This is a genomic window from Macrococcus sp. CoH-51_TC_04 (genome assembly GCF_058188655.1).
Genome location: NZ_JBVGOY010000004.1, coordinates 1 through 57,671 on the forward strand (window position 1 = coordinate 1; position 57,671 = coordinate 57,671).

At 36.6% G+C, this 57,671-nt stretch carries 59 protein-coding genes and 1 riboswitch (1 of these 60 running past the window's edge); of the genes, 43 read left to right on the forward strand and 16 right to left on the reverse strand.

Annotation, left to right across the window (positions count from 1 at the left end; translation table 11 throughout):
• The first annotated feature begins 148 nt into the window (after positions 1 to 148).
• The 8 genes from ACZ2V4_RS05005 to ACZ2V4_RS05040 all read left to right on the forward strand — a co-directional run bounded on the left by ACZ2V4_RS05005 (position 149) and on the right by ACZ2V4_RS05040 (position 8,563).
• A complete protein-coding gene (locus ACZ2V4_RS05005) occupies positions 149 to 928 on the forward strand; it encodes an SDR family NAD(P)-dependent oxidoreductase (protein ID WP_219493929.1) in 780 nt (259 codons plus the stop codon).
• A gap of 117 nt (positions 929 to 1,045) precedes the next feature.
• Entirely contained in the window at positions 1,046 to 1,432 is a 387-nt protein-coding gene (locus tag ACZ2V4_RS05010) for a GntR family transcriptional regulator (protein ID WP_086038145.1), read from the forward strand.
• A complete protein-coding gene (locus tag ACZ2V4_RS05015; protein WP_490514576.1) occupies positions 1,413 to 2,318 on the forward strand; it encodes an ABC transporter ATP-binding protein in 906 nt (301 codons plus the stop codon). The genes ACZ2V4_RS05010 and ACZ2V4_RS05015 overlap by 20 nt, the downstream gene beginning before the upstream one ends.
• The gene (locus ACZ2V4_RS05020; RefSeq protein WP_490514577.1) at positions 2,290 to 4,197 is read left to right on the forward strand and encodes a hypothetical protein; all 1,908 of its coding nucleotides are present in this window, start codon (positions 2,290 to 2,292) and stop codon (positions 4,195 to 4,197) included. Before ACZ2V4_RS05015 ends, ACZ2V4_RS05020 begins: the two co-directional genes overlap by 29 nt.
• A 48-nt stretch (positions 4,198 to 4,245) precedes the next feature.
• The gene (locus ACZ2V4_RS05025; protein WP_219493932.1) at positions 4,246 to 5,775 is read left to right on the forward strand and encodes a phospholipase D family protein; all 1,530 of its coding nucleotides are present in this window, start codon (positions 4,246 to 4,248) and stop codon (positions 5,773 to 5,775) included.
• An 80-nt stretch (positions 5,776 to 5,855) separates the two neighbouring features.
• Positions 5,856 to 5,961, forward strand: a riboswitch (SAM riboswitch).
• A gap of 73 nt (positions 5,962 to 6,034) precedes the next feature.
• Positions 6,035 to 7,051 carry a methionine ABC transporter ATP-binding protein gene (locus tag ACZ2V4_RS05030; RefSeq protein WP_219494806.1) on the forward strand — a complete coding sequence of 339 codons (1,017 nt, stop codon included), beginning with the start codon at positions 6,035 to 6,037 and terminating at the stop codon, positions 7,049 to 7,051.
• Entirely contained in the window at positions 7,041 to 7,706 is a 666-nt protein-coding gene (locus ACZ2V4_RS05035; RefSeq protein ID WP_219493934.1) for a methionine ABC transporter permease, read from the forward strand. The genes ACZ2V4_RS05030 and ACZ2V4_RS05035 overlap by 11 nt, the downstream gene beginning before the upstream one ends.
• A gap of 14 nt (positions 7,707 to 7,720) precedes the next feature.
• A complete protein-coding gene (locus ACZ2V4_RS05040; protein WP_219493935.1) occupies positions 7,721 to 8,563 on the forward strand; it encodes a MetQ/NlpA family ABC transporter substrate-binding protein in 843 nt (280 codons plus the stop codon).
• An 81-nt stretch (positions 8,564 to 8,644) separates the two neighbouring features.
• On the opposite strand, the gene ACZ2V4_RS05045 is transcribed toward ACZ2V4_RS05040, so the two are convergent.
• The gene (locus tag ACZ2V4_RS05045) at positions 8,645 to 9,187 is read right to left on the reverse strand and encodes a TetR/AcrR family transcriptional regulator (protein WP_413474105.1); all 543 of its coding nucleotides are present in this window, start codon (positions 9,185 to 9,187) and stop codon (positions 8,645 to 8,647) included.
• Positions 9,188 to 9,327: 140 nt separating this feature from the next.
• Here ACZ2V4_RS05045 and ACZ2V4_RS05050 point away from each other — a divergent pair, with 140 nt between their 5' ends.
• The 3 genes from ACZ2V4_RS05050 to ACZ2V4_RS05060 all read left to right on the forward strand — a co-directional run bounded on the left by ACZ2V4_RS05050 (position 9,328) and on the right by ACZ2V4_RS05060 (position 12,388).
• On the forward strand, positions 9,328 to 9,978 hold the full coding sequence (locus tag ACZ2V4_RS05050) for an HlyD family efflux transporter periplasmic adaptor subunit (protein ID WP_219493937.1): 651 nt from the start codon (positions 9,328 to 9,330) through the stop codon (positions 9,976 to 9,978).
• Positions 9,979 to 9,990: 12 nt separating this feature from the next.
• The gene (locus ACZ2V4_RS05055; RefSeq protein ID WP_490514578.1) at positions 9,991 to 11,769 is read left to right on the forward strand and encodes a DHA2 family efflux MFS transporter permease subunit; all 1,779 of its coding nucleotides are present in this window, start codon (positions 9,991 to 9,993) and stop codon (positions 11,767 to 11,769) included.
• A 79-nt stretch (positions 11,770 to 11,848) separates the two neighbouring features.
• Positions 11,849 to 12,388, forward strand: coding sequence for a ribonuclease FAU-1 family protein (locus ACZ2V4_RS05060; RefSeq protein WP_283721850.1), 540 nt, complete (start codon positions 11,849 to 11,851; stop codon positions 12,386 to 12,388).
• A 34-nt stretch (positions 12,389 to 12,422) separates the two neighbouring features.
• Here ACZ2V4_RS05060 and ACZ2V4_RS05065 read toward each other — a convergent pair whose 3' ends face one another.
• Positions 12,423 to 13,292, reverse strand: coding sequence for an SDR family oxidoreductase (locus tag ACZ2V4_RS05065; RefSeq protein ID WP_283727175.1), 870 nt, complete (start codon positions 13,290 to 13,292; stop codon positions 12,423 to 12,425).
• Positions 13,293 to 13,396: 104 nt separating this feature from the next.
• On the opposite strand from ACZ2V4_RS05065, the gene ACZ2V4_RS05070 reads away from it, so the two are divergent.
• The 7 genes from ACZ2V4_RS05070 (at position 13,397) to ACZ2V4_RS05100 (ending at position 20,311) form a co-directional block, all read left to right on the forward strand.
• Positions 13,397 to 14,128 carry a TatD family hydrolase gene (locus ACZ2V4_RS05070; RefSeq protein WP_490514579.1) on the forward strand — a complete coding sequence of 244 codons (732 nt, stop codon included), beginning with the start codon at positions 13,397 to 13,399 and terminating at the stop codon, positions 14,126 to 14,128.
• Positions 14,129 to 14,143: 15 nt separating this feature from the next.
• Positions 14,144 to 15,004: a LysR family transcriptional regulator gene (locus ACZ2V4_RS05075; RefSeq protein ID WP_490514580.1), complete on the forward strand. Its 861-nt coding sequence runs from the start codon at positions 14,144 to 14,146 to the stop codon at positions 15,002 to 15,004.
• An 18-nt stretch (positions 15,005 to 15,022) separates the two neighbouring features.
• Positions 15,023 to 15,679, forward strand: coding sequence for a GTP pyrophosphokinase (locus ACZ2V4_RS05080; RefSeq protein WP_099482651.1), 657 nt, complete (start codon positions 15,023 to 15,025; stop codon positions 15,677 to 15,679).
• Between the two features lie 148 nt (positions 15,680 to 15,827).
• Positions 15,828 to 17,048 carry a sugar efflux transporter gene (locus tag ACZ2V4_RS05085; protein WP_490514581.1) on the forward strand — a complete coding sequence of 407 codons (1,221 nt, stop codon included), beginning with the start codon at positions 15,828 to 15,830 and terminating at the stop codon, positions 17,046 to 17,048.
• Positions 17,045 to 17,527, forward strand: coding sequence for a DUF456 domain-containing protein (locus tag ACZ2V4_RS05090; protein WP_219493951.1), 483 nt, complete (start codon positions 17,045 to 17,047; stop codon positions 17,525 to 17,527). Before ACZ2V4_RS05085 ends, ACZ2V4_RS05090 begins: the two co-directional genes overlap by 4 nt.
• A gap of 156 nt (positions 17,528 to 17,683) precedes the next feature.
• The gene (locus ACZ2V4_RS05095) at positions 17,684 to 18,157 is read left to right on the forward strand and encodes a DinB family protein (protein ID WP_219493953.1); all 474 of its coding nucleotides are present in this window, start codon (positions 17,684 to 17,686) and stop codon (positions 18,155 to 18,157) included.
• A gap of 117 nt (positions 18,158 to 18,274) precedes the next feature.
• On the forward strand, positions 18,275 to 20,311 hold the full coding sequence (locus tag ACZ2V4_RS05100; RefSeq protein WP_219493954.1) for a cation:proton antiporter: 2,037 nt from the start codon (positions 18,275 to 18,277) through the stop codon (positions 20,309 to 20,311).
• Between the two features lie 86 nt (positions 20,312 to 20,397).
• Here the strand turns inward: ACZ2V4_RS05100 and pflA are convergent, their stop codons facing one another.
• On the reverse strand, positions 20,398 to 21,153 hold the full coding sequence (pflA, locus tag ACZ2V4_RS05105; protein ID WP_419895380.1) for a pyruvate formate-lyase-activating protein: 756 nt from the start codon (positions 21,151 to 21,153) through the stop codon (positions 20,398 to 20,400).
• Positions 21,154 to 21,188: 35 nt separating this feature from the next.
• Positions 21,189 to 23,438: a formate C-acetyltransferase gene (gene pflB / locus ACZ2V4_RS05110; RefSeq protein WP_219493956.1), complete on the reverse strand. Its 2,250-nt coding sequence runs from the start codon at positions 23,436 to 23,438 to the stop codon at positions 21,189 to 21,191.
• A 248-nt stretch (positions 23,439 to 23,686) separates the two neighbouring features.
• Here pflB and ACZ2V4_RS05115 point away from each other — a divergent pair, with 248 nt between their 5' ends.
• Positions 23,687 to 24,127 carry a GNAT family N-acetyltransferase gene (locus tag ACZ2V4_RS05115; protein ID WP_219493957.1) on the forward strand — a complete coding sequence of 147 codons (441 nt, stop codon included), beginning with the start codon at positions 23,687 to 23,689 and terminating at the stop codon, positions 24,125 to 24,127.
• Positions 24,128 to 24,227: 100 nt separating this feature from the next.
• On the opposite strand, the gene ACZ2V4_RS05120 is transcribed toward ACZ2V4_RS05115, so the two are convergent.
• Positions 24,228 to 24,737, reverse strand: a complete 510-nt coding sequence (locus ACZ2V4_RS05120) for a cupin domain-containing protein (protein ID WP_219493958.1) — start codon at positions 24,735 to 24,737, stop codon at positions 24,228 to 24,230.
• 109 nt (positions 24,738 to 24,846) lie between these two features.
• Here ACZ2V4_RS05120 and ACZ2V4_RS05125 point away from each other — a divergent pair, with 109 nt between their 5' ends.
• From ACZ2V4_RS05125 to ACZ2V4_RS05155, 7 genes are read left to right on the forward strand one after another with little or no spacing between them, the layout of a single operon-like run.
• Complete coding sequence (locus tag ACZ2V4_RS05125; RefSeq protein ID WP_419895383.1) at positions 24,847 to 25,722, forward strand: DUF5068 domain-containing protein; 876 nt, start codon at positions 24,847 to 24,849, stop codon at positions 25,720 to 25,722.
• 55 nt (positions 25,723 to 25,777) lie between these two features.
• Positions 25,778 to 26,074: a hypothetical protein gene (locus tag ACZ2V4_RS05130; protein WP_219493961.1), complete on the forward strand. Its 297-nt coding sequence runs from the start codon at positions 25,778 to 25,780 to the stop codon at positions 26,072 to 26,074.
• A 41-nt stretch (positions 26,075 to 26,115) separates the two neighbouring features.
• On the forward strand, positions 26,116 to 27,576 hold the full coding sequence (locus ACZ2V4_RS05135) for a DNA-binding protein (RefSeq protein ID WP_490514582.1): 1,461 nt from the start codon (positions 26,116 to 26,118) through the stop codon (positions 27,574 to 27,576).
• Positions 27,577 to 27,590: 14 nt separating this feature from the next.
• Positions 27,591 to 29,276: an immune inhibitor A domain-containing protein gene (locus ACZ2V4_RS05140; RefSeq protein ID WP_419895385.1), complete on the forward strand. Its 1,686-nt coding sequence runs from the start codon at positions 27,591 to 27,593 to the stop codon at positions 29,274 to 29,276.
• A 10-nt stretch (positions 29,277 to 29,286) separates the two neighbouring features.
• On the forward strand, positions 29,287 to 29,814 hold the full coding sequence (locus tag ACZ2V4_RS05145; protein WP_219493968.1) for a GNAT family N-acetyltransferase: 528 nt from the start codon (positions 29,287 to 29,289) through the stop codon (positions 29,812 to 29,814).
• Positions 29,798 to 30,265, forward strand: a complete 468-nt coding sequence (locus ACZ2V4_RS05150) for a 2-thiouracil desulfurase family protein (RefSeq protein WP_219493984.1) — start codon at positions 29,798 to 29,800, stop codon at positions 30,263 to 30,265. The genes ACZ2V4_RS05145 and ACZ2V4_RS05150 overlap by 17 nt, the downstream gene beginning before the upstream one ends.
• Before the next feature lie 47 nt (positions 30,266 to 30,312).
• Complete coding sequence (locus ACZ2V4_RS05155; protein WP_120786668.1) at positions 30,313 to 30,789, forward strand: GNAT family N-acetyltransferase; 477 nt, start codon at positions 30,313 to 30,315, stop codon at positions 30,787 to 30,789.
• Here the strand turns inward: ACZ2V4_RS05155 and ACZ2V4_RS05160 are convergent.
• The 4 genes from ACZ2V4_RS05160 to ACZ2V4_RS05175 form a co-directional block, all read right to left on the reverse strand.
• Positions 30,786 to 31,247, reverse strand: coding sequence for a DUF188 domain-containing protein (locus tag ACZ2V4_RS05160; protein WP_241427480.1), 462 nt, complete (start codon positions 31,245 to 31,247; stop codon positions 30,786 to 30,788). The two genes, ACZ2V4_RS05155 and ACZ2V4_RS05160, sit on opposite strands and share 4 nt — an antisense overlap.
• Positions 31,234 to 32,049: a hypothetical protein gene (locus ACZ2V4_RS05165; RefSeq protein WP_120786666.1), complete on the reverse strand. Its 816-nt coding sequence runs from the start codon at positions 32,047 to 32,049 to the stop codon at positions 31,234 to 31,236. The genes ACZ2V4_RS05160 and ACZ2V4_RS05165 overlap by 14 nt, the downstream gene beginning before the upstream one ends.
• A 126-nt stretch (positions 32,050 to 32,175) precedes the next feature.
• A complete protein-coding gene (locus ACZ2V4_RS05170) occupies positions 32,176 to 32,592 on the reverse strand; it encodes a MarR family winged helix-turn-helix transcriptional regulator (protein ID WP_120786665.1) in 417 nt (138 codons plus the stop codon).
• Positions 32,593 to 32,715: 123 nt separating this feature from the next.
• Positions 32,716 to 33,561 (reverse strand): undecaprenyl-diphosphate phosphatase, encoded by an 846-nt coding sequence (locus ACZ2V4_RS05175; protein WP_012656354.1) that lies wholly within the window; start codon positions 33,559 to 33,561, stop codon positions 32,716 to 32,718.
• Positions 33,562 to 33,720: 159 nt separating this feature from the next.
• On the opposite strand from ACZ2V4_RS05175, the gene ACZ2V4_RS05180 reads away from it, so the two are divergent.
• From ACZ2V4_RS05180 to ACZ2V4_RS05190, 3 genes are all read left to right on the forward strand, one after another.
• Positions 33,721 to 35,319 (forward strand): ABC transporter ATP-binding protein/permease, encoded by a 1,599-nt coding sequence (locus ACZ2V4_RS05180; protein WP_490514583.1) that lies wholly within the window; start codon positions 33,721 to 33,723, stop codon positions 35,317 to 35,319.
• The gene (locus tag ACZ2V4_RS05185) at positions 35,300 to 36,916 is read left to right on the forward strand and encodes an amino acid ABC transporter ATP-binding/permease protein (RefSeq protein WP_490514584.1); all 1,617 of its coding nucleotides are present in this window, start codon (positions 35,300 to 35,302) and stop codon (positions 36,914 to 36,916) included. Before ACZ2V4_RS05180 ends, ACZ2V4_RS05185 begins: the two co-directional genes overlap by 20 nt.
• A 115-nt stretch (positions 36,917 to 37,031) precedes the next feature.
• The gene (locus ACZ2V4_RS05190) at positions 37,032 to 37,868 is read left to right on the forward strand and encodes a DegV family protein (protein ID WP_420494216.1); all 837 of its coding nucleotides are present in this window, start codon (positions 37,032 to 37,034) and stop codon (positions 37,866 to 37,868) included.
• A gap of 51 nt (positions 37,869 to 37,919) precedes the next feature.
• Here ACZ2V4_RS05190 and ACZ2V4_RS05195 read toward each other — a convergent pair whose 3' ends face one another.
• On the reverse strand, positions 37,920 to 38,354 hold the full coding sequence (locus ACZ2V4_RS05195; protein WP_120786660.1) for a MarR family winged helix-turn-helix transcriptional regulator: 435 nt from the start codon (positions 38,352 to 38,354) through the stop codon (positions 37,920 to 37,922).
• Positions 38,355 to 38,589: 235 nt separating this feature from the next.
• Between ACZ2V4_RS05195 and ACZ2V4_RS05200 the strand changes: the two genes are divergently transcribed.
• From ACZ2V4_RS05200 to ACZ2V4_RS05235, 8 genes are all read left to right on the forward strand, one after another.
• Positions 38,590 to 39,501, forward strand: coding sequence for a CobW family GTP-binding protein (locus ACZ2V4_RS05200; RefSeq protein WP_219493993.1), 912 nt, complete (start codon positions 38,590 to 38,592; stop codon positions 39,499 to 39,501).
• 125 nt (positions 39,502 to 39,626) lie between these two features.
• Positions 39,627 to 40,364, forward strand: coding sequence for a DeoR/GlpR family DNA-binding transcription regulator (locus ACZ2V4_RS05205; protein ID WP_219493995.1), 738 nt, complete (start codon positions 39,627 to 39,629; stop codon positions 40,362 to 40,364).
• Between the two features lie 10 nt (positions 40,365 to 40,374).
• Positions 40,375 to 41,286, forward strand: a complete 912-nt coding sequence (gene pfkB, locus ACZ2V4_RS05210; protein ID WP_419895391.1) for a 1-phosphofructokinase — start codon at positions 40,375 to 40,377, stop codon at positions 41,284 to 41,286.
• A gap of 18 nt (positions 41,287 to 41,304) precedes the next feature.
• The gene (locus ACZ2V4_RS05215) at positions 41,305 to 43,194 is read left to right on the forward strand and encodes a PTS fructose transporter subunit IIABC (RefSeq protein ID WP_219493999.1); all 1,890 of its coding nucleotides are present in this window, start codon (positions 41,305 to 41,307) and stop codon (positions 43,192 to 43,194) included.
• A gap of 173 nt (positions 43,195 to 43,367) precedes the next feature.
• The gene (locus ACZ2V4_RS05220; RefSeq protein ID WP_219494000.1) at positions 43,368 to 44,150 is read left to right on the forward strand and encodes an alpha/beta fold hydrolase; all 783 of its coding nucleotides are present in this window, start codon (positions 43,368 to 43,370) and stop codon (positions 44,148 to 44,150) included.
• Positions 44,151 to 44,377: 227 nt separating this feature from the next.
• Positions 44,378 to 45,715: a hemolysin family protein gene (locus ACZ2V4_RS05225; protein ID WP_283721836.1), complete on the forward strand. Its 1,338-nt coding sequence runs from the start codon at positions 44,378 to 44,380 to the stop codon at positions 45,713 to 45,715.
• 1 nt (position 45,716) lies between these two features.
• Positions 45,717 to 46,016 carry a DUF3817 domain-containing protein gene (locus ACZ2V4_RS05230; RefSeq protein ID WP_219494003.1) on the forward strand — a complete coding sequence of 100 codons (300 nt, stop codon included), beginning with the start codon at positions 45,717 to 45,719 and terminating at the stop codon, positions 46,014 to 46,016.
• Positions 46,017 to 46,068: 52 nt separating this feature from the next.
• Positions 46,069 to 46,779 (forward strand): pseudouridine synthase, encoded by a 711-nt coding sequence (locus ACZ2V4_RS05235; RefSeq protein ID WP_490514585.1) that lies wholly within the window; start codon positions 46,069 to 46,071, stop codon positions 46,777 to 46,779.
• A gap of 65 nt (positions 46,780 to 46,844) precedes the next feature.
• Here ACZ2V4_RS05235 and ACZ2V4_RS05240 read toward each other — a convergent pair whose 3' ends face one another.
• Positions 46,845 to 47,630 (reverse strand): TIGR00266 family protein, encoded by a 786-nt coding sequence (locus tag ACZ2V4_RS05240; protein WP_219494006.1) that lies wholly within the window; start codon positions 47,628 to 47,630, stop codon positions 46,845 to 46,847.
• A gap of 122 nt (positions 47,631 to 47,752) precedes the next feature.
• Between ACZ2V4_RS05240 and ACZ2V4_RS05245 the strand changes: the two genes are divergently transcribed.
• Together ACZ2V4_RS05245 and ACZ2V4_RS05250 are read left to right on the forward strand one after the other, a co-directional pair.
• A complete protein-coding gene (locus ACZ2V4_RS05245) occupies positions 47,753 to 48,589 on the forward strand; it encodes an aldo/keto reductase (RefSeq protein WP_490514629.1) in 837 nt (278 codons plus the stop codon).
• Between the two features lie 129 nt (positions 48,590 to 48,718).
• The gene (locus tag ACZ2V4_RS05250; protein WP_283721834.1) at positions 48,719 to 49,444 is read left to right on the forward strand and encodes a YwiC-like family protein; all 726 of its coding nucleotides are present in this window, start codon (positions 48,719 to 48,721) and stop codon (positions 49,442 to 49,444) included.
• 43 nt (positions 49,445 to 49,487) lie between these two features.
• Here the strand turns inward: ACZ2V4_RS05250 and ACZ2V4_RS05255 are convergent, their stop codons facing one another.
• The 5 genes from ACZ2V4_RS05255 to queC form a co-directional block, all read right to left on the reverse strand.
• A complete protein-coding gene (locus tag ACZ2V4_RS05255; RefSeq protein ID WP_283721833.1) occupies positions 49,488 to 49,742 on the reverse strand; it encodes a GlsB/YeaQ/YmgE family stress response membrane protein in 255 nt (84 codons plus the stop codon).
• Positions 49,743 to 49,894: 152 nt separating this feature from the next.
• A complete protein-coding gene (locus ACZ2V4_RS05260; RefSeq protein WP_283721832.1) occupies positions 49,895 to 50,497 on the reverse strand; it encodes a hypothetical protein in 603 nt (200 codons plus the stop codon).
• A gap of 68 nt (positions 50,498 to 50,565) precedes the next feature.
• Positions 50,566 to 51,279, reverse strand: a complete 714-nt coding sequence (gene queE, locus ACZ2V4_RS05265) for a 7-carboxy-7-deazaguanine synthase QueE (protein WP_165980801.1) — start codon at positions 51,277 to 51,279, stop codon at positions 50,566 to 50,568.
• Positions 51,276 to 51,689 carry a 6-pyruvoyl trahydropterin synthase family protein gene (locus tag ACZ2V4_RS05270; protein WP_283721831.1) on the reverse strand — a complete coding sequence of 138 codons (414 nt, stop codon included), beginning with the start codon at positions 51,687 to 51,689 and terminating at the stop codon, positions 51,276 to 51,278. The genes queE and ACZ2V4_RS05270 overlap by 4 nt, the downstream gene beginning before the upstream one ends.
• Positions 51,689 to 52,354, reverse strand: coding sequence for a 7-cyano-7-deazaguanine synthase QueC (queC, locus tag ACZ2V4_RS05275; protein WP_086038221.1), 666 nt, complete (start codon positions 52,352 to 52,354; stop codon positions 51,689 to 51,691). The genes ACZ2V4_RS05270 and queC overlap by 1 nt, the downstream gene beginning before the upstream one ends.
• Before the next feature lie 171 nt (positions 52,355 to 52,525).
• Between queC and ACZ2V4_RS05280 the strand changes: the two genes are divergently transcribed.
• The 4 genes from ACZ2V4_RS05280 to ltaS form a co-directional block, all read left to right on the forward strand.
• Complete coding sequence (locus tag ACZ2V4_RS05280) at positions 52,526 to 53,107, forward strand: anthranilate synthase component II (protein WP_490514586.1); 582 nt, start codon at positions 52,526 to 52,528, stop codon at positions 53,105 to 53,107.
• Positions 53,091 to 54,770, forward strand: a complete 1,680-nt coding sequence (gene pabB / locus ACZ2V4_RS05285; protein WP_490514587.1) for an aminodeoxychorismate synthase component I — start codon at positions 53,091 to 53,093, stop codon at positions 54,768 to 54,770. The genes ACZ2V4_RS05280 and pabB overlap by 17 nt, the downstream gene beginning before the upstream one ends.
• Before the next feature lie 370 nt (positions 54,771 to 55,140).
• A complete protein-coding gene (locus ACZ2V4_RS05290) occupies positions 55,141 to 56,085 on the forward strand; it encodes a 5-oxoprolinase subunit C family protein (RefSeq protein WP_219494019.1) in 945 nt (314 codons plus the stop codon).
• 201 nt (positions 56,086 to 56,286) lie between these two features.
• Positions 56,287 to 57,671, forward strand: the 5' portion of a protein-coding gene (gene ltaS / locus ACZ2V4_RS05295; RefSeq protein ID WP_419895396.1) for a polyglycerol-phosphate lipoteichoic acid synthase LtaS. It continues 553 nt past the right edge of the window; only the first 1,385 of its 1,938 coding nucleotides appear in the window; it begins with the start codon at positions 56,287 to 56,289; the stop codon falls past the right edge of the window.

The following is a 57,671-nucleotide window of genomic DNA, read 5'->3' on the forward strand; positions in this document are numbered from 1 at the left end:
CTTTAAAATAACAATATTTTTCGAAGAAAAAAGACAAACTCACTTTTAGAATTGTGAGTTTGTCTTCAGTCTGAGCACCTTATTGATAAGGTGCATTTTTTTATACTTACTTTAATATTTGTTATGATGAGAGAAAGGAGCTGAGGGTATGGATTTAGGTTTAAAGGGTAAAGTAGCTATAATTACAGGTTCAAGTAAAGGTATCGGTAAGGAAACTGCGACGGTATTAGCTGCAGAAGGTGCTCGTGTAGTGATTGCTTCCCGTCATGAAGACGAACTGATTAATATTGCAAAGGAAATTAAGGAGCAAACAGGTCAAGAAGTATCTTATCAAGTATGTGATGTTACGAAGGAAACGGACTGTAAACAATTTGTTCAAAAAGCAATCGATACGTATGGAAAGCTTGATATACTCATCAATAATGCAGGAAGTGCGTTTGCTAAAAATTTCGAAGATGTTTCGCTGGATGACTGGCAGGATGATCTTGACCTCAAACTATTCGGTGCGCTTCATATGTTACATGCAGCATTACCAGAACTTAAGAAGAATGGGGGCGCCATAGTCAATCTTACAGCCATTGCTGGCAAAAACCCTCCAGCCGATACAACACCAACCTCTGTCACGCGTGCAGCAGGACTTGCATTGACGAAGACATTAAGTAAGGATCTTGCACAGTATAATATTCGTGTGAACGCTGTATGTATCGGTCTGATTCGCAGTGGTCAGATTGAAAAACGCTGGCAGGAGGAAGCACCTGAAAAGCCTTGGGAAGAATATGCAAGAGATCCTAAGTTTGAAATTCCGATTGGTCGTATTGGTGATACTAGAGAAGCGGCGAATGTCATTTCATTCTTAGTAAGTGATGCAGCAAGTTATGTTACGGGTACTGCTGTAAATATCGATGGTGGTAAATCACCAAGTCTTTAATGAAGATAGCATCGGGATATTTCCTGATGCTATTTTTTTTGTCAAAAGGTTGACGAATGCTGTATTAAGTGTATTATATTATATAGTACAGTTAATACAGTAGAACGGAGAGGTTTTATGATATCAATCGACAATAGGAGTCGTATTCCGATATATGAGCAGCTTATCAATGGATTTAAGCTTCAAATTATGAATGGCGTTCTGCTACCGGATGAAAAGCTGCCGTCCGTGAGACAGCTTGCGCAAGAGTTAACCATTAATCCGAACACTATTCAAAAGGCATACCGTGAACTAGAACATCTAGGTTACACCTATTCAGTCCCAGGTAAAGGAAGCTTTGTAAACACCATTCAAAATGAGATGAATAAGGAGCGCATCAACATGTTAACAGAGACATTGCATAAAACAGTGCAGGAATTACTATTTCTAGGTCTGACGAAAGAAGAGATTATAGCAGCAATTGAAAACATGAGGGGTGAGCACGATGACAATCAAACTGAATAAGGTCAGCAAGTCATTTGGAAAGTTCAAAGCGGTGGATGAAGTTGACTTAATAATAAAGCAAGGTTCAATTCAAGGGTTACTTGGAAGTAATGGGGCAGGTAAGACAACATTGCTCAAGCTAATTGCAGGTATCTATAAAAGTGATACTGGACAGATTACAGTAAATGATGTGGATATATTCGAAGACATCCATTATAAGGCGCATATGATCTTTATCTCTGATATTCCTTATTTCTTTGGACATGCGAGTCTGGATGAGATGTCTGAGTTCTATAAAATGATGTTTCCCGATTTCAGTGAAGAACGATACAAACAGCTTGTAAAAGTGCTTAATATGAATCCATCTAAGAAGATTGCAAAGTTATCAAAAGGTATGCAGCGTCAATGTGCATTTATACTAGCGATTGCAGCACGTCCTAAAGTTATGCTGCTGGATGAACCGTTTGATGGATTAGACCCGATTGTCAGACATACAATCAAGAACATCTTGATTCAGGATGTTACTAATCATGACATGGCTTTGTTCGTGTCTAGCCATAATTTAAGAGAAATGGAAGATTTCTGTGATGCGGTAACTTTGATGCATGAAGGACGCGTATTGATGACACGTGACCTTGATGACTTAAAAGGAAATGTAGCTAAAATACAGATGGCTTTCAGCACATTACCTGATGAATCATTCTATAAAGGGATGAATGTTATCGAGAAAGTGACTAAAGGACGTGTAGTTACTTGTATCGTAAAAGACAACCTAGACAGAGTAGAAGAATATATTACAACAGCAGATCCACTGCTCTATGATATATTACCGCTCACATTAGAAGAAATCTTTACATATGAATTGGGAGGTTACGGTTATGCAATTGAAAACATCATTGTGGAATAAAGCGCTGTTCAGAAACTTATCACGCAATATCATGTTTTTGACGGTAATTAATATCATCTGTACATTTATTTTAGTGCCGTTCTCCTATTTTATGATGGATGTTGAAGGTACGAATAATATTAGTAAGTATATTATCGGCTCATTAAATACAGCAGGGCTATATTTCTTTGGCGCAATGATTTATGCAGGATTAAGCGGTATTTTTATTACCTATTTCTTTAAAGGGCAAGGTGCATCTGACTTTATTCATAGTCTGCCGATAAAACGTTATCGTATTTTAAATACAGTTTACCTAACATATTTTACGCATGTGCTCCTCAATTTATTGATAAACGGTGTTATCACATTAATATTCGGGATTAAATTTAATGGCATAAATATTGAGAAAGTGCTGATATGGGTGCTGTTAAGTTTACTCATTCATCTGTTTATCTTTAGTTTAACTGTATTGTTAGGCTTATTGATAAATAATTACTTAAGTCATACTGTTGGGACGATAGCACTGCTTATTTCCCCGGTAATTATGGGAACACTAATCTATACAACGCATATGGTATTATTCAAAGGTCTTTCGGAATATCCTACTGTGCTGCTTAATGATATTACGATACCTGTAAAATTTATGGAATTCGTGATTGCAGATCGCTATCACTTTGTCTATTTGGTCGTGGTGTTTGTAATATCAATCGTCATGATTGCACTTTCTTATTATGCATATATGCGACGTAAGAATGAGCGCATCAATGAACCTTATGCGAATCAGTTTATCTATTTGATTATTTATTTTATTATGCTGTTTATAGCGACCATGCTAGGAGGATTGATATTCAGCTCATTATTTAGTGAGATGAAGATTATATCACTCATCATCTATGCAATCGCATTTACAGTTGCGTTCATACTAATGGAAATGATTTCACAAAAGTCTGCTCGAATCACTTTCGATAAGCGACTTTATATCACTTCGTTCGCGATTGTAGCTGCTGCGTTGATATTAGTTTTTATTTCAGGATATATGCGTGAACAATTTATACCTGATAAAAAAGAAATCTCATCTGTCGCAACAACTTTTGAAGATGCTAATCAAATATACATGAATCAAAGTTTGCTGAACGATACGAAAGTAAGCAATCAAGCATTTATTGATAGTGTTGTCGATGCGCATAAACAATTAAAGAACGCAAAAAAAGATGTATATAACAATGATGTAGCAGTCCGTACGATACATATTCAGTATATTATGAATAATGGTCGAGTAGTTGATAGAAATTATGAAGTCTTTGAAAAAGATTATGATAACTACATTAAGCGTGTCAATACAGAAGGCAATATGAAAGCGCTAGTCACTGCACTTGATCTTAGTAAGCATAAAAAAGATCAAATTTCTATTACCCATGAAGTGAATAACGATTCATTTACGGGTGACAGCATGAATAACAAACAAAAAGAAAAGCTTATAAAAGTTCTGGAAACAAGTATTAAAGAAAGAAGTTTTAATTCAAATCTTGAAGCAGGAAAAACAAAGTATAGTATTACTTTCGATTATGAACATGTTAAATCGAATGGAATGGTTACCGAGTCTGGAAGTTATGACGTTCCGATTTCGATATACGATACGAAGTTAATACAATTTCTAATTGATGAGGAAATCATCTCTGAGCCGAGTGATGTACTAAAAGATGGCAACGTATATGAACTTCCACGAAAAACATCTTTTGAACATGTCAGAAATATTGAAACGATAAATGAAGTAAAAGGTGCGAAAAAAATAGACAGAAAAGAATTTAAACGCATGGTAAACGCACAGCAGATTGATTCAAAAGGGCAACGAATCTTCGTTATTGATAGCCCGGAAAAATCATTTATATTTATAAAATAAGCAGGGAACTCCCTGCTTTTTGTTATAATTTATATGAGGAGGTGTGCTATGGCGACAAAAAGGAAAGCAGTTCAGACAAGAAAGCAATCTACAGCTAAAAAGCGTCCTGTGAATAAAATGCGTAAGACAAAAAGATCAAGGTCAAAGTCAAAGTTTAAATTCAAGCATTTCGTTATTCTAGGATGTATCATTTATATATGCAGTGTCATCTATGGTGCGTTCAAACCATTGCCAGGTGGCGTCAGCAAATGGTTTGAATCAAGTAAGACAAATGATGTGAAACTACTTGTAGACAAAACGTATGAGAAAGAAAATCATATGTATTATAACCATGAAATATTCAATGAACAGTTGAAAACGATTCAAGAAGCAGATGATTTTATCATTTTAGATATGTTTTTATTCAACAATACATATGACGGACAAAAAAAATTCACAAAGCTGACAGAAACACTGACGCAAGCATTGATTGATAAGAAAAAGGAAAGTCCCAATATTCGCATCTACATGTTGACAGATCCCATCAATTCTTTTTATGGAAGCTATACACCAGAGCACTACAGAAAATTGCGCGATAACGGTATCGTACTCTATGAAACGAACCTTGTGAAACTAAGAGATTCCAATCCACTTTATTCCGGGTTATGGCGTCCGACATTAAGATGGTTCGGTAATAATGAGAACGGAATAATCACGAATATATTTTCTAAGGACGCACCAAATGTTACTGTAAGAGGATTCGGCAGATTGTTGAATATGAAAGCGAACCATAGAAAAACACTGGTCACTGAAGATGCAGCAATAATCTCAAGTAGTAACCCCCATGATCCGAGTGCCCATCATCAGAATATTGCAGTAAAAGTGACAGGTAAGCTACAGGAAGATTTGATAAAAAGTGAAGTGAGTGCACTTAATATGAGTGGCAGTAAGCTGTCCGCAAGTGACTTTAATATTACGCACCGTGCATATAGTAGTGACATGGACTATACTACAACATTAGTCACAGAAGGTAAGATTAAAGCTGCACTGCTCGAACAGATCAATATGACGAAAACGGGAGATCGTGTGAAAATGGGGATGTTCTATCTTTCTGACAGAGATATCATTAAAGCATTGATAAAAGCATCGAAACGAGGTGTCGGGATTCAGATGATACTGGATGTGAATAAAGAAGCATTTGGTAAGGAAAAACCTGGTATTCCAAATAAACCGGTCGCACATGAGCTAGTATCCAAATCAAATGATAGGATCCAAGTAAAATGGGCGGTAAGTCATGGTGAACAATTTCATGCGAAGTATACGTTATTCCAATATAAAGATAGCAAGACGAGTACACTGGTACTCGGTAGTGCTAATCTGACACGTCGTAATGTTGGGGACTACAATATGGAGACAGATGTTATTATTAGTGGACGCAGTGATCTTCCGGTCTTCCATCGACTGAATCGGGAATTTAGTGCGATGTGGAATAATGAACAGGCTTATGTTACAGACGATTATGAAGTGAAGAAAGATCCGTCATTTATTAAAGATGTCATATACAGAGTCCAAGAATTTACAGGAATATCAAGTTTCTAATATAAAAAAAGTTGAGTAAATTCTGAAAATACATTGACTTATAAATCTAACCCATGTAATATAAAAAACAACTTAATCATATTTTATCAAGAGAGACAGAGGGATATGGCCCGACGAAGTCTCAGCAGCAGACTCTTTAGAGAGCACTGTGCTAATTCCATCAAGCTTTAGCTTGGCAGATAAATGTTGACCGTCAAACGCTCATTTAGCTCAGGCTAAGTGAGCGTTTTTTATTTTAAGGAGGAAAGAATGAATGGGAATTATTGAAGTACGAGACGTGACGAAGGTTTATCGCACGAAAAAAGGTGACATCAATGCTTTAGACCATGTCAGCTTAACTATTGAAAAAGGTCAGGTCTTCGGTATTGTAGGATATTCAGGTGCGGGTAAATCTACTTTACTTAGACTGATCAATCGACTTGAAAAACCGTCGACAGGTCAAGTGTTTGTTGAAGGTAATGAGATTACAGCATTGAAAGAAAGTGCGCTTAGAAAACAGCGACAGAATATTGGAATGATCTTTCAGCAGTTCAACTTATTTAAATCGAAAACAGTCAGTGATAATATCCGATATCCATTAAAGCTGACAAAGAAATATAGCAAGCAGGAAATTGAGGCGCGAGTGGATGAACTCTTAAACTTTGTTGGCCTGAGTGACAAGAAAGATGACTATCCAAATCAACTTTCAGGAGGACAGAAGCAGCGTATTGGTATTGCAAGAGCCCTTGCAACTGAACCGGATATCTTATTATGCGATGAAGCAACGAGTGCCCTGGATCCAGAGACAACAGACGATATCCTGGAATTACTCAAGAAAATTAATCAGCGGCTCAATATTACGATCGTTATTATTACCCATGAGATGGAGGTCGTCAAAAAGATTTGTGATGAAGTGGCTGTAATGGAAAAAGGGAAGGTTGTTGAGCAGAATAAAGTGTTCGAGTTATTCACTTCACCGCAGCATGCAACAACAAAACGATTTGTCCACAGTGTGCTGAATGATGATATCCCTAAAGATATTGACATTAGTAATCGACGTTTATATCGTTTTATATTCAATCATGAACAAATATTAAAACCGGCACTAAGTGAAGTTGGACGTCAGTATCATGTAGATTTCAATATTTTATACGGCGGTATAACGGAGTTAACCGATAAGTTATTTGGTAATTTACTGATTGAAGCGGTCGGACAACCAGAACATATAAACAGTGCGCTAGACGATCTCATACAAAAAGGCATTAAAGTAAAGGAGGTTGAAGGATTTGAAAACTGATATTACGACGTTCTATCCCGTTATTATCGAACAGACAATTAATACACTGATCATGGTTGCGATCACGTTAATCTTTGCAACGCTCATTGGACTACCAATTGGCATACTGCTTTATGCAACAGCAAAAGGTAATATACTCGAGAATAAAGTAGTGAACAGTATATTGAACGCCATTATTAATACGATACGCCCAATACCTTTCATCATATTTCTAGTAGCATTGATTCCGATAACCCGAATTCTAGTCGGGACATCTATCGGCATCTGGGCAGCAATATTTCCGATGACACTTGCAGCCTCGCTTTCTATCGCTCGAATTGTAGAAAATAACATCGTGTCTGTAGATAGAGGAGTCATTGAAGCAGCTGAAGCAATGGGATCAAGCAAGTTCGACATACTGTTCAAAGTACTCATCCCAGAAGCGGCAGGCGCTTTAATATTAGGTCTTACATTTACAACTGTATCTTTAATAGAATTCTCAGCTGTGGCAGGACTTGTTGGTGCAGGTGGAATTGGATATTTAGCATTTACTTATGGATATCAAAGATTTGACGTGCTGATCATGTTTATAACAGTCGTCATTCTGATTATATTAGTACAAATTACACAATTTATCGGTAACAAAGTAGCAAGCATATATACAAGTAGATTATAAAAGGAGAAAAAAATATGAAAAAATTATTGGTATTATTATTATCGTTAGTGGTTGTACTTGCAGCATGTGGAGGAAAAGAGGATAAAGATAAGACAGTAAAAATCGGTGTTACAGGTATAGATTCAAAGGTATGGGAAGTTGTTAAAGAAGAAGCGAAAAAAGAAGGCATTAATATTGAGTTTGTAGAATTTCAGGATTACACAGCACCAAATAATGCTTTGAATGAAGGTGAAATCGATTTAAACGCATTCCAGCATTTCGCATTCTTAGACCAATTTAAAAAGGATCATAAATTAGACCTTTCAGTTGTAGGGACTACAGTATTTGCACCACTAGGTGTATATTCAGAAAAAGTAAAAGATATTAAAGATATCAAAAAAGGTGAAACAATCGCAATTCCAGATGATGTAACAAATCAAGCACGTGCACTTCGCTTATTAGAAGCAGGTGGACTGATTAAGTTATCAGATGACTTCGGATTATTTGGTGGTCCAGATAAGATTAAAGAAAACAAGTTAAACCTTAAGATTAAACCGATTGAAGCACAGCAGACACCACGTGTATTACCAGATGTTGCAGCAAGTATTATCAATAACGGTGTTGCAGCGCGTGCAGGATTTAGTCCGCAAGATGATCCAATTTACTTAGAAGATTCAAATAGTGAAAATGTTGCACCGTATATCAATGTAATTGCTGCACAGACGAAAGATAAAGATAACAAGACATATAAAAAGATTGTAGAACTCTATCATTCAGATAAAGCGAAAGATGCATTGAAAGAAGACACAAAAGATGGCGAAATTGCGAAGAACTTAAGCGCAGACGAAATTAAGAAAATTGAAGAAGGATTAAAATAAAAGGACGTGACACGAGCGTTCAGATACGAATGAAATCATGAAAAGATGGCTGGAGATAATTTTCCAGCCATCTTTTTAATATTAGCGATTAATTTTCATGATGTTATTATGAATAATCTTGCTGATAACTTCAGGAGGTTCCGGACAATCATTTTGTAACCAGAAATACAACACACCGAACTGGCCCCCTAATGTGTAACTGATAAAATAATCAGGATACTGAAGACTAGCAGTTGTTTCAAGGACGTGCATATAATTATTGCGCCAATTTGATAATAATTTCTGTGTAAAGTTTTGTGCAGGATGCAAGGTGAGTAACACTCTGAAGAATTGTCTGTGCTCATAAATATACTGGAATATGTGTTCAAGGTATTTTTCTATTGATGATTTTTTGTCTCTCTGTAAGTGAAGGTCCTGCAGATCAGTATATAATATTGATTCTAGATGTGAAATATGTGAATCTATCATGCTATCCAGTAATGCGTATTTGTCTTCAAAATAAGCATAGAAAGTAGAACGATTAATACCAGCTTTATTACATAGCATCTTTATCGTTATTTCTCTAAATCGGTGTTCTTCCAGCAATTGTATTAAACTGTTTTCGATTAACTGTTTTTTGTCCATACATGACTCATTTCTTCTTATTTAATAGTATTATCTATTTATTTTACTTAATTTCCAACAGATTCACAAATATTGTTGGTTGATTGTTTAGTAAATCATTATATAATATTGTTTATGCGAAAAATTGGGAGGAAGTATACATGAAAAAATTAGTAATGATCAATATTTTAACTTTAATCATCTTAGCAGTGCTTGGCGTAGTCGCTTTTCACTTCTATGATGAAGCAACAAACTATGTAAAGACGGACAATGCGAAGATTGACGGAGAGCAAGTCTCTATTGCAAGTCCAGTTGCAGGTAAATTAGTTTCATTCAATAAAACGGTAGGCGACAAATTATCTAAGGATGACAAACTTGGTACTGTAGCAGGTGCTGGTCAAGACGGTAACCCAACTAAGGTTGATATTACGATGCCACAGGATGGCACGATTGTGAAGAAGCAAGCAACAGAAAATGGATTTGTAGGTGCTGGTACTCCGATTGCCTATGCTTACGATATGAATCAATTATTCGTTACTGCAAACATTAAAGAAACTGAACTTGACGGTGTTAAAAAGGGTCAGGATGTCGATGTATATGTCGATGGATATAAAGATACGACTTTATCTGGGAAAGTTGAACAAATTGGTTTAGCAACAGCATCTAGCTTTAGTCTATTACCTTCATCAAATGGTAATGCAAACTATACGAAGGTAACTCAAGTTGTTCCAGTTAAGATTGAACTTTCAAAAGGAAAATCGTTAGACATTTTACCAGGAATGAATGTAACTGTACGCATTCATAAAAACTAAGGAGGTTATCGTATGACCTCGATGATTATTTTATACAGCTTATTTTCTTTGCTGACATTCTTCGTCGTTAATAGAGTAATGCTTAAAAGAAAGCGCAAAGCTCAGCATCGTTCTATTCAAAAACAAGATAAAAAAGTATATGAACCAGTGTCAAACGCACAAGTTAAACCTACAACTGCACCGAAAATAAGTGAATCACATATACAAGATGAGAAAATGAAACAGGAAATAGATGTCAATCGTCCTGTACATGAACAGGTGAAAAAGCCTGAAGCACTTGTAACGTTCGGTAAAGGTATCACTTTGGCGAAGATTATTACTGCGCTCATGGCGGGGATGTTCGTTGCAATATTAAATCAAACGTTAATAAACGTGGCACTCCCTGTTATGATTAATGACTTCAGTATTTCTACTTCAACTGCACAATGGTTAACAACAGGGTTTATGCTTGTAAACGGGATTCTCGTTCCTGTCAGTGCTTATTTGATTCAGAAGTTTACGTATCGTCAGCTCTTTATGTTTGCGATGATTGCATTTACAATAGGTTCTGTTATCTGTGCCATAAGTACGAACTTCCCTGTAATGATGACAGGTCGTGTAATTCAGGCGGTTGGAGCAGGAATCTTGATGCCACTTGGAACAAACGTATTTATGACAGTCTTCCCGCCTGAGAAACGTGGAGCTGCAATGGGAATGATGGGGATCGCCTTCATTCTTGCACCTGCAATTGGACCGACATTAACGGGTTGGGTTATTCAGAACTATCATTGGAATGTGATGTTCTATGGGATGTCTGTTGTAGGAATACTCGCAATTATTATCGGTTTCTTCTGGTTCAAAATCTATCAACCGATAAGTAATCCTAAGCTAGATGTCCCTGGTGTCGTATTTAGTTCACTAGGATTTGGTAGTTTGCTTTATGGCTTTTCTGAAGCGGGGAATAAAGGCTGGGATTCAGCAACTGTAATTACAATGATGATCATTGGACTCTTATTCGTTGCATTATTTGTTTATCGAGAAATTTCTATGAAAGCCCCGATGATGGATTTACGTGCGTTAAAGTATACAGGGTTTTCATTTACATTGCTGATCAATGTAATTGTAACGATGAGTTTATTCGGAGGTATGTTACTTCTGCCTGTATATCTTCAGTCTATTCGAGGTTTTTCTCCTTTAGATTCAGGATTACTACTATTACCTGGCTCGCTACTCATGGGACTCATGGGACCTATATCGGGTCGTCTGCTTGATAAATTTGGAATTAAGCCGATTGCGATATTTGGATTATTTATTATGACGTATGCAACATGGGAACTCACAAAATTGAGCATGGATACTTCTTATTCAACGATATTAGGGATCTATGTACTGCGTTCTTTCGGTATGAGCTTTATTATGATGCCCATTATGACTGCAGGTATGAACGCATTACCACAAAGAATGATTCCGCATGGCAACGCCATCAGTAACACGGTACGTCAGCTTGCAGGGTCTATCGGTACTGCTGTACTGGTTACGATTATGACACAACAGACCACAGCACATGTCGGTGATATTTCGAATACAATGGATAAGACGCATCCAGAAATTGCAGGACAGTTCGCTGAGATTGGTCGCAGTGTCGGATCACAAGAAGCGGGTGGTCAACTTGTAATGGGATATCTTCAGAAGGTCGCAACAATCAATGGTATTAACGATGCCTTCTGGGTAGCGACAGCGCTAAGTGCACTGGCATTTATACTGTCCTTCTTCTTAAAAGGAAAAGAACATTATCGTGCTGAAGAGCTTTAATTAAAAATAAACAAGTAAGGCATAATTATTTGTCATACTTGTTTATTTTTATATAATAAAGAATAAGGAGTGAGGCGATATGAAGACAAAGTACATTGATAAAAGAAGTTGGCGTCGTCTCTTAAAGAAACATTATAAGGAAATTCGTGTCAGTGATGAGTGGTTTGATGGGATAATCGGTGAGATTGAGATGATAAAGGTAAAGTCACCGCTAGAAATTAAGGTTATCGATCAAAGCATTGTAGTAGCTGACAACGGGTTTCGCTGGTTGCAAATCTTACCGAAAGATAAGCACTATAGCATTACTGTAATGTATGATGCACAAGATAAGCCGCTACAGTATTACTTCGATATTAATGATGAGAATATTGTGGAAATGGGTGAGGCAAGAACCCATGATCTCTATCTTGATGTACTTGTATTACCTGACGGACGCTATGAACTAGTAGATGAGGCAGATGTGAAACGTGCACTTAAAAAGCAGGTTATTACGCAGGCGCAATATGATCTTGCCTATAAGACTGCTCAAGAAGTGATGGATGAAGTGAAAGACAACTTCATATGTTTTGAACAGCTCGCAAGCAAGTGCAAAGCCGAAATTAAAACGGAAAGGACATAGTCGTCCTTTCCGTTTTAATTTTATTCAATGCATTTTAACCTGAAATGTAGTCTCCACCATTGATATGAATTGTTTCACCAGTGATATAAGATGCATCGTCACTAGCAAGGAATACATATGCCGGTGCAATCTCGCTTGGTTGCCCGCGACGTTCGAGGGCGGTTTCCTGTCCATGCTTCTCTACCTTTTCAGCAGGGAACGTTGCAGGAATGAGCGGTGTATAGATTGGTCCTGGTGCAACAGCATTTACTCTAATGCCTTCTTCTGCTATGTTTTGTGAGAGTGAACGTGTAAATGATGTAATCGCACCTTTAGTAGCAGAGTAATCAATTAATGTTTTAGAACCTCTATAAGCAGTCACACTGCTCGTATTAACAATGGCATCACCTTTAGAAAGATGCGGTAGTGCAGCTTTAGTAACATACATCATACCGAATATATTCGTTTCGAATGTTTCTTTAATCTGATCACTAGAAATATCAAGTAAACTTTCTTGTGGATACTGTACGCCTCCATTATTCACAAGAATATTTAAACTTCCGAATTCCGATGTAACATCTGCGATTAATTGATTACATTGTTCTTCTGATTTAAGATCGAAAGCATAGGCCTTTGCTTTAACGCCAAGTGATTCTAGACGTGCGACTGTATCTTTGGCGTCTTCATGTTCGTTATAGTACCCAATCGCAATGTCTGCACCTTCTTTTGCATAACATATGGCTACAGCACGACCTATACCTGAGTCACCACCGGTAATAAGCGCGACTTTCCCTCTTAATTTATCTGATCCTTTATAATTATCATCTTCTGCAATCGGTTTTGGATCCATTTCTTTTTCGATACCAGGTTGTTCGGGTTGTGTATAACCTTTAATTTCTTTATCGATCTTTTCATATTTGTTCATTATGACTCCTCCTCAAATTGATAGTAATAATTAACTATTCCTTTTATGTGACCCTTTAAAACATTGTGTAAAATTTATGTTAAAATCAAAATGAGGTGTTTATGATGATAGATGCACATATTCATATCGATCAGTATAGCGATAAAGATATTCAAGATATCATGGCGCAAAATATACAGTGTGTTGCTGTTGCAACAGACTTGAAGAGTTGCTATCGACTACTTGCACTTAAGAATGAAAATATTCATATTGCTTTAGGGTATCATCCTGAGCAGCGCATTGATAAAAATGAAGTAGAAGAAATTCTTCGCTTAATCGATACGCATCATCATGAGATTGTGGCAATCGGTGAAGTGGGCTTGCCGCAATATTTAATGCGTCAGGATCAATCGATAAAATTGCAGCCGTATATTGATATATTGGAAGCATTCATGAATAAAGCGAGAGCCCATCAACTCCCTGTCATCCTCCATGCTGTCTATGACGATGCGAGAATAGTGATGGAACTCTTAAGAGAATATCAAATTCAAAAAGCGCATTTTCATTGGTTCAAAGCAGATAAAGATGTATTGGAAGAGGTTTTAAATAGTGATTACATGGTCAGTGTAACGCCTGATATTCTATGGAATGTAAAGACCAGAAGAGTAGCCCAGGCTTTCCCGCTCCATCGACTCATGATAGAAACAGATGGTCCATGGCCGCACGAAGGGTTTGAAGCAAAAGAGATTAAATCGCAACTTTCTGCTATAATAAAGGAGCTAGAGCTGTTTTATCCGAAGGCAGAAAACATAGAATCTATTATGACGTATAACACGAAAGCTTTCTATCGAATTTAAGATTGAGGATATAATATGAAAATAGATGATTACAGATTACTTGTAGCTTTGGATGAGGAAGAGACGCTTCGTAAAGCTGCTGAAACCTTATATATTTCTCAGCCCGCAGTCAGTCAGCGACTCAAGACCATCGAGAACGACTGGGGCACGGAAATTTTTATTAGAACGAAGAAGAAGCTGATTGTCACAACCCACGGCGAAGCGATTATTAATCACGCACGTAAGATGCTGAAAGAAGAGACAAATCTTAAAGAAATGATTCGTTCTTCTGAAGGTGTGGTGAACGGGAACCTGTCAATTGGTGTATCCTCGTTGATTGGACAGACAGTACTACCGACTGTACTTGAACGTTTTGTACATGAGTATCCTAATGTGAAGATTCAGTTGCAGGTTGGTTCCAGTACACGCATTATGAATAATCGTCATGACTTCCACGTGTCCGTTATACGTGGAACAAAGATAATGAACCTCCATAATGAACGGCTGATGCAAGAAAAGCATTATTTTATTTATCCGAAGGGTAAGAAGGATGTATTAGATACATTACCGATGATTGAATTTCAGGCAGATCCGGTCTATTTGAAAGAGATAGAACAATGGTACACTGAGTTATTCAACAAAGAATATGCACCACAGATAAAGACAGATCAGATAGCGACGTGTAAGGCACTCCTATTAAGTGGGGTAGGGATGACTGTACTTCCTGAAATTGTAGCAGAAGATATTGATCGTAAAGAGTTTGAAGTTAAGCTTGTCGAGGCACATGGACAGGAATTATTAAGGGAGACATACATATCCTATGAGAATGATATATTGAGTCTCCCTCAGGTGAGTGCGTTTATCGCATTATTAAAAGAAGTCGTCAACGGCTTATGAATTGAAAGAGGATAGCAAATGGATATTGAGAATGTAATGCAAAAAATAGAAGACCAATCCGAAATCATCAAGCTGGTCGAAGATTTTTCTTATTTATTTAAAGAATATGAGATGGGCTTATTAGAATTAAAAAGTGATATAGAGGTCATCGACTTAGAATGGCAGGCGAAGTATGGTTATTCTCCATTTGAACACATAAAGACACGTATTAAGTCACCCATCTCACTACGTGACAAAATAAAACGAAAAGAAATAGACTTTAATTTAAAGAGCATACAGGAGAATATATTTGATATTATTGGTGTAAGAATCGTTACAACGTTTGAAGACGATGTCTATAAAATATATGATATTTTAAAGGGACGTAATGATCTTAAAATTGTACGTGTGAAAGATTACATAAAAAATCCGAAACAAAGTGGCTATAAAAGTCTGCATCTAATCGTTGAAACAGAACTAGTGCTCTCTGAAGGTGTGAAGTGGGTCCCTGCAGAAATTCAGATTCGCACATTAGCCATGGATTTCTTCGCATCTACAGAGCATAAGCTGCAATACAAATATAATACCAAGAAATTAAATGACAGCATACGCCGTGAACTGAAAGAAGTCGCGGATGTTTCAAGTGAACTGGATCGTAAGATGACAGAAGTGCGTAATACCATATTATTAGATTAAAGATTCGCAGTACGAAGTCACTGGTATATGATATGAAAAGATGACAGGAGTATTTCCAGTCATCTTTTTAGGTTGATCGGCTACATCATTAAGTCGCAGTTCTCACATAAAAAAGTAATTTCATATATAATAAAACAAAATGAATCTAATGAAAAGAGTGTGTTCAATGTTTCGAGATCTTCTCACAATTAAAAACTATAAATTATTTCTTATCAACATGATTCTGCTTGGTATGGCTTTAGCGATTACAGTGCCGTTTTTTGTCCTGTATGCAACTCAGGAACTCGGAATGACACGAGGATTATATGGTGTTATGATGGCGTTGTTTGCCTTGGCTGGATTTATGGTCAACACAATTGTTGCAAGGTTTTCTGATCGGGCGAACTTTAATCGTAAGTATATGATCATGTTTTCAGTAATGATGGCTGCAATCGCATTCAGTACGTATTTCTATATCGATAATCCTGTCGTTTTCATCATGATATATGTGTTTTTTGGGGGTATGGGTGCGCCTGCTATGCCACAGCTCTATGCATCAGCACGAGAAAGTATCAATGTGTCAGCTTCAAGTAAAAATGCTGTATTTGCGAATACACTCCTTCGTTCTATGTTTAGCTTCGGTTTCTTGTTCGGACCGCTCGTTGGGACGGTCTTGCTTAAGAAGTTTGGATTTTCTGGAATATTTGGTGGCACAATTCTGCTTTATATTATCGTATTACTGTCGTTCTTATTCTTTTATAAAGAGGTTAAAGTGGAAAAACCAGCGCATGCTAAAGGCCACATTGAACCAGTTGCACCAAACCTTTTGAAAGATACGTACTTGCTTATCCCGTTCCTTGCTTTTGTATTCTTACATATTGGACAATGGATGTATACGCTGAACATGCCTTTATTCGTAACAGAATTCTTAAATGCAGATGAAGCGAATGTTGGTTATTTAGCAAGTTTATGTGCAGGACTTGAAGTTCCGTTTATGATTATTCTAGGTATACTAGCAAGCAGATTTCAAACGCGTACATTATTGATGATTGGTGCAGTATTTGGTGGAGGCTACTATCTTTCAATCGGTTTATTTGACAGTGTGATAGCGATGCTCATCGGTCAAATTGGGTTAGCGTTCTTCTTAGCCATACTGCTAGGTTTAGGAATCAGTTACTTTCAGGATATATTGCCGGACTTTCCAGGATATGCATCGACATTATTTTCTAATGCGATGATTGCAGGACAATTACTCGGCAACCTACTTGGTGGAGTCATGAGTGACGTTGTAGGACTTGGAAATGTATTTTATGTATCTTCGTCATTCGTATTAATTGCATTTATTTTATTAATATTCACGAAACCCATAAAGATGGAGGATTTAGCATGATGATAGTATTATGGATGGTCGTCATTATTAGTTTTATCGCAGCATTCGTTGGGCTGGTCGTACCAATGCTGCCAGGTGTGCTGTTGATGTGGGTAGGATTTTTTATCTATCATTTTGGTATCAATAACGAAGAATTGACATGGTTCTTCTGGATTGCGATGGCGATGCTGACTTTTGTTACGTTAATCAGCGACTATATAGCTGGCAGTTACTTCGTCAAAAGGTACGGTGGATCAAGAGCAGGAGAATTTACAGCAGCAATCGGTATCATTATCGGTAGCTTCCTTTTTCCACCGCTCGGCATTATCATCGTGCCGTTTATAATGGTATTATTTGTTGAACTTTTTATCCAAAGAGATATAACAAGAGCTTTTAATGCGAGCATCGGATCGCTCTTTGGATTTTTGACAAGTACCGTCGCCAAGTTTTTAATATTGATTATTATGGTCATCTGGTTCGTACTGGATGTGTTGATATAGACTTTGGTGGAAACAATAGTCTTGTTAATAGATAGTGATGTGGCAAGTTAGCGCATAAATAATACACATGAGCCAATTTTCTATAATCAAAATGTTTCATAAGCATCAATTGGTGGGATATAATAACTAATAATAATAAACCTAGGAGGAACATATATGTTTCGTAGCAAAAATGATTTTATTACCCAGTATCGTCAGGAAGGTGAAACGACTCTCGCCTGTATAAGAGAATTAACAGATGAATCTTTAACACAAGCGGTAACTGAACTAGATAGAACGTTAGGAGAGCTTACCTGGCATATCGTTCAAAGTCTCGGTGGGTTTGCAGAACGCGCAGGTATTTCAGTAGAAGGTGCGAACTATAGCTCTTCTATGCCAGAAACGAAAGCGGAGATTTTAGAGGAGGCAGAGAAGATAGTTAACAATACGTTAGCAGCCTATGAAGCTAGCCTAACAGACGAGAATTTGAATGATGATGTTGATTTCTTTGGACATAATCTCGCTAAAGGTGCTTTACTTTATTCAAATATTACACACTTGGCTCATCATAGAGGACAGATGACAGTATTGATGAGACAAGCGGGTCTTAAAGTCCCTGGCATTTATGGGCCATCACGAGACAGTGAATAATAAATAGTTTATTCAAGCGGACTGTATCTATTTTTTACAGTCTGCTTATTTTTTTGAATTAAATTTACAACTTTGAATCGTTAATAGCATCAAATATAAATATTGGAGTGGTCAGTTTTGGAGAATTTTATCGTAATACTCAGTTTGGTACTTGCAGTTATCATTTCCACCGTGATTCATTTTTACATCCCTAAAGTTCCGCTCGCTTTTATCCAGATAGCTATAGGGATGCTCATTTTTTTAACACCTATCCCTCTAAATGTAGATTTTGAACCGGAACTCTTTCTAATTGGTATTATCGCACCATTACTATTTCTTGAAGGTTACACTGTATCCAGGCTATATATGATTAAATATTTAAAACCAATTATATTGATGGCGCTAGGCCTTGTCTTCACAACTGTAATTGGTCTGGGATACATTACACATAGTATGATTCCATTTCTACCGATGGCTGCATGCTTTGCACTCGCTGCAATTATTTGTCCGACTGATGCGGTGGCAGTTCAGGCGATTGCACAAGATAAGAAACTCCCGCGTGGACTGATGACGATTCTTGAAGGAGAATCTTTACTGAATGATGCAGCGGGGATATTAAGTTTTAATATCGCGATTGTCGCTTTAACGACAGGTGTATTTAGTGTCACAGGTTCGATCACACAGTTCTTTATCTCTTCATTAGGTGGTTTAGTTGTGGGTCTGTTTATAGGATTAATCTTTGTACAGATTAGAATCCTTCTGGTTAGAAAAGGGTTTGAAAATGAATATATTTATATATTAATACAGCTCCTTACACCTTTTGTCATTTACATGGCTGCTGAAAGTATTCACGTTTCAGGTATTATTGCAGCTGTAGTTGGCGGAATCATCCATGGAATTGAACGAGATAGGTTATCTCAAGCGACGACACGTTTGCAACTTGGGTATAACAATACATGGGGATTACTCTCTACTGTTCTGAATGGCTTTGTCTTTACATTGCTAGGGTATTTAATCCCTCAAGTTACACTTTCGCTGACTGAACATGATGAAAAAAGTATTTTTTCAACAATGATATACACGCTTGTAATCGCATTACTTGTTTATATTTTTAGGTTTATATGGGTATTTGTACTCTATAATAAGTTTTATATTCCAGAAAGTCGTTTTGAAAAAGTGCTAAAGCATGAAGATATTGATAAATTTGATAAGAGACCCAATCGTTTTAAGTATGCGTTAATTGCTACTGTGTGTGGTGTGCATGGCACAATCTCTATGGCCATAGCATTGACGATACCAGTAGAAATCATGAACGGAGAGTATTTCAACTATCGCGATAACTTACTATTTATCACAGCAGGTGTGGTGGTCATTAGTTTAGTTGTTGCACAAATTTTCTTACCACTATTAACACCAAAAGCAGAAGATAATAGCGTAGATTCCCACCTTGATTTCAGAGAAGCATATATATTGATCAAAGAATTTGGAATGAAATATATTCATAAACAAACTACACCTGAAAACAGTATGATTGCCGGAAATCTCATACGTCAGTATACGATGCAGGTTGGATTTTATAGTGAGGTAAGTGACAGAGAGTATAATCCGAAAGAGTTTGATAGACTGCATGCGATTGCACTTGAAACAGAAATGAAAACGCTTGATGAACTGGTAGAAAATGATGAGATTACACAGAGTGCATTTAACAACTACGTTCAATATATCGAAAGAACAAAGATATTCGCCTCGACAAGCTTCTTCAGAAGAATGGTGTTTTTAATTCGCATGCATGGTAAGCGTAAAGCATTTGAAAATAGATTGAATCAGTCAAGTTCGCTCTCGCTAAAAAATAGTCTGTTAGAAATTCAAAAAATTGCATCACGTGTACACTATAACGTTGTGCAACGATTGTCCGAAGAAATAAGTAGAGAGAATCGGATAGAAGTTGCGCTTGTGTCAGATAACTATTTGAATCGGGTAAATCAGATTAAGAGAAATGCCACGAATGAAACGATTGATGATGATGAAACGTTATTTGCGCTTGATGTATTAGCAGTCGAAAAAGATATGGTAGCAAGGCTCGTGAAAAAAGCTAAGATCAGTCGTGAAGTAGCAGTTGAGTTGAGACAAGCATTGAACTATGATGAAATGATGCTGTTGGATACGGAAGACTAGACAGACATTGATACCATTAACGAATAAGAAGGAAGCCTGAAATGATACTCTTTCAGGCTTCCTTCTTATTCGTTCTAATAATAGTATCAAGCATTTAGGGGAGTTTTACCTTGGAAATCAACATATTCATATGCGAGATTTACAGCATCATCCGTTGGTGCTTCAACGTCTTCTAACGGATATTTAATACCAAGTGCTTCCCATTTATGAACACCAAGCTGGTGGTACGGGAGGATTTCGAACTTTTCAACATTTTCTAGACTATTGATGAACTGACCCAGCTTGATGAGATCATCTTTATCGTCAGTAACACCTGGCACTAACACGTGTCTAATCCATACGGGCTGTTTTCTATCTGATAACATACGGGCAAATTTTAGTATATGGGTATTGGGTTTTCCGGTTAAACTTAAGTGTTTCTCATTATCGATATGTTTAATATCGAGTAAGAATAAATCTGTATTTTCTTGTACAGGATCAAAGTGATTCATAAAAGCGGGAGTTTCATTAAAACATCCTGCTGATGTATCGATACAAGTATGGATACCTTCTGCCTTTAATCTTTTGAACAGTTGTTCTATAAACGGTAACTGGAGCAGTGGCTCTCCGCCACTGATCGTTACGCCACCGCCTGATGCGTTGAAGTAGGGGAGGTAAGGCACAATTTCTTCAACCATTTCTTCAGCTGTCACTTCGCGTGAAGGTGTTCCAATTTCCCAAGTATCAGGATTGTGACAGAACTGGCAACGAAGCAGACACCCTTGTGTAAATAAGATGTAGCGTAAACCAGGTCCGTCAACCGTCCCTAAACTCTCGATTGAATGTATATGTCCTTTAATCATTTAAATCCCCGTCCTTCTTGTTAATACTTATATCATTACATTTTTTCGTGGAATGTTCTAGAAATAACATCCAGTTGTTGTTCACGAGTTAATTTAATAAAGTTTACTGCATATCCTGATACACGGATTGTAAGCTGTGGATACTCTTCTGGATGCTCCATTGCATCGAGTAAAGTTTCTCTGTTGAACACGTTAATGTTTAAATGGTGACCATGCTGCATCGCATATCCATCTAATACTGCAACTAGGTTAGATTGCTGGGCATCGTCTTCTTTACCTAAAGATTTCGGTACGATAGAGAACGTATTAGAGATACCATCTTTACAGCAGTCATATGGTAATTTTGCTACTGATGATAATGATGCAAGTGCACCTTTAGTGTCACGACCATGCATTGGGTTCGCACCAGGCGCGAAAGGTTCTCCTGCTTTACGTCCGTCAGGTGTGTTACCTGTTTTCTTACCGTATACGACGTTTGAAGTGATTGTTAACACACTCATTGTATGCTCTGAATCACGATATGTTTTATGTTTGCGAAGTTTTGCCATAAATGATTCTACAAGTTCAACTGCAATATCATCAACACGTGGATCGTTGTTACCATATTGAGGGAATTCACCTTCAGTTTCGAAGTCGACAACAAGTCCGTTTTCATCTCTGATTGTTTTTACTTTCGCGTATTTAATAGCTGATAATGAGTCAGCTGCAACTGAAAGACCAGCGATACCTGTAGCCATCGTACGAATGACCTCAGTATCATGTAACGCCATTTCAATTCTTTCGTAGCTGTATTTATCATGCATATAGTGAATAACATTCAATGAGTTAATATATACGCCAGCTAACCATTCCATCATTTGATCGAATTGTTTGTATACAGTGTCATAATCTAAGACTTCATCAGTAATCGGTGCAAAGTTTGGACCTACTTGAGCGCCAGACTTTTCATCAATCCCACCGTTAATAGCGTATAACAATGTTTTTGCTAAGTTCGCACGAGCGCCGAAGAACTGCATTTGTTTACCAATCTTCATCGCTGATACACAACAGGCGATACCATAATCGTCACCGTAGCTCTCACGCATTAAATCATCGTTTTCGTATTGGATTGAGCTTGTTTTAATACTCATCTTAGCACAGTATTTCTTAAAGTTTTCAGGTAAACGCGTAGACCAAAGTACAGTTAAGTTTGGCTCTGGTGCTGGACCTAAGTTATCTAATGAATGTAAGAAACGGAATGAACTTTTCGTTACAAGTGGACGGCCATCAATACCAACCCCACCGATAGACTCTGTTACCCAAGTTGGATCTCCAGAGAATAATTCATTGTAGTCTGGTGTACGTGCAAATTTAACTAAACGCAACTTCATAATGAAGTGGTCGATAATTTCCTGAACTTCCATCTCAGTGATGGTACCCGCTTTAAGATCACGCTCAGCGTAAATATCTAAGAATGTAGATACACGACCTAAACTCATTGCTGCACCGTTTTGTTCTTTAATTGCAGCAAGGTATGCAAGGTAAGTCCATTGAACAGCTTCTTTGAAGGTCTCAGCTGGACGGCTTAAATCAAATCCGTATATTTCACCCAACTGTTTCAATTCGTTTAATGCACGGTACTGTTCAGATACTTCTTCACGTAAACGAATAATATCTTCGCTCATCACACTAGATAAGTTATGGAAATCTTTATGCTTTTCTTTCATTAAGAAATCCACACCGTATAAAGCGACGCGACGATAGTCACCGATAATACGGCCGCGACCGTAAGCATCTGGAAGACCAGTGATAACGCCGGCTTTACGGCAAGCTAACATTTCTTTAGAGTAAGCATCGAACACACCTTGGTTATGTGTCTTACGGTAATCTGTGAAGATACGTTCAGTTTCGGCATCTAACTCATAACCATACGACTCACAAGCTGCTTTCGTCATACGAATCCCACCGAACGGCTGCATTGAACGTTTGAAAGGTTTTTCAGTTTGAACACCAACGATTGTTTCCAGGTCTTTGTCTAAATATCCAGCATCATGAGAAGTAATGCTAGATACAACTTTAGTGTCCATATCCCACATACCACCACGTTCGCGTTCTTCTTTTGATAACTGCATCACTTGTTCCCAAAGTTTTTTCGTAGCTTCAGTAGGACCAGCCAAGAATTCATCTTTACCTTCAAAAAGTGTGTAGTTCAGTTGAATAAATTCACGCACATCAACGCGTTTGTTCCATTTACCTGATTTGAACCCTTCCCAAGCATTTGTTCTTTTTGTCTCTTCTTTAAACATATAAATCCCTCCAGAATTTTTTGTTCACCAATTCACAAACTCAGTATAACAAGGATTACGTGAAAAGTATCACAAAAATATAAAAAAATATAAAAAATGAAAAAACCCTTCATACCAGTACTTTAACTGTAATGATACAGAGGGTAAAAAAGAGATTATTATATATAACAGATTGAAACTTTTATTCTTATGATTCTAAAAAGTAGTTTTAAAAAATAAATACATGTACAATAATTGAGGTGATTACAATGAAAGAAATAACAAGCGAGGACCCGCTGATCGAGCAAATTGCATGGATACATGAGCAGATACCGAAATCCTATGATAGCCACTATGTAACGACTGAACTTGAAGTAAAACTCAGGACTGAATCTATACGATTGCTGATGAAATATAATCATGATCGCATCATTATAGTCGAAAAAGCACGATTATCAGCCTTTATCTGGTTTCATATTGGAGAGAAGACACATGTTAAGTCCTTATATGTCCATCCAGATGAACGCGGCAAAGGATATGCACATAGGCTTAAGCAATATGTAGAGAGATTATCATTAGCCGCAGATGTCCACTATATCTATGGACACGTTCATCCGGATAATCACGCTATGAGAAGACTTAACCACAAGCTTGGCTATAGGGCAGATGATAAATTGATGTATAAACATATTGAAATGCCATATGATTAGCACGTTATACATCGATGAAAGAAAGATTAGTTTTAATCAAGGGATTATTTAAAAATGGCGTTTCAGACTTTGTTGAGTCTCGAAACGCCGTTTTTCTACGTTAGCCACCTCTGACTGTACTGCACTGATAAATATTATGCCATTCTTTAAACATCGGGCCTGTACTTCCACCTACAGGGTCGGTGTCAGGTAATGGTACAGTATTGATGATCTTGTTTACTTCATTTATATTCTCATAAGATGTCAATGTTTGTGCTGCTGTTGTATCTGGATATGCACCTACAATAGTAAAATCGTCACTTTGTTCTAATTTTTTATGACCGTAACCTGCTGGTAATAATAGAACATCACCTTGTGTAACTTCAATATTTTGGCCGTTCTCCCCACCGATTAATAGTGTGGCACGACCACTTTTTACCCCAAGGACTTCATGCTGGTTGGGATGGAAGTGATGATAATCAAATACACCATTGGTCCATATATTATGCCATGCATTATTTTTAAAGCGTGTTTCGAAATGACTTTCCTCTGTATTATATATAATTACCGGCAGAATCATATGGTTGGGTGTAGAAGGGGATGTGGGTGTGTGTAATATTTTATATTTCATAAGCTATACCTCCTTTTATATGTAGTATACCCCTTGTAAAGGGTGTTAATACAATATATTTTATTGTTATTATGATAGAATATAGATATATTGTGAAGGTGGGATTGTATTGAAATATGTAACAAGTGTACTGGCACTTACTCTAGTGCTGAGTGCATGTGGTAATAAAGAGACAGACTTAAAGCAGTCTGTAGAAAAGCTTGACGCAAAAAAAGCGGAGCTAACGAAAGAATATCATGCGATTAAAGAAAAAAATGATAAACTAGATGAAAAAATAAAAGCAAATGAAGATAAATTAAAAGAGATAGAAGAAAAAAATGAAGCCGAAATTAAAGAACAGATCGCAAAAGAGGAAGCGGCTAAAAAGCTAGAACAGGAAAAGCGTAAGACGAGAGCTAAGCTAAAGAAAGAAGAACGATTAAAGCAGCAGCAAAAAGTTAAGGAAATGTTAGCTGCTAAAACGATGCCGAACACTATAGAGACAACAACGCACGGCAAATCGACACTTGTGAAGTCGATTGATAATGTTAATCTATCGATACATGATAACGGTGTTGAGAGCAATGTTAAGCGTCTACAGATTTTTAAGATTACAAACATAGAAAATCAAAAGGTTATTTTTAAAGGCGCATCTTCCGGTTATACACTTCTTTATGAAGTCCATACGAAAAATAATAATCAGGCTCCTGTCTACTATAATAATACGAGCAAGCTTGTAGTTGGAAAGACTGTCATTTATTCTGATGCGACATCATTTATTCCTCAGGAATTACAAGAAGATTTCGTGAAGTCTGAAGAACGGGCGTACAATGAATATGGGCCAAAGGAGTCTACAGTGAGCTATAAATCGATTGCACTAGATGAAAAGACATATCAAGCTTTAACACAAGATGGAGGAAAACTCTATTTATTAGGTGGTACATCGACAAAGCCGAATAGTGAAGCACAATCAGAAATTGTATCAGAACCTTATACGATTTCCTGATGTTTTTCTTTTATAATTAAGGGAATAATAAATTAAATATATTAGAGGTGATATCATGCATGAAGAAAAGTTCGTATTAATGGAAGGCGAAACGATGACATTGACTGAAATTGCAAGTGAGTTAGAGCATATTACAGGCTATACAGCACTTGATACTTTTGGAGATATTGAACGTGTTGTTGCACAAAAGCCAAACTTTGAGCAAGATTTTGAAACGTATATAATCAATTATCAGTTTAACGAGTCTGAAGATGAAGTTGATGTAACTGTTACAACCCGAAAGGATGGCAGACAACATCTTAAGAAGGATAAAGTTAAGATTAGATTAATATCATATAAAACGAGATCATAAAGCCTTAGCATCTGTTAAGGCTTTTTATAAAGGAGAAGGTTATGAAGAAGTTGATACTTTTATCCATATTGTTTCTCACGGGATGCACGCAGCCAGCACAGTTTTATGATGGACAAGCTGATGTCCTATTTGATGCTGCACATGGACAGACTGCAGGTGAAGCAGATTGGGTGATTGACGGTGCTTTCTCTAGTTTCAATGATGTAATTCGTGATATGGATTATAAAACAGTGAGCACTGATTATGACACGACATTAACATATGAAAAATTAAAACAGTACAAAGCAGTCATTATACCTGAACCTAATATTCCCTTTAAAGTTGAAGAACAGGAGGCTATTCAACGTTTTGTCGGTGAAGGGGGGAGTATTATGATGATTGCTGACCATTATAATGCTGATCGAAATTTAAATCGATTTGACTCTTCAGAAATATTCAATGGATATCGAAGGGGCGCATTTGATGATATTACAAAAGGATTATCACACGATGAAAAGCAATCAGAGCGTATGCAGAATGTGAAAGGTTCAGATTTTCTTTCAGATACATTTGGTGTACGTTTTAGATATAATGCCCTCAATAATGTCAGGATTGATGCAGATTCAGCATACGATGCTTTCGGTCTTCTGGATAATGTGCAAAGTATCAACATGCACGCAGGCAGTACAATAGCAATTACGAACCCTAAAATCGCAAAAGGAATTATCTACCCAGGCAAACTATCACAAAATGATCGCTGGCCGCACGCGGTTGACCAAGGGATATACACAAAAGGGGGTAAAGATGAAGGCGCCTTCGTAGCAATTAGTAAGTATAAAAAAGGAAAAGCTGTCTTTATCGGTGATTCTTCGATAGTAGAAGATGAAACACCAAAGTATGTACGTGAAGACAACGGTAATACGAAGAGAACGTACGATGGTATTGAAGAAGCGAGTCATAAAGTACTGCTCAAAAATTTGGTTACCTGGATGATGAAACCTGAAGCTTATACTACATTAGAAGGTAAAGTGACGTCAGATCAGAAGACGCCCCTATTAAGAATGGAAGTTCCACAGCAATCTAAGGAACCAAAACAAGAACCTTGGGGACAACCTGGCCACGGTTACAAGTGGTATGACCCTACTACTTTTGAACAGGGGAGTTTCGGTGCAGATTCAAATAAACGAGTAGAGAATAAGTCCGTTACAAAGAAATCTGAGCCACTTGAAATACAGGCGCCATCATCCGTTTATCCGGGAGACTATGTCAAGATCGATATATATAGTCAAAAGCAGATGAAAGATGTTGCAATTAAACTCATAGATAGTGATGGAAGACAGGTTGGATTATTTAACGGTCGTCCACCAGGGAAATCTGATACATATAATATGAGCGCAAAAGATAATCGCTTTCATTGCTATTTTAATGGTAAGATTGCAAGAGAAGCAGTGCATTCAGTTACGATTAAAGTGTATGTGAAAGAACAGATGATACATAGTAAGCGTATAGACATAAATAGCTGAAAAGAGGTCGGACAGTGAAGCTTATAAAGTTGATTGTGAGTATTGGAATATGTTCATTAACATTTACTTGTAATGTTCAGGCAACTGAGAAACAGCCAAATAATAATGTACAGTTGCAGAACGCTGAAAAAGTAAAGACAAAACCGATAATTACCCAGAAGAAGACAGTTCAGACGAAAGCAATACCACCTTTTAAATCCAGACCTTATAAAGGACAGGTCATTAATGAAAATGTACTGGTTGTATTAATGGATTTTAGTAATGCACCGCACGGAAAGCTTACGCAGAAGGATACCGAAAATTATATAAAATCATATGATAAGAAATACTATAATGACCTGTTCTTTGGTAAGAATGTCACAGGTCCAGGAGGATACAAATATCATTCACTTAAATCCTATTATAATAGTGCATCAAGTGGCAGTCTGTCATTAACAGGACAAGTAGCGGGATGGTATCGTGCGAAACATCCGATTCAATATTACGGTGCTAACAATGATGCACGGGCTTCTGAGCTGGTTATGGAAGCAGCGGAAAAAGTTGCTAAAGACAAAAAGATTGATATGAAACGCTATGACAGATTTGATTATTATGACCTTGATAAAGACAAAAAAGTAAACGAACCCGATGGTATCATCGATAAGTTTGTTGTCGTATATAGTGGTATCGGTGAAAGTGAAGGTGGTGGGAAATTTGGACAGAATACGATCTGGGAACATGTTTCCGAAGTGCCATTCACTAAAGATAATAAGCCGTCAACGATTCCGGGAACCTATAGCAAGAATTCAAAGTTTCTAAAGAAACGACTAGCAATTGCAGAATATGGCATGATATCTGAAGACAGTACAGTAGGGACAGTGGCACATGAGTTTGGACATATGCTTGGACTACCTGATGAATATGACACAGCAAGTAGCTCGGTGAGTCATGCAGGTGAACCAGTTCGTTATTGGTCGCTTATGAGTTATGGTAAAGATGCCGGAAAGATTCCTGGATTGAACCCTGTCAGTATGAGCCCTTATGCTAAGATGCTTATTCAGAGAATCTACGGTGGTAACTGGATTCGTATCAATGAAGTAGATTATAAGCAGATTAATGCGAAGAAAAAGTATTATTTGCTGGATCAATCTGCTTATAAAGGACAGAACAATAACGTCATTAAAGTAAACTTACCCCCGTTACAAAAGAAAGTAAAGGGTAAGCTAAAGAGCTATAAGCGCTATTATTTAATTGAGTGGAGGAATCATACAGGTTTAGATATCGGTTTATCGAGAATTAAAGATTCTTTTGGCATAAATAAATATGGTAAAGGAATGCTTGTGTGGTATGTGAATGAATATTATAAAGATAATAGTAATTTATCTAAACATTTTGGTGAAAGTTTGATTGGCGTAGTCGATGCGAGCCCTGGAAATATTCGTACTTCTGGCGGGTATATGCCGATGACAGATATACAAATTTTTGATGCGCCATTCAATACAAGATCTTTTGGGCAATACAATTCGAATAAAAACTATTTCTTCAAGAAGAAATCTACAGCACCAGTACTACTTTTTGATGACAGGAATTATTCGAAAAAAGCGATGTTAAATATGCAGGCCCCAGATAGTAGCCGTGTATTACCTCAACTTGGTATTAAAATTAAAGTTGAAGACCAAAATAAAGAAGGTACTGTCGGAAAGATCAGTATATATAAATAAGGGGTAATCGATGACATACTTTGAAACGGAACGTCTCATTTTTAGAAATTGGCATAACTCAGATCTTGCGCATTACATTGAACTGAATCGGAATTTTGAAGTGAGAAGATACTTCCCGGATATACTGAGTAAGGAAAGAAGTGAGCGTATCTTTGATATCATGTACAAAGAAATAGAGCGTGACAAACATGGTTTGTTTGCAGTGACTTTAAAAGATGGCACATTTATCGGTTTTATTGGGACGCTGTTTGCTGAATATGACGCTTCAATCCCACATAGTCCATTTTATGAAATTGGCTGGAGGATATTACCGCAGTTCACTGGTAATGGATATGCGACAGAAGGTGCACAAGGTCTGATAGATTACATGCGTATGCTAAAGATAGAAGATTTATATGCGTATACATCTGTAAATAATATAAAGAGTATCAATGTAATGAAGAAGTTAGGAATGAAGGATGTTACAGCATTTGTTCATCCGCACTATCCAGATGAACAAATATTATATAGGAGTGTAGTGAATGATCTTAATCAGTAGCTGTCTTGTAGGACATCCAGTGCGCTATGATGGCCGGAGTAAAACAAATGAAATTATTGCTAGATTAATAGATATGAAAGAGGCGATACATGCTTGTCCGGAAATGCTGGGTGGATTGACTGTTCCCCGTGCACCTGCTGAAATTGTAGGGGGAGATGGCGATGATTGTCTGGATGGAAAGGCGCGTGTGATAACGATTCATGGGACTGATGTCACTGCTGAATTTATCGCAGGGGCCAAGCAGACATTACAGTATTGTATAGATTACAATGTATCTACTGCTGTATTAAAAGCAGACAGTCCAAGTTGTGGTAGCGATCAAATCTACGATGGTTCATTTAACGGAAAGCTGAAAAGTGGGGACGGTGTAACTGCAGCTTTACTACGAAGACATGGTATTCATGTCATAAGTGAAGTTGAATTTGTTAATAATCTAGATGACACACTTTAGTTGAGTAGAATATGTTATGATATTTATTATTGAATGGGGTGAAACGAATGATAACGATTGAACAAGTGAAGGATAGTGCATCGATATCTTTAGAACAATACATGCTGCCAGCAAAACAGATGTTCTTCTCAGGACATCCACGTTACATATTATCCGTTCAAAGAGCAGATTATGCTGCTTTTATTATTAAGAAGGATAATGATGTCATCGGTGTCTTTGCTCTGGATAGAGGTGATATTCTAAATAAGATAGATGCCCCTAGTACAGCAATTTACCTGCGTGGGTTATCGATAGATTATAAATATCAGGGCAGTGGTATTCTAAAGGAAGTCCTGCCTTTGATAGAGACTTATATTAAATCGAACTATGCAGATGTGTGGGCGATTTATTTAATGGTTAATGTAAAGAATGATGCATACTACGCTTTTATCAAATGCGGCTTCATCGATCAGAAGATGATGGTACGCCAAGGATTTAGCCGTCTTAAAGTATTAAAGAAGATAATAAATAACGTCCCTGATTAATAATTCGGGGACGTTATTATTTGTTCAAGCGTTGTTTTGAATTTCGTTCTGTCAGAAGTAGTAAATTTGGCAGGACCTTTTATTCGCTTGTTCATCTTTCTGGATTCATGGTTGATAAATCGTGTGATCAGCAATGCATCAAGGTTGGATTTGGTATATATAAATCCAGTATGATGCATGACAAGCGCTTTATTGATGACAATACTTGCTAATCCATAATCACCAGTTATGACAATGTCATCTTTGTCGACAAGAGATAATATTTTGTAGTCCGCACTATCGCTGGCAGTATCAACATATATCGAACTGACATCTGGACCATATATTTTTGATGAATGATGTGCATAGTCTTTTACAAGAATCACTTCAATGTGATATTTTGCAGCAATGTGTACTGTTTCATCAATCACAGGAGAGCTATCGGCATCGATGATGATTCTGTAGTTAACGTCTGCCAATTTTTTCGGCCATCTGTTTTCTGTGTCGTTCAAAAAGCTGTGCATTACTAAAGTCTTCATCATTATGCATTTGTGCATTATGATAATTGTTCGGTTTATGTGGTTCTGTTAACTGATGTTTCTTTAAACCAAATAGAGAACGGTTTTGCTTTGGCGTTTTCACTTTATAGTTTTTGTATTTCTTTAACGCTTTAATTCTTAGTTTTTCGTTTTCTTCTTTTAGCTGGAGCTCAGCTTTATGTCTTTCTTCAATTGATTTGTTGAGCTTCTTATCTAATTGATCGATTTCTTTCTTAACCTTCTTATCTTGTTTAGAAGTTACCGTTTGAGCTGCGTGGAAATTTCCTTTTTCTGCAAGCTTCATTTCTTTGATCAATCGTTTTTCTCGTGCTTTCTCTTTCTTTTCTTCATCACGTCTTCTTGATTCAATAGACTGTGACAATGTTTGACCTAATGTGTTAATCTGTTTTTGCTCAACTTTCTTCTGTTTCTTTTCTTCTTTCGCTTGCTGTACAAATGGTTTCATCTTTTTTTTGTAATGGAGGGCTTTTTTCTCATCTTTATATTTGTCTGCAATAAATGAAGATGTCTTTACAGCACCTCTTTTAATAGTTGTTGTAGCGCCTTTTGCTTTTCTTGCGGCTGTTACTGTTTTATCCTTTGTAACGTCATAGGCTTTAACCGATAAGCCTGTCAGTTGTTGAACTTCTCTCTGCTCTTTCAGTTTATGACGCTCATTGATCAGAGGGACAAGAATGACTGCAGCAACGTTTACTGCTGTTTTAACTTTGTTTTTATTCATATGCAAGCTCCTTTGTATGTAGTTAATAGTATTATAGTATAGATACCCTATAATTAATAAAATTAACAAGAGAGTGGACTAATGTCCACTCTCTTGTTAATATTTAAGATGCTCTATTTGATTGATTTAATAAGTCATATTGTCTGAAAGTTTCTTTGAAAGTTTTATAAGTAGTTGATATTCTTCGACCGAGAGATCACTGCTCATATACATATTGAGTGGTATGTCTTTAAGAGGTTCAATCAACTTCTTAGCTTTCTCTGTTAATATTACTTCAACTACACGTTCATCCGAAGACATTCTTCTTCTTTCGACAAGACCATTCGCTTCCATCTTCTTAACGATTGGCGTAATTGTACCAGATTGAAATGCTAACCGTTCTCCGAGCTGTAATACTGGGAGTACGTTATGTTCATCCAGAACCATTAATACGAGGTAATGCTGATAGCTTAAAGAATAGGATTTAAGCAATTCTCTATTATACTTCTTGATGATTTCTCTTTGGACAAGATATAGTTGATAGTCAAGAGTATCTTTGTTCATAATATTGACTCCTTCTATTCAACTTCTTGACTAAACTATAACATCAATTGTAAGAGAATGATAGTAAATTTCATAAAGATGAAAGAAGCAACCAATAAAAAAAACAGCAGTGAATACTGCTGTTTAGATCCCCTTGCCGATACCGAATCCAAAATAAAGTACTGCAATAACAGCGACAAGAATGAGACGGTATATTGCAAATGGCATAAGTTTTACACGATTGATTAAACTTAGGAACAGACGAATAGATAATACCCCGAAAATAAATGCAGCGATAAAACCAACAATATAAAATAAAATCTGGTCGCTATGAATATATTGTATATTGCTCGCTAAACTTTTAGCACTTGCTGCAAACATGATAGGAACTGCCATGATAAATGTAAAATCACTTGCAGCTTTATGGTTCATCTTAAGCAGCACACCCGCTGAAATCGTTGATCCACTTCTTGAGAAACCTGGCCATAATGCAAGACATTGTGCAACCCCGATGATCAGTGCTTGCTTATAGGTCATTTCATCTACGGTCGTTGTATGTGTTACCTTCTTATTGAATAGGTCTGCTGCAATCATCAACAGCGCACCTAAAGCAAGTCCGATAAGCACAGTAGGGACACTGAAGAGATGTTTGTCAATAAAGTCATCGAACAATAGTCCCATAATTCCTGCAGGTATTAACCCGATAAATATATGAAGTAAATTAAGACGTGGACCCTCAGTCTTAGTTTTTTCTATATGGAGCACTTCCAGAAATCGATGTCTGAATATCCAGGCAGCAGCAAATATTGAGCCGAGCTGAATCACAATTTTAAATGTATTGGCCGATTCCTGGCTATTAAGTACGTACTTCGTCTGTAACCACATATCATCAACTAAGATCTGATGTCCTGTTGAAGAAACCGGCGCGAATTCTGTAAGTCCTTCTACAATCCCTAATATTAATGCTTTAACAAGCTCAAAAAAAGTCATGTGTTAACCACCTTTTAGTCATTATTTAATATTTCCATGAACACTTAAAAGATTATAGCATAAACGACACTTTTCCACACTTTTCATTTCTATGAAATATAAGCGGAAAAGTTTATATTTATAATAAATGCCGTTATAATGCTTTATAGGAGTGATAATGTGAAATTTTTAACAAAATTATCTTTTAACTATAGATGGGCCCACGTTATATTTTTTATATTAAGTATATTATTGAGTGTTATTATTGTATTGCAAAGTATACAAATTGGTAAGGTGGTTGATGCGGTACTTTATCAGCATAAGATAGATTTTACTTTTGTTCTGTTTACGATTTTTATCATTTTAATATCTAGAAGTAGTGTACAGATGGGACTAAAGGTAACAGGAAACACGCTCAGTATTAAGGTGAAACATCAACTCAGAGCGTTTTTAAGCAAGAAAAAAGATGATGCAGGCACTGTTATGAATAACATACAGCAAGGTATAGAGGGGATTCATCCATTCTTCAGTGACTATTTGCCACAAGTGTATCGTTCTACGTTTATTCCATGTTCAATTCTGGTATTTTTATGTTTCTTTCATTATCAGACTGCACTAATTATGTTAATTACAGCACCTTTTATTCCTATATTCTATATTATTATAGGTATTAATACTGAAAAAGAAGCGACACGTCAAATGCTGAGTCTCAATAGTTTCTCAAACTACTTTCTAAATGTTATGAAAGGTATAATGACGATTAAAACATTTGATTATGAAGAAAAAGCGCTGAAGCAAACAGCACAATATTCAGAACGTTACAAAGAACATACGATGAAAATTTTGAAGACAGCGTTTCTTTCTACCTTAATGCTGGAATTTATCTCGATGCTATCAATTGGTATCATTGCTTTAGAAATTGGACTGTCACTGCTAGTGTTTCATAGTGTAAGTTTTTATACGTCAGTCGTAGTGCTGATGCTTGCGCCGGAATTTTATAATGCGCTCAAGGATCTTGGTCTAGCATTTCATACAGGTAAAACAGCAGCGGGTTATGGAGAAATATTGAGTGAGCAAATGACAGAATCCGTGCCGCAAGTGGAGTATATCACTGAAGACATTATTCGTTTTACAAACGTTAAGACGCATTATGACAATAGTGAGTTTACTCTTGACATTCCAGAGCTTGATTTACCGCTTGATCATTATACGATCGCTGGTGCGAGTGGTTCTGGCAAATCAACATTCGCGAAATTACTGTGTAATAGGGTTCCTTTTGAAGGACAGATGTCGTTAAGCAATAAGTTACAGAACGAAGTTGTCTATTTATCGCAGTTTGATGCAATTCTTTCTGATAGTGTGATCAATAATATTACGATGTTCAATGATTACAACTTCGAACAAGTCGTGGCACTAGCGAAAAAATTTAGGCTTCATGAGCGATTTACAAGGATGCCTGATGGTTATGACACAGTTATTGGACCAGAAGGTGAACAGCTTTCTGGAGGAGAAACGAGAAGATTATCATTAATGCGTGTATTTTTGTATCCTAAAAAGCTGATTATTCTTGATGAACCAACGGCAATGCTGGATAAAGAAAGTCGAGATATCATACTCGGGGCAATTGAAGAATTAAAAGCGCATAGTTATATCATGATGATTGCCCATCATGAAGAAACGGTGAAGCAAAGTAAGCGACTGGTATACGTCCAGAATGGTCGTATTACACGTGTTTCAAATGAAGAAATGAGGTTGAATAATGATGAGATGGATGAATGAGTGGGTCAGTAAATCGATTATTTTATCAATTGTTATCGGTTTATTAGGAGCACTTACATCAATCGGAATGTTTAGTTTAAGTGGTCTCATGTTATCGAAGAGCGTATTGAATGTGCCGCTCTATACTTTAATTGTCCTTGTCGCAACAATTAAATTGTTCGGTGTCGTACGCGCAATATGCAAATATTTTGAGCGTCTTATCTCTCATGACGCAACGTTTGAGATGCTTAAAGATATCAGGGTTAGGACTGTAGGTATACTACTTGAAAATTTTGAGCATATACAGTCAGATTACAAATTGTCTGATGTGCTGAACCGTACTGTCAATAATATTGAAAAACTTCAGAATAAATTGTTGAGAGTGATCTATCCACCGATTATCGCACTCTTAACAACATTAACTGTAATACTTGTATATATTCAGTATAGTATGTATGCCGTAATTGTGATTGCAATTGCCATGATGATAATGATTATTGTACTTCCTAATATATTTGCAAGACAGCTGGAAGTGGTTGTCCATAATAAATATGAATCGACTGCACAATATGAAAATAAGCTCATGGATTATCAGCTGCATTATGAGACAATTCAAATCTTTGATGAAAACCACCGCTTTGAGCAGCAGTTAAATACACTGCAAGATCGTATGGAAGCGAGCATAGCGAAAGAAAATAAAGTTATTACTCTGTATGATTTTCTGTTGAATGCGATATCTATGGCAGCAATATTCTCAACGATTACTGTCATGATTGTTGATCCTTCACTAAATGTGATGATGTACTTAAGTCTTGTGATGGTAACCATTACATTATTTGAAATGAGCATACCGATGGTGCATTATCCCTACCACAAAGCGGAATCGAATCGCGCAGAAGAAGAGATTTCTGAACTAACATATAATGATGTAAAAAAAATCAACCTCCCGTTTGAAGCGTTAGAATTGTGTGATGTATCTGTTAAGAAAAAAAAATTGATTCTAGATACAATCAATCTGAAGATGACAAAAGGTCAAAAGATAGGGATTGCTGGTCGTAGCGGTTCTGGGAAAACGACTTTGGCGCATACGATACTGGGCTTAAATCAGATAGAAGGAAATTATATGTTAAATGGAAATTCTATACAATTACCTGTCGATCTGCTGTCAATGTGGAATGTCGCGACACAGGATACGCATTTTATCGAAGGAACAATCTCTGAAAATATGTTTTTATCTGTTGCAGATAAGGAATTAGAAGAACTGCTTCTTCATTTTAACTTGCCCTTTAAAGCCCAAAGTACCGTAGAAGCTTTCGGAAGTAATCTATCTGGAGGCGAAAAGAAACGACTACATTTTATAAGGATGATATTAAGAAATAAACCGTTATGGTTAATGGATGAACCATTTAATGGCGTAGATAACGAAAACATTGAAATTATGATGTCATACTTAAAAAGAAATCAAATTACACTGATACTCATAAGTCATGATACTGAATTATTGAAAACGATGGATGAAATCTTAGTGATGGATGCAGGTAAGATTGTAGAAAGAGGAACATTTCAACAATTGTACAAAAATAAAACGACATTGTTTAATGCACTTTCAGAGGGGTAATAATTATATTAATATAATTAAAATGTAATTCTTTTGATATTATCATTAATAAATTATTATTTATATCAAATATTATGATAAAATAATAATAAATAATAATCAGGAGGATAAATTATTGAAAGTCGCATGGATTACAGATACTGCATCAGGATATAAGATTGGTGCTCATCAAGATATATTCGTCGTGCCAATGGGTGTGATATTAAATGATAAGCATTACCAGGATCAAGCAGAATTATCAGTGGAGGAATTCTACTCTTTACTGCAGGAATATGGAGATGGAGCGAAAACAACGCAACCTAATTTTCAGGCACTGCATGAAATTTATGAACATATTGAAAAGCTCGGTTATACGCATGTTATTGCGATACATCCTTCAAGCGAACTCACGGGATCATTCCAGAATTCGGTGAAAGCAAGTCAAGAATCTTCACTAATCAGTGCAGTTATTGATTCAAGAATCGGTAGTTATCCGATGAAAGCAATGATTAATAAAGGGATGTCTTTATTTGAAGAAGGGTATTCTTTTGAAGAGGTCGTTGATAAGTTAACGTCTTATACAGAGGATACAGTCCTATTCTTACAACCAAAAAACTTAAGCCAGATGAAAAAAAGCGGGCGTGTCTCTAAGACACAGAGCTTTATGGCAGGATTATTAAATATTCAGCTGATTCTTCAGTTTGAAGAAGGTAAAATCTACCCTATAGAAAAGGTGAGAACCAAGAGGAAAGTCATAGAGGCAATGAAAAGGTGTGTTGATGAGGCACTTAAAACTGCACAACCGAAAGAAATCTGTGTGGTTTACGCAGGTGATAGAAGCGAAGCAGATATTTATATCGAATGGTTAAAAGAAAAATACCCAGACATTCATATTACCAATGAATTACTTGTCCCAGTTGCTGGTGTTCATCTAGGTTATGGTACGGTAGGAATAGGCTGGATTAATGCATAGATAAAGAGGATTGGTATACACCAATCCTCTTTATTATGTTCAAATGATAGATTAATCGTTTGACAGATTATTAATAAGTTTGTTCAGGAGTGTACTATAGCATTTTCTCTCTTCCTCCGTGAATTGAGAGACTTCATTGATGATTTCAGTCACTTGATATAAATCATCCTTCATTGCAATACTTTTATCTGTTAAAGAGATGAACACTTCTCTTTGGTCTAGTTCTGAACGTGTACGAACAATTAAGTTGTTAGCTTCCATACGTTTTAGGAGGGGTGAAATTGTCCCGGTATCTAATGACAATTCGGTAACGAGCTTCTTAACATTTACTGGAGACTCATCCCATAAAATTGAGAGTACAAGATACTGGGGATAAGTGATATTATATTTCTTGAAAACTTTATTCGAATAATATCTATTTACTTGGCGGTGTGCATTATATAGATTGAAGCACAGCTGTTTATCTAATCTGAAGTTTTCTGACATTTATTTCCTCCTACTTTATGCGCAAAAATAAATGCGTTTGCTTTTTGCATATCTCTATATTTAGTATACTCTATAATAAATGAATCACCTAACGCATTCTTTTGTAATTTAATACAAAAAAGAACGATATTCAATGCTATTTACAATCTTTAAGTATGGGTGTTAAAGCGCCTTACTTATGTTTATTGTTTAATGGAAAAAATATATAATACTCTAAAAAAGGAAGGTTAAATTTATGTCTCAGAAGATGAAAATCATTATTCTTAGTGGGTTTTTAGGGAGTGGTAAGACAAGTTTATTACTCAATATATTAAAACATAATAAAGAAAACAACGATTCCAATATCGCAATATTAATGAACGAACTTGGTGGTTTTAATGTTGACTCTAAAATCATTGGAGAAGAAACACCGTATAACGAATTATTGAATGGCTGTATCTGCTGTGATTTGAAGCATGATGTCGCTGTGCAGATAAGCGATCTCTATCATCGACATCATCCGGACTATGTCATTATCGAGGCGACTGGTGTAGCACATCCTGTAGAGATTTATGATGCATGCACAGATCCAGTGCTTACACCGATTGCCGATGTATATAATATTACTACGATAGTAGATGCTAAGCGTTTTCTGGAAAGAAATAAATATACGGAATCTACAAGAAGACTGATGGAAGAACAGGTAAAATATGCTGATATTGTGATTGTAAATAAGGTGGATATGATAGAGGATGATGAACGTATAGAGGTAACACATCAGCTATTAAACATCAACGCACGTGCCACAATGACAGAAACATCATATAGCAAGATTGAATTCAACCTTTTAGAGCAAAAAGGGAATGAACAGCATGCGCATGTGCATATGCACCATGGAATATCATCTGTTGTGTATACGTTTGATGGACCGGTTGATTCACGTGCGTTCGTAAGTTGGTTGATGCAGTTACCGGACAGTGTTTTGCGTGTAAAAGGATTTATTAAGTTTAGAGAGAACAAAGAACAGACTGTACTGTTTCAGTATGCCTATGGAATTCCTCAATATGAAGAAGAGGCAATGAACCTACCACTTAAACTGGTCGTTATTGGTGAAGGACTGGATAAGCACAAAATTATGGATCAATTAGATCAACTGCAATTTAGTTAAGAAATGTGAATATTTTATCACATTTCTTATTTTTTTTTGCATTTTTATGATTGAAATTGAATGAGTTTGATTGACAATGAATGAAAACAATCATATTATGAAAGTGTTCACAAAGGAGGTCTTCTATGCTGACGATTGAAAGACACAATACGATATTAAGACTTTTAGAGATACATGAGATTGTTACGCTTCAAATGCTTATTGATGAGACGCATTGCAGTGAGTCTACAATAAGAAGAGATCTCTCTACATTAGAAAGTGAAGGTCAGCTGATTCGCATTCATGGAGGCGCAAAAAAGGTGACCGAAAAACATAGAGATGTCGCGTTGTCTGTGAAGTCTACGAAGAAAACGAAGGAAAAAGAGGAAATCGCAAAAATTGCTGCAGCACAAGTGCGGAATAATGACTGTATCTACCTGGATGCAGGCAGCAGCACATTGATGATGATTCCTTATCTGGATCAAGCACATATTACCATTGTAACGAACGGCCTGACACATGTGCCGCCACTTGTTGAGAAAGGTTATGAAGTTTATATGATTGGCGGTTATATTAAACCAGATACGCATGCAAGTATTGGTGTACAGGCGATAGAAAGTTTAAGGCAATTTCGCTTTGATAAAGTATTCATGGGTGCAAACGGTGTGCATTTGACACAAGGTATAACGACGCCCGATATCGAAGAAGCCTATATTAAGCGAAAAGCGATTGAAAAAGCTGAACAGATTTACTTTTTAGTTGATGACAGCAAGTTTGATGAAGTGACATTTGCGAAAGTGTCAGACTTACAAGAAGGCAGAACGATGTTAATTACGAATCGTGAGAATGACCTTCAGCACAAATATGGTAAATATTTAATATAGGAGGTAGTATATGATTTATACAATAACATTGAATCCATCTATCGATTATGTGATGTTTACGGATGGATTTGAAGCAGGCGCATTAAACCGTGCACATACGACTTATAAGTTTGCAGGTGGTAAAGGTATCAATGTTTCAAGAGTACTTAAGTCGCTGAACACAGAGTCCACCGTACTCGGTTTTCTAGGGGGATTTCCCGGGCAATTTATCGAGGATAAGTTGAAGGCGAGCGATATCCAGGTGGATTGTGTTCAAGTAGAGAGTGATACAAGGATCAATGTGAAATTGAAAGGCGCAAGTGAAACAGAAATTAACGCACCAGGTCCTGATATTAATGAAGAAAATATTCAACAGCTAATGAACAAGCTTAAGGCGTTAACATCTGAAGACACTGTCGTAATTGCAGGTAGTATTCCTTCTTCGATGCCAGCTGATATTTATGCACAGATTGCAGAGCTTTGCCATGAACAACAGATTAAATTTGTTGTTGATGCAGAAAAAGCTTTATTAAACTCAGTGTTACCTTATAAACCAGTGTTTATTAAGCCAAATATTGTGGAATTAGAAGAAATGTTTAATACAACGTTGACAACAGATGATGCAATTTATGAAGCAGCGAAACGGTTATTGCATAAAGGTGCGCAGATGGTATTTGTTTCTATGGGTGGAGATGGTGCGATGTTAGTCACTGAAGAGCGATGCTTGAAGGCAACGGTACCGAAAGGACAAGTTGTAAATACTGTCGGCTCAGGAGATTCGACAGTAGCAGGTATGGTTGCCGGATTAACGAACGGCTTATCATTAACGTCTGCATTTAGACAAGCGATTGCTTGTGGTACAGCGACAGCATTTACAGAAGACTTAGCAACGAATGAAGAAATTCAAGAGATAATAAACCAAATACAAATTGAAGAGCTTTAATAATTAGGAGGGAAAATAATGAGAATCACTGATTTGCTTACATTTGACACGATGGCAATGGATTTACAAGCGACAACGAAAGACGGTGTGATCGATGAGTTAGTCGATACATTATCAGCTGCTGGGATATTATCGGACAAAGCATCATTTAAAGAAGCGATACATGCACGTGAAGCACAGAGTACTACAGGTGTTGGTGAAGGGATTGCAATACCCCACGCGAAAAATGATGCGGTTAAGAAACCAGCCATAGCATTTGGTAAAGCGGTAGATGGCATCGATTACGATTCACTTGATGGGCAACCAGCGCGCTTATTCTTTATGATTGCAGCACCTGCAGGAGGTGCACAGACGCATCTTGAAGCTTTAGCGAAGTTATCAGGGATATTAATGAATGAAGATGTTAGAACTGAATTATTACACGCAAAGACAAAAGAAGAAGTTATTGAAACAATCAACTTACACGATGAAATTGAAAAAGATGAAGAAGTCGTTTTAGCACCTACTGGAGATGAGGATGATGATAATCTCGTGCTAGCTGTTACCGCATGTCCTACAGGAATCGCACATACGTATATGGCAGCAGATGCACTGAAGAATCAAGCTGTTAAGATGGGTGTGCCGATTAAAGTTGAGACAAATGGTTCAGGAGGCATTAAAAACAGATTAACAGAGGAAGAAATTAAAAAAGCAAAAGGTATTATCGTTGCAGCAGATGTGAATGTTGAAACAAATCGTTTCCATGGTAAGAATGTTGTGACAGTACCAGTAGCAGATGGCATTAAGCGTCCTGAAGAGCTGATTAATATGGCTTTAGATACATCAAGACCAGCATATACTGCAAAGGATGATAAAGGCACTACGAATTCAGGTGGAGAGCGTAAAGGATTTTATAAACACTTGATGAGCGGTGTATCTAATATGCTACCTTTCGTTGTTGCAGGTGGTATATTAATGGCCATTGCATTTATGTTTGGGATTACATCGTTCGATCCAACGAAATCAGATTACCATCCGTTTGCAGAAGCATTATGGGCGATTGGGAATAAGTCTGCATTCGCTTTAATGGTTCCGATATTAGCAGGTTTCATCGCAATGAGTATTGCAGACCGTCCTGGATTGGCACCAGGTATGGTTGGTGGTATGTTAGCTGTTATGGGAGGTTCAGGCTTCCTTGGTGGACTGATTGCCGGATTCTTAGCAGGTTATTTAGTAGAAGCGATTAAGAAAATGTTAAGTGGTATGCCACAAGCATTAGATGGATTAAAACCGACGCTATTATATCCACTGCTTGGTGTAACAAGCACGGGATTAATTATGTACTACATTATCAACCCACCAGCGAGCTGGTTAAATAAATTAATGGCAGATACCTTAAATAGTATGGATGGAACAAATATCGTATTGCTGGGCTTAGTATTAGGTGGTATGATGGCCATTGATATGGGTGGACCGTTCAATAAGGCATCATACGCATTTGGGTTTGCAGCAATTGAAGCGGGGAACTATGCACCGATTACTGCTGCGATGATAGGTGGAATGGTTCCACCATTAGCAATAGCGCTATCAATGATTTTATTTAAGAAAAAGTATACAAAGACACAACGTGGATCAATCGTTTCAAATATCGTAATGGGAGCATCATTTATTACTGAAGGTGCAATTCCGTTTGCAGCAGCAGACCCATTACGTGTCATCCCATCAATGATTGCAGGAAGTGCAACAGCTGGAGCACTTGCAATGGCATTCGGTTGCCGTGTCCCAGCACCACATGGTGGTATATTCGTAATTGGACTTGATAAAGCACACTGGCCGATGTTCTTACTTGCATTATTCATTGGTGTTGTCGTATCAGCAGTCATTTACGGTTTAATTAAGAAACACCCAGAAGAACTAGAAGTGAAATAAAGTATAAATTATAACCTGCCGTACTAAAATAAAAGTTCGGCAGGTTTTTTATAAATATTTTCAATAGATTGACATATTATAAATCTTTTCTCATTATTTACTGCGTAATATATAATAAATGGGGTATAATATCATTACTTATTAATTGTGAAATAAAAGAACGGATGATATGGATGCTATATTATAAAACATATATAAAAGATAAAGACGCACCTTGGATTACATTTATTCATGGTGCAGGGGGAAGCTCGACGATTTGGTTTAAACAGATACGATACTTCAGAAAAGATTTTAACATATTACTCGTAGATCTTCGCGGACATGGACGTTCATCGGAAGTAATCTGGAAGAAGGAGGACTCATTTAAGACACTTGCCTCAGAAGTTGTCGAAGTACTGGATGAACTTGGTATCCAAAAAACACATATTATCGGAATGAGCTTGGGGACAATCGTTTCTCAAACAGTGGCGAACAAATATCCTGAACGAGTGATATCACTCGTGTTAGGAGGTGCGATTATATCGCTTGATATTCGTACGAAATTCTTGCTGATGATTGGACGACTAACAAAGAATCTTATTCCGTTTATGTTGCTATATAAACTGTTTGCATGGATTATTATGCCGAAGAAGGCTCATGAAGAATCACGTCTCGCTTTCATAAACGAAGCAAAGAAGATGAGTCAGAAGCAATTTGTGAAATGGTTTAGTTTGACGAAACTGATCAATCCTTATCTAAGTCATCTGCAAGTCGCAACGAAGACCATACCGACATTGTTTATTATGGGAGAAGAGGATTATTTGTTTATCCCGCCAGTTGAAAAGGTAGTGAAAGAAAATGGAAACTTTAGCCTAGAAGTGATTAAAGATTCTGGACATGTATGTAATATCGATCAGCCAGAACGTTTTAATGATTTGAGTAAGACATTTATTAATATCCATTCCGCTAATGCTTAAAGCTTTAATTTAGATATTACAGTGTATTTAAATACACTGTAATATTAATGTACACAAATTTGTGATAAAATATTGAGTAATCTACCGAGGAGGTGACTACTGTTGGGAAGGTCATAAATTGTATAAAAGCAAGTTTAAATCAAGAAATAACCGTAACAAAAATCAAATGTGACTTGCGTAGTCACCAAACATATTTCGGAGGTGAATCCCTAGTATTAGGGAATTAATTGGACATACAGACCATATCAAATTTATTATTATTCGCATTATTAATCGCACTCACTGCATTATTCGTAGGATCAGAATTTAGTTTAGTTAAGGTAAGAACTTCAAGAATTGATCAGCTTGTATCAGAAGGTAATTCTGCTGCAAAGATTGTACAACATATGGTGCATCATCTAGATTATTATTTATCAGCATGTCAGCTTGGTATTACAGTAACAGCTTTAGGGCTTGGTTGGATTGGTGAATCAACATTCGAAGCATTAATTCATCCTGTTCTACATTTATTCCATATCCCAACTGATTTGAGTAAGCCAATAACGATATTCTTAAGTTTCTTTATCGTTACATTTATTCACGTAGTTATCGGAGAACTTGCACCGAAGTCTCTAGCTATCCAATATGCCGAGAGGATGACTTTAGCATTTGCTAGACCCCTTTATTTCTTTGGTATTATTATGAAACCATTGATCTTTGCTATGAACGGTACGGCCCGTTTAATCTTACGTATCTTTGGTGTCCAGCCTGCAGATCATGAACAGGCGATGAGTGAAGAAGAGCTGAAGATTATTATGACCCAGAGTTATCAAGGTGGAGAAATCAACCATACAGAGCTTGCGTATATGCAGAACATCTTTAGTTTTGACGAGCGATTAGCAAAGGATATTATGGTACCGAGAACGCAGATGGTATCATTAACACAACCATTCAATATTGATGAGTTGTTAGAAGTGATTAACGAACATCAATTTACACGTTATCCAATTACTGAAGATGGCGACAAAGATCATATTATTGGATTTATTAATGTAAAAGAATTTCTAACGAAATATGCTTCGGGTAATCCTGTACGTATTAAGGATCATATTCATGATCTGCCGTTAATTCATGAAGTGACGCGCATTAGTGATGCTTTAATTAAGATGCAGCGTGAACGTGTGCATATTGCACTTGTTATTGATGAATACGGCGGTACAGCAGGGATTATTACGATGGAAGATATATTGGAAGAGATTGTCGGAGAGATTCGTGACGAATTTGATGATGATGAAGTGAATGATATTATTAAGACTGGAGACGATACATACCAGATTAATGGTCGTGTATTATTAGATGATATTACTGAGAAGTTTGGTATAGAGTTTGAAGATTCAGACGATATTGATACGATAGGGGGATGGATTCAAGCGCAAAATCCCGATATTGAGAAAGATGATTACATTGATACTAAGTATGACAAATGGGTTGTATTAGAATCTGAGAACCATCAGATTATCACTGTTGCGTTGCATAAAGACTTCAATGCTTCAAGAAATAATCCAGACGAAGAAGAGGAAGCGTAATATGGAAAGTAGTACTTTGAAGAGTGTGTTTAGATTCTTTGGTTTCCTAGAAGGGGGCTCACTCTTGTTATTATTAGGTATTGCAATGCCCCTTAAATATTCAGCTGGAAAGCCTGAAGTTGTAACAATAATAGGTTCAATTCATGGGTTTTTATTCACAGTGTATGTAATTACATTAATATTAATAACGATTCGTACGAAATGGCCTATGAAGTGGCCGGTCATCGGTCTTATTGTAGCATTCATACCATTTGGCACATTTGTGTATGATCATTATTATATTCGTTCAAAATATTATTGAAGCGTGTGAGGCAATGCCTCAGACGCTTTTACTTTGAAAGGTTGCTGGTTGTATGAGAATTAATAAGTATTTATCAGAAGCGGGCATTTGCTCACGTCGTGGAGCTGATAAGTGGATTGAGGCAGGACGCATTAAGATTAATGGCGTTAAAGCTGAACTTGGCAGTAAGGTGACAGAAGGTGATAGTGTTGAAGTCGATAACAAAGTTGTGACATTGAACACGGATAAAGGTTGCGTATATATTAAGCTGAATAAACCTCGTGGTATTACATCGACAACTGAGCGCCATATTAAAGGGAATATCGTTGATTTTGTGGGGCATAGTGAACGTATATTTCATATCGGTAGATTAGATAAAGATTCAGAAGGCTTAATCTTGCTCACGAATGATGGTGATATCGTAAACGAAATATTACGTAAGGAAGGTCGACATGAAAAGGAATATATCGTAACTGTTGATAAACCCATAACTGATGATTTCGTGAAACAGATGTCAGAAGGTGTGGCAATATTGGATACTGTGACATTACCTGCAGAAGTTGAGAGATTAAATGCGAAGACATTCAAAATTATATTAACACAAGGATTGAATCGACAAATCAGACGTATGACAGAAGCATTAGGATATGAGGTGAAGCAATTGCGTCGAATTCGCGTGATGAATATATTGGTGGATGACTTAAAACTTGGAGAATGGAAAGATTTAACTGAAAATGAAAAGGATGAACTTTTTTCGACGTTGAAGTATGTGCCAAAACGTTAAATATAAGTAAATCAGAAAAGAAGCGCCAAAACGATTAAAAAGTATCGTTTTGGCGCTTCTACGCATTAATCACTGAACATATCAAATAGTCCACCGATACCGCTTTCTCCCTTTTGTTTACCAGTAACAGGAGCTGCAGCAAAGATTCGACTTGCGAATCTTGAGAATGGCAGTGATTGCACATAAACACTTCCTGGGCCACGTAATCGCGCTAAAAATATACCTTCGCCCCCAAAAAGTTTTGTTTTAAGTCCCGGTACTGTCTCGATATCGTACGCTACATCTTTTGTCATACCTACTAAACAGCCTGTATCTACCAGCAAAGTTTCTCCAGGCTGTAGATCACGTTTCATAATGGCACCCCCTGCATGGATAAACGCCATACCATCACCTGATAAACGTTGCATGATGAATCCTTCTCCACCGAAGAAGCCAACACCTAAACGTTTCTGAAGTGCAATTCCAATTTGTACGCCTTTAGCAGCTGCTAGAAAAGCATCTTTCTGACAAATAAATTCTCCTCCCAATTGAGATAAATCAATCGGAATGATTTTACCTGGATATGGTGCTGCGAAATAGACATGGTCTTTACCTGTTCCACGGTTTGTAAATGTTGTCATAAACAAACTTTCACCTGTTAATGTACGACGGCCTGCTGCAAATAATTTATCCATAAATCCATTGCCACCACTTGTTGAACCATCACCAAAGATTGTTTCCATATGAATATTTGGATTGATCATCATCATACTGCCCGCTTCAGATATCACTGTTTCATTTGGATCAAGCTCAATTTCAACATATTGCATATCATCGCCATAAATTTTGTAGTCTATTTCGTGATTGTTCATTATTTTCCTCCATTTATTAAGATTATCATTATTATACTAAATATTTGAAGCGTCTAAAAATATAATGATATTCATTTTGTAAGAAAGCTTGTTTAGTGTATGATTTAATAAAGGAGATGATAATTATGAACCATATTCAGTTAAACAATGGTGTAACTATGCCACAAATTGGACTCGGTGTGTACAAAATTTCGGATGAAGAAATGTCAGAGGTCGTTAATGCCGCACTAGATGCAGGATACCGTGCGTTCGATACGGCGCACTTCTATTTTAATGAAGCCTCGCTCGGTAAAGCATTGAACGAAAGCAATATACCACGAGAAGAACTGTATATTACGACGAAACTGTGGAATGATCATCAAGGTTATGAATCAACGAAGAAAGCATTCAATGATTCGCTTCAGAAATTAGATATGGATTATGTAGATCTTTATTTGATTCACTGGCCATGTCCGGAAGACGAATTATTCGTTGAAAGTTATAAAGCGATGGAAGAACTGTATCACGAAGGGAAGATTAAAGCGTTAGGGGTCGCTAATTTCAAAGAACATCATCTGAATAAGTTACTACAAGAAACAACTGTAGTACCTGCAGTAAACCAAATTGAGTATCATCCGATTTTTAATCAAGATACGCTGCAGCAGTACTGTAAAGATAAAGGCATTGCAGTTACTGCGTGGAGCCCATTAATGCGAGGCGGAGCACTGTTTGAAGACGAAACGTTGAAGCGTATCGCAGAAAAATATAACAAAACAGTAGCACAAGTCATTATTAGATGGCATATCGACAGTGGCCGAATCGTCATTCCTAAGTCATCAAACATAGAACGTATTAAAGAGAATATTGATGTTTGTCATTTTGAGTTAATGGAACAAGATATAGAAGCAATTAATAATTTAAATAGAAATGAACGTCAATTTAAAGATCCGGATAAGATTAAAATTGGGGATATGAAGTAAATATTGAATAAACGATGAGATGGTGATGTTCAATGGCACCATCTCTTTTTCATGAGTTCGTCACAATTAATGGTTTTTAACATATATATTAAATGTATGTTTATTGTACAATAAGTTTGAGGTGAACGTATGAAATTTAAAAAACCAAATCAGCATGGCGCATGGGCAATGATTATTATGCCTGTATTGTTCGGAATGTTTGCAACAAAGTTTAATATATTTCAGCTGCTCTTTTTTGCAGGATGGTTTATGACATTTTTCTTTGCAGATCATTTTCTGTTTTATGTGAAGCAGAGAAAGAAGGAAATCGGATACTTAAAGTGCGCATTATTGTTTTTATTCATCGCTGCAATTTGTTATATACCGATAATCATTTATGAATATAAAGTTATGATGTTTTTCTTAGCAATGCTACCGTTTGGTATTATCAATTATTTCTTTGCAAAAGCACGTAACGAACGCCATATTGTTAATGATTTCTCAGCAGTTATGATTTTCTCGATTGCAGGCGTGCTGACATACTATATTCAATCTCATCAATTTGAATGGCCGATGATTTATGTATTCGGATTAAGTGTAGCGTACTTCATTGGAACAGTATTCTACGTGAAGACGATGATTCGTGAGAAGAAGAATATCCATTATCGTAATATGTCATGGGTATACCATGTTTTACTTGTTATCGTAGGCTACTTTATTCATCCACTGTTACTCATCGCATTTTTACCGAGTTTGATTCGTGCAGTAATATTATACGGCAAGCAGCTTAAACCCATTAAAATAGGGGTGCTGGAAATTGCGAATGCGGTGTTTATTACAATATTTATCGGTTTATTTTTTAATATCATCACATAAAAATAAGAGCAGCGAATTCGCTGCTCTTACTGTTTGCCGTATATTAACGACGTTTGTGCATTAATTGTAATACAATTGATACGATTGCAATTAAAAGGATTGTACCTACTAATGCAGGGATAATACTTACGCCCCAAATTGTTGGTCCCATTTCTCCTAATAAGTTACCACCGATAGATGCACCGATAAGACCGGCAATGATATTACCGATTTTTCCGCCTGGAATATCAGTACCCATAATCATACCTGCGATCCAACCAATCAGACCACCCATAATAATTGTTAAAATAAAGCCCATAATAATTTCCTCCTATATTAAACAATTTAAACGAATATTATAAAAACGTTTATAAGCGTTTCGCTTATGATTCATAAATACCACGTAAAAAAGGAGATAAACATTTTTATTAAAATTAATGAAAATTAATTTTAATATAATCATAAAAAAGCTTATTGATTGTTAAACAGTAAGCTTTTTTTAATATAAATGATGTATAGTATTCCTAAAATGAAATAGACGTAATTATATGGAATAAACATTACGAGTAATATAAAACTAATTGCAAATAAATATTCTCCGATACGTTTCGGATGGTTAATATATTTGTATATATTTAAATATTCAAACTGAAACCACTTTACTGTACCGTTTACTTCTGATAACTGATACATAATAAGACCGATGATAAAAAATGAAACGCTCAAATATGGACTTGATAAATAAACAGATTCGTCACTATGTATAATAATAAATGGTATTGATATATTAAAGAGTAAAGCTAATAATAAGTGCAGCCATTTATAGTGAATATAGATGTTATAGTTATCGGAATGATAATAGCGTAAGTATAGATGCATGACACTTATCGAACCGATAAAAAGCACGAATGTTTTAGAAATAAAGTTTGCATGTCCAAGTAATGGATAGTTCGTTAATACTACGATCATCGTAGATATATTCAAATGAATATATGTCATGTTCTGTTCTTTAAAGTTAAAGAACAGAAATACGAAGAGCGTCATTAATAAATTTCCTATCAGCAAGTAACTCATAAAGTGTCTCCTTAAATTTCAATCGTGTTTCAATTATAACGTTTACATAAAATGAAACACAATGATTATTATACACCTTTTTTGTTACTCCAGAGCAATGTGTGCAGTTGTGGCGTTATATACACATCATTCATTTCACTGTCCGGCATTACTTTATCGATTAATGTTTCATAATGTGAAAGTAGTCTTGAAGTATGGTCTTCTACAGTATCATCAAGATAGGGATTACCAACCTGTAAATACATTTTAATATGTGGGTAGCGTTTATGGATCATTTTGCTGAAATGATAATCTTCATCATTAAAGATAACCACTTTTAATGTTACTTTATCTGAATCCAGCTCACGAATCACAGCGTCCAGCTGGTCTAAATCGTGTGTCATCGTTGAACTTGGCGGTTTCGGGCTAATCGTCAACTGATCGATTTCAGTCATCCAGCTCTGGAATTTCGTACCTTGTGTTTCGAGCGCCACTTCAATACCTTTATCGTGTAATAACGATACAAATCCAGCTAAATTTTTTATCAGCGCAGGATTACCACCCGATATCGTGACATGATTAAACTGATTAGGTGCAATAGACTGAAGACGTTCATAGATTGTTTCGGGTAATAACATTTCAATTTCATCTTTCATCGTACCATCCCATGTAAACTTCGAGTCACACCAAGCGCAGCTGAAGTCACAGCCTGCTGTTCTGACAAACATCGTCTTGCGCCCGATAACTGCACCTTCACCTTGAATCGTTGGACCGAATATTTCTAGTACAGGTATCTTCATTATCGTTTACCTCTATATAATACGTAGCTTGTTGGTGTTTCACGTAAATAGACTTGCAGCACTTTTGGTCCATGTGAAAGTGTATCTAAATGTGCTTCAATTTTTTCGAATATGAGCTTCGCAACGCTTTCTGTTGATGGTGGTGTGCCTTGAAATGCTTCTAAATCATTCATTAAACGATGGTCAAACGTATCATTGATGATAGATTTTATATCTCTGAAATTAACGAGAAATCCCATTTCATCTAGTTCATTTCCACCAATTGTTACATTCGCAAAGTATGTGTGTCCGTGAACACGGCTGCATACACCTGCCTTCTCATTCGGAATAAAGTGTGCGGCAGAGAAGTTAATATCTTTGTTCATTTCAAATGCATAATTATGATTCACTTGAGGATATAGTTGCTGCATCATTATAAGTCACCGCTTTCTTTTTCTTGCAAGTATTGGTTAAGACCTTTATTTCTCAGTTTACAGCTTGGACACTCTCCGCATCCGTCTGCAGGGATTCCGTTATAGCATGTTAATGTTTTGTTACGAACATAGTCCAGTTGTCCTAACGTATCTGCAAGCGCCCAAGTTTCTTTCTTATCAAGCCACATTAATGGTGTATGAATTTCAAAGTTTAGATCCATCGATAAGTTAATCGTGACATTCAGTGACTTAATAAAGTTATCACGGCAGTCAGGGTATCCTGAGAAGTCTGTTTCACAGACGCCGGTAATGATATGCTTCGCATTAATCTGATACGCAAGTGCCGCCGCAAAGCTCATAAACAGCAAGTTACGCGCAGGAACGAATGTATTTGGAATATCATCCTCTTCGATTGTTAAGTCGTGGTGCGTCAATGCATTCGGTGATAACTGTGAGAGTAAAGACATATCAAGGACATGATGTTTTAAATTCTGTTCTTCTGCAATTTGTTTTGCGATATCGATTTCAAGAGCATGACGTTGCCCATAGTTAAAGGTTACAAGTTCTACCTCATCATAATGATGCATCGCATAGAACATGCATGTTGTGCTATCCTGACCGCCACTAAAGACGACCAGCGCTTTGTTAGAATTCAGTTGTTTCATTATATTCACTCCATTAAAAAAGACACCAATCCTAGCGGTGTCGTTCTAGTTTTTTATAGAGGGTGTGCGCTAGGAACCTCTTATATTGAATTCGCTACTCATTATAACAGAAAAGCGTGTATAATAATATCTGTTACTTCAAGAAAACGTTTTTAGAAATGAGTGAAGTTTATGATTTTAATGATAGACCACGATGATTCGTTTACATATAATATCGTTCATTATTTAGAGGCAATGGATGAAACTGTTCAAGTCGTTCGTTCTAAAGTTGTGACCATTGAACATATAGATCGATTATCGCCGGAATTTATTATTCTATCACCAGGTCCGGGACATCCGGCAGAAGCAATTATCGCACATAAAGTTATCGATACATTCGGAGACCGTATTCCTGTTCTTGGCATATGTCTTGGTTTTCAGGTGATCATGCAGCACTTTAATCATGAAATTAAGAAGCTGTCACCAGTACACGGGCATATCGGCCATGTAGAACATGACGGTACAGACTTATACCAAGGTGTAGAAGCGCCGGCACAAGTTGCAAGATATCACTCTTTAGGAACGATGGACAAGATTCAAAGGCCATTAATCGTTACCGGTATAACGGATAATATTGTGATGAGTGTAGCACATGAATCATGGCCGATTTACGGTATTCAGTTTCATCCAGAATCTGTACTCACAACTTCCGGCTATATGATGCTCAACAATTTCTTATCGTTAGGACGTGAATTTCATGCGCGCGGTCATTAACTTTCAGCTCTATCGCGATGGTAAGACGATACCTGTTCAATATACCTTTACGAACCCTGTAAAAGTAGATAGAGTGTATACAGAAGACGGTATGCTAAATGCTTTAACAGAAGCAGAAGAGAGTGGACTATATGTTGTCACTGCGATTAAGTATGAAGCGGCGAAACTGTTTAATCCACTTATGAAAGTTCATCATATAGATGGGCCTCTTGCATTGTTTTATTACTTTGAAGATTATGATGCATTTGAATATGTAAATGCAGAACCATTGAAAACACAGTTTACTTTTGAACAATCTGCTGAAGAAATCATGAAAGCTGTAGAATCTATCCAGGAATATATTCGACAAGGTGTCACGTATCAAGTTAATTATACGACACGACTTAAAGCGACATTAACAGAAGATCCATACGCACTCTATCAATACTTGAGTGCACAAAACGGCAACTATACGGCTTATGTAGAAGATGGGGACGATTATATCATCAGCATTTCACCGGAACTCTTCTTCCAATATGATGTACTGAATAATCAGCTGTTAACGAGACCGATGAAAGGTACGCTTGAGCGCGGCAGTAACGAAGCAGAAGATGCTAAAAACTACGAACAGCTCAAAAACTCAAGTAAAGATAAAGCAGAGAATGTGATGATCGTCGATTTATTACGTAATGATTTAAGTCGTATCGCGAAAAAGGGCAGTGTGAAGGTCGATCAACTGTTTGAAGTGGAACGATATCAAACAGTATTCCAAATGACTTCAACAATTACGGCAACGAATAACAACCATTCATTGTATGAAATTATGCGTGCGCTTTTCCCGTGTGGCTCAATTACTGGCGCACCTAAAATTTCGACGATGAAAATCATTAATGAACTGGAGTCACCAAGAGGAATTTATTGTGGGACGATTGGTTTTATTAAGCCAGATGATTATATGATATTTAATATTCCGATTCGTACAATCTCCTTGCACCATAATGAAGCGGTATATAGCGCAGGCGGTGGGATTACAATTGACTCACATCCACAAGCGGAATATGAAGAAATTATCGCAAAGACACAAGTCGTGCAGCCACGCTTCGAATTAATTGAGACGATGCGCGTTACTGATAGTATTATCCAAAGAGAAAAGTACCATCTGGAACGATTATGGCATGGCATTATAGCATTTAATATTAATGTAGATTTAGACAATGTAAAAGCATTTATTCGTGATAATAAGCCAAAGAATGGAAGGTATAGAGTTGCACTTAGTGTAAATGGAAATTTAAATGCTACGACAGAACCGTTACCAGATAAGAAAGTATTTACTGCGGAGCTCCTCCCATCTGTGCAAGGTGAAGAACGCTTCTATCAGCATAAGACTTCCGTCCGTACCCACTATACACAGCCAGAGCAGGAGCTTGCACTATATTATGATAGGTATCTCTTAGAATTTAATATAGGAAATTTAGTCTATAAAATTAATGATAACTATTATACACCGAGTGCGCAGCAGTATATTCTTGAAGGTTGCATGAAACAGCAGCTACTAGATGAGGGCAAGGTTTCAGAACAGGATATCACGATTGAAGAATTTATAGAAATGTACGCATCTGGACGACTCACTGTTTATATGATCAATAGTTTAAGAGAGTGGTCTGAAGTGAAAATCATTTTGTAATTGATGCGCAAATAAAAAATTTAAGTTACAATATAGTATAAATTATTGAGAGATTAGGTGATGCAATGTTTTTAAATATAATCATCATACTGATGTTACTGACAGGTTTATCGCTTGGCGTCTACATAATGAACAGGGTAATTATCGACGAGTTCAAAGCTCAAAATATAAAACAAGCTTATATTTATCTTTATATAACAATGTTCGGCGCATTATTAGTTGTTGCGGTAATAACGTTTTGCTTTCAGAATATATTGATTGATTTTTCAAATTTATTCTACCGATCATAGTTATCGGTAGTTTTTTTAGGTCTTTGGGCTGATGTATGGTTATGTAAATGAATTTATAATAATTATAAAGGAGCAATCAAATGTCAATTGTATTCGAAACGACGGGCGTATTTACGAGTCTGCAGCAGATCAATGATGTCGCATATGCAGCAACTTCACTGTCTGGACCCTGTGATAGTCTGGCGCATATATTAGGTAATGCATTACTTGGTAATGATATAACGAGAGAAACGTTAGAGATGACCTTCACTGCACCAGTGATACGTTTTGAAGAACGTACGCTGATTGCGTTAACCGGCGCAGAATTCTATGCCTATACAGACGAGCGTGAGATTGCACCTTTTAAAGTGCATTTAATGGAAAAAGGTGACGTGCTAAAGTTTCGTCAGCCCAAAAAAGGGACACGTGTATATATGGCTGTTGCAGGTGGGATGCACTTTGTAAACAATCTGAGCGGCAACATTGTCTTAAAGGCGGGAACACGAATCGAGCTTGAACGTGATTATAACGAACTCCACAAAAAAATGTTTGATAACCTAGAACATCAGAAGTGCGCTACTTGGGGAATCGATGCCTATTCGCTCGCGCGACTTTATTATTCAGATGTATTTCATATTATCAGTACAGCAGCACTCGATACTTTATCAAGAAAACAGCTGACACAAGACACTTATACAGTGACGCAGCACTTTGATAGAACGGGGTTTATACTGGAAGGGCAGAAAGTGAAATTGATTTCAAATAATAATGTTTCTGTTGAGCGCTGCGGTACACTACAAATTACGCATCAGCATGACATCGCGATATCTTTGAAGCACATTACCCAAGATGATGATTATGTTCAGTTCGCTTATATCGCAGATTATCATCTCGCTAAGCTTTCCCAGAAGAAACCCGGTTCGAAGCTGTTATTTAAATGGGTGGATCAAGAAGAGATGGTGCGTCAAAAAGAAAGTTATGAAAACTGGATTAAAACGGTTATGCATCAAATTGCTTTCCAGCACAATATTGAGTTAAGTAAATAAATGCTCTAAAGAAACAAATTACACATTTGTTATCATTTTTAAGTAATAATACTTGAAAATTGTTGCGAATAAGTATAAATTAATATATTGTACGATAAATATTACAAGACTGTTACAAAGAATAATTAATTGTAAGTATTATAAACATCATTAAATAAAAATATTGTCTGAAGTATATAGATAGTCTGAATAAATGGAGGTATGAAGATGAAAGATAAAAGGATTACAGTTTTTATGTTTTTCCTGTTAACTGTTATCACAGTTTCGATAAAGACATATTTTGCCTATTATATTGATTTATCATTAGGCGTTAAAGGATTAATCCAGAACTTAATATTACTGATGAACCCCTATAGTTTGGTGGCACTAATTTTAAGTGTGTTTTTATTCTTTAAAGGTAGAAAAGCTTATTGGTTTATTTATATTGGAGGGTTTCTGTTAACATTCCTTCTTTATTCTAATGTCGTTTACTTCAGATTTTTCTCAGATTTTATTACTTTTAGTACATTAAACCAGGTGAGCAACGTAGAATCAATGTCAGGTGCGTTGTGGAGTTCATTTAAATGGTATGACTTTATATATTTCCTGGATATTTTTGTATTCTTATATTTATTATTGATGAAAAAGCAGTACTTTTCTACACGTTCATTCAAGAAAAAGTATATCCCGGTTGTAATGGGTGTTTCAGTATCTTTATTTTTCCTGAACCTGGCCTTTGCTGAAACGGATCGTCCCGAATTATTAACAAGAACGTTTGACCATAAATATTTAGTCAAATATCTTGGACCGTATAACTTTACCGTATATGACGGTATCCAGACGATTCAGAATAACCAGCAAAAAGCACATGCGAGTTCGGATGACTTAGCGCAAGTACAGTCATATACAAAAACGAAATATGCTGCACCAAATGGTGCTACATTCGGTATTGCTAAAGAGAAGAATGTAATTAAGATTCATCTTGAAAGCTTCCAGACATTCTTGATCAACTATAAAGTGAACGGCGAGGAAGTAACACCATTCTTAAATTCACTTGCTTCAGGAAATAAAGATTTTATTTATTATGATAATTTCTTCCATCAGACTGGCCAAGGTAAGACAAGCGATTCAGAATTAACGATGGATAACTCAATTTATGGCTTGCAGCAAGGTTCAGCTTATTCATTGAAAGGTGATAATACGTATCAGTCGTTACCTGCGATTATGAATCAGCAACAAGGATATTCAACTTCTGTTATGCATGGAGATTATAAAACATTCTGGAACAGAGATCAGGTGTATAAACACTTCGGTATCGATAAATTCTATGATGCGACGTATTATGATATGAGCGAGAAAAACTTAGAGAACTTAGGATTGAAAGACAAAGAGTTCTTTAAAGAGTCAATCCCATATTTAAAGAATGAGAAACAACCGTTCTACTCTCATCTGATCACATTAACAAATCACTATCCATTTACGATTGATAAAGCTGAAGCAACAATAGATTCACCTGAAACAGGTAACCCTACTGTCGACGGGTATGTACAAACTGCAAGATATCTAGATGAAGCAGTTCAGCAGTTTATAGAAGATTTGAAAAAGGA

Bases quoted from the DNA above. Each gene is read 5' to 3' on its own strand.
- ACZ2V4_RS05095 (WP_219493953.1), top strand. From the start codon at position 17,684: ATGTTTCGTAGCAAAAATGATTTTATTACCCAGTATCGTCAGGAAGGT.
- ACZ2V4_RS05200 (WP_219493993.1), top strand. From the start codon at position 38,590: ATGTCTCAGAAGATGAAAATCATTATTCTTAGTGGGTTTTTAGGGAGT.
- ACZ2V4_RS05045 (WP_413474105.1), bottom strand. From the start codon at position 9,187: ATGGACAAAAAACAGTTAATCGAAAACAGTTTAATACAATTGCTGGAA.
- ACZ2V4_RS05120 (WP_219493958.1), bottom strand. From the start codon at position 24,737: ATGAAATATAAAATATTACACACACCCACATCCCCTTCTACACCCAAC.
- ACZ2V4_RS05170 (WP_120786665.1), bottom strand. From the start codon at position 32,592: ATGAACAAAGATACTCTTGACTATCAACTATATCTTGTCCAAAGAGAA.
- ACZ2V4_RS05005 (WP_219493929.1), top strand. From the start codon at position 149: ATGGATTTAGGTTTAAAGGGTAAAGTAGCTATAATTACAGGTTCAAGT.
- ACZ2V4_RS05050 (WP_219493937.1), top strand. From the start codon at position 9,328: ATGAAAAAATTAGTAATGATCAATATTTTAACTTTAATCATCTTAGCA.
- ACZ2V4_RS05115 (WP_219493957.1), top strand. From the start codon at position 23,687: ATGAAAGAAATAACAAGCGAGGACCCGCTGATCGAGCAAATTGCATGG.
- ACZ2V4_RS05025 (WP_219493932.1), top strand. From the start codon at position 4,246: ATGGCGACAAAAAGGAAAGCAGTTCAGACAAGAAAGCAATCTACAGCT.
- ACZ2V4_RS05130 (WP_219493961.1), top strand. From the start codon at position 25,778: ATGCATGAAGAAAAGTTCGTATTAATGGAAGGCGAAACGATGACATTG.
- ACZ2V4_RS05270 (WP_283721831.1), bottom strand. From the start codon at position 51,689: ATGATGCAGCAACTATATCCTCAAGTGAATCATAATTATGCATTTGAA.
- pflA (WP_419895380.1), bottom strand. From the start codon at position 21,153: ATGATTAAAGGACATATACATTCAATCGAGAGTTTAGGGACGGTTGAC.
- ACZ2V4_RS05255 (WP_283721833.1), bottom strand. From the start codon at position 49,742: ATGGGCTTTATTTTAACAATTATTATGGGTGGTCTGATTGGTTGGATC.
- ACZ2V4_RS05135 (WP_490514582.1), top strand. From the start codon at position 26,116: ATGAAGAAGTTGATACTTTTATCCATATTGTTTCTCACGGGATGCACG.
- ACZ2V4_RS05090 (WP_219493951.1), top strand. From the start codon at position 17,045: ATGATGATAGTATTATGGATGGTCGTCATTATTAGTTTTATCGCAGCA.
- ACZ2V4_RS05070 (WP_490514579.1), top strand. From the start codon at position 13,397: ATGATAGATGCACATATTCATATCGATCAGTATAGCGATAAAGATATT.
- pabB (WP_490514587.1), top strand. From the start codon at position 53,091: ATGCGCGCGGTCATTAACTTTCAGCTCTATCGCGATGGTAAGACGATA.
- ACZ2V4_RS05185 (WP_490514584.1), top strand. From the start codon at position 35,300: ATGATGAGATGGATGAATGAGTGGGTCAGTAAATCGATTATTTTATCA.
- ACZ2V4_RS05145 (WP_219493968.1), top strand. From the start codon at position 29,287: ATGACATACTTTGAAACGGAACGTCTCATTTTTAGAAATTGGCATAAC.
- ACZ2V4_RS05055 (WP_490514578.1), top strand. From the start codon at position 9,991: ATGACCTCGATGATTATTTTATACAGCTTATTTTCTTTGCTGACATTC.
- pfkB (WP_419895391.1), top strand. From the start codon at position 40,375: ATGATTTATACAATAACATTGAATCCATCTATCGATTATGTGATGTTT.
- ACZ2V4_RS05175 (WP_012656354.1), bottom strand. From the start codon at position 33,561: ATGACTTTTTTTGAGCTTGTTAAAGCATTAATATTAGGGATTGTAGAA.
- ACZ2V4_RS05250 (WP_283721834.1), top strand. From the start codon at position 48,719: ATGAAATTTAAAAAACCAAATCAGCATGGCGCATGGGCAATGATTATT.
- ACZ2V4_RS05215 (WP_219493999.1), top strand. From the start codon at position 41,305: ATGAGAATCACTGATTTGCTTACATTTGACACGATGGCAATGGATTTA.
- ACZ2V4_RS05080 (WP_099482651.1), top strand. From the start codon at position 15,023: ATGGATATTGAGAATGTAATGCAAAAAATAGAAGACCAATCCGAAATC.
- ACZ2V4_RS05085 (WP_490514581.1), top strand. From the start codon at position 15,828: ATGAAAAGAGTGTGTTCAATGTTTCGAGATCTTCTCACAATTAAAAAC.
- ACZ2V4_RS05075 (WP_490514580.1), top strand. From the start codon at position 14,144: ATGAAAATAGATGATTACAGATTACTTGTAGCTTTGGATGAGGAAGAG.
- ACZ2V4_RS05290 (WP_219494019.1), top strand. From the start codon at position 55,141: ATGTCAATTGTATTCGAAACGACGGGCGTATTTACGAGTCTGCAGCAG.
- ACZ2V4_RS05280 (WP_490514586.1), top strand. From the start codon at position 52,526: ATGATTTTAATGATAGACCACGATGATTCGTTTACATATAATATCGTT.
- ACZ2V4_RS05230 (WP_219494003.1), top strand. From the start codon at position 45,717: ATGGAAAGTAGTACTTTGAAGAGTGTGTTTAGATTCTTTGGTTTCCTA.
- ACZ2V4_RS05150 (WP_219493984.1), top strand. From the start codon at position 29,798: ATGATCTTAATCAGTAGCTGTCTTGTAGGACATCCAGTGCGCTATGAT.
- ACZ2V4_RS05220 (WP_219494000.1), top strand. From the start codon at position 43,368: ATGCTATATTATAAAACATATATAAAAGATAAAGACGCACCTTGGATT.
- queC (WP_086038221.1), bottom strand. From the start codon at position 52,354: ATGAAACAACTGAATTCTAACAAAGCGCTGGTCGTCTTTAGTGGCGGT.
- ACZ2V4_RS05195 (WP_120786660.1), bottom strand. From the start codon at position 38,354: ATGTCAGAAAACTTCAGATTAGATAAACAGCTGTGCTTCAATCTATAT.
- ACZ2V4_RS05020 (WP_490514577.1), top strand. From the start codon at position 2,290: ATGCAATTGAAAACATCATTGTGGAATAAAGCGCTGTTCAGAAACTTA.
- ACZ2V4_RS05155 (WP_120786668.1), top strand. From the start codon at position 30,313: ATGATAACGATTGAACAAGTGAAGGATAGTGCATCGATATCTTTAGAA.
- ACZ2V4_RS05260 (WP_283721832.1), bottom strand. From the start codon at position 50,497: ATGAGTTACTTGCTGATAGGAAATTTATTAATGACGCTCTTCGTATTT.
- ACZ2V4_RS05235 (WP_490514585.1), top strand. From the start codon at position 46,069: ATGAGAATTAATAAGTATTTATCAGAAGCGGGCATTTGCTCACGTCGT.
- ACZ2V4_RS05240 (WP_219494006.1), bottom strand. From the start codon at position 47,630: ATGAACAATCACGAAATAGACTACAAAATTTATGGCGATGATATGCAA.
- ACZ2V4_RS05205 (WP_219493995.1), top strand. From the start codon at position 39,627: ATGCTGACGATTGAAAGACACAATACGATATTAAGACTTTTAGAGATA.
- ACZ2V4_RS05040 (WP_219493935.1), top strand. From the start codon at position 7,721: ATGAAAAAATTATTGGTATTATTATTATCGTTAGTGGTTGTACTTGCA.
- ACZ2V4_RS05060 (WP_283721850.1), top strand. From the start codon at position 11,849: ATGAAGACAAAGTACATTGATAAAAGAAGTTGGCGTCGTCTCTTAAAG.
- ACZ2V4_RS05065 (WP_283727175.1), bottom strand. From the start codon at position 13,292: ATGAACAAATATGAAAAGATCGATAAAGAAATTAAAGGTTATACACAA.
- ACZ2V4_RS05010 (WP_086038145.1), top strand. From the start codon at position 1,046: ATGATATCAATCGACAATAGGAGTCGTATTCCGATATATGAGCAGCTT.
- ACZ2V4_RS05165 (WP_120786666.1), bottom strand. From the start codon at position 32,049: ATGAATAAAAACAAAGTTAAAACAGCAGTAAACGTTGCTGCAGTCATT.
- pflB (WP_219493956.1), bottom strand. From the start codon at position 23,438: ATGTTTAAAGAAGAGACAAAAAGAACAAATGCTTGGGAAGGGTTCAAA.
- ACZ2V4_RS05015 (WP_490514576.1), top strand. From the start codon at position 1,413: ATGACAATCAAACTGAATAAGGTCAGCAAGTCATTTGGAAAGTTCAAA.